48 protein-coding genes and 1 pseudogene (2 of these 49 cut by a window edge) are annotated in these 57,671 nt (G+C 60.8%); 23 read left to right on the top strand and 26 right to left on the bottom strand.

Going from position 1 to position 57,671, the window contains the following annotated elements:
- The 3 genes from fecA to REH34_RS10565 form a co-directional block, all read right to left on the bottom strand.
- Window positions 1-86 carry the beginning of a TonB-dependent Fe(3+) dicitrate receptor FecA gene (gene fecA, locus REH34_RS10575; protein ID WP_311971610.1) on the bottom strand. The gene continues 2,269 nt to the left of window position 1, outside the view, so the window shows 86 of its 2,355 coding nt (coding positions 1-86); the start codon lies at window positions 84-86; its stop codon lies off the left edge, out of view.
- 113 nt (window positions 87-199) lie between these two features.
- Window positions 200-1,156 carry a FecR family protein gene (locus REH34_RS10570; protein WP_311971609.1) on the bottom strand — a complete coding sequence of 319 codons (957 nt, stop codon included), beginning with the start codon at window positions 1,154-1,156 and terminating at the stop codon, window positions 200-202.
- Between the two features lie 8 nt (window positions 1,157-1,164).
- Window positions 1,165-1,668 (bottom strand): sigma-70 family RNA polymerase sigma factor, encoded by a 504-nt coding sequence (locus REH34_RS10565; RefSeq protein WP_311971608.1) that lies wholly within the window; start codon window positions 1,666-1,668, stop codon window positions 1,165-1,167.
- A 218-nt stretch (window positions 1,669-1,886) separates the two neighbouring features.
- Between REH34_RS10565 and REH34_RS10560 the strand changes: the two genes are divergently transcribed.
- Genes REH34_RS10560 through REH34_RS10550 form a run of 3 tightly spaced genes read left to right on the top strand, consistent with a single transcriptional unit; the run spans window position 1,887 to window position 4,092 of the window.
- Window positions 1,887-2,192: a DUF3649 domain-containing protein gene (locus REH34_RS10560; RefSeq protein ID WP_311971607.1), complete on the top strand. Its 306-nt coding sequence runs from the start codon at window positions 1,887-1,889 to the stop codon at window positions 2,190-2,192.
- On the top strand, window positions 2,189-3,769 hold the full coding sequence (locus REH34_RS10555) for a PepSY-associated TM helix domain-containing protein (protein WP_311971606.1): 1,581 nt from the start codon (window positions 2,189-2,191) through the stop codon (window positions 3,767-3,769). The genes REH34_RS10560 and REH34_RS10555 overlap by 4 nt, the downstream gene beginning before the upstream one ends.
- The gene (locus REH34_RS10550) at window positions 3,766-4,092 is read left to right on the top strand and encodes a DUF3325 domain-containing protein (protein WP_311971605.1); all 327 of its coding nucleotides are present in this window, start codon (window positions 3,766-3,768) and stop codon (window positions 4,090-4,092) included. The genes REH34_RS10555 and REH34_RS10550 overlap by 4 nt, the downstream gene beginning before the upstream one ends.
- A 40-nt stretch (window positions 4,093-4,132) precedes the next feature.
- Here the strand turns inward: REH34_RS10550 and REH34_RS10545 are convergent, their stop codons facing one another.
- The 5 genes from REH34_RS10545 to REH34_RS10525 all read right to left on the bottom strand — a co-directional run bounded on the left by REH34_RS10545 (window position 4,133) and on the right by REH34_RS10525 (window position 11,371).
- Window positions 4,133-6,139 carry a heavy metal translocating P-type ATPase gene (locus tag REH34_RS10545; RefSeq protein ID WP_409373276.1) on the bottom strand — a complete coding sequence of 669 codons (2,007 nt, stop codon included), beginning with the start codon at window positions 6,137-6,139 and terminating at the stop codon, window positions 4,133-4,135.
- Window positions 6,136-7,191, bottom strand: coding sequence for a protease modulator HflK (locus tag REH34_RS10540; protein ID WP_311971604.1), 1,056 nt, complete (start codon window positions 7,189-7,191; stop codon window positions 6,136-6,138). The genes REH34_RS10545 and REH34_RS10540 overlap by 4 nt, the downstream gene beginning before the upstream one ends.
- On the bottom strand, window positions 7,188-8,267 hold the full coding sequence (locus tag REH34_RS10535) for a protease modulator HflC (protein ID WP_311971603.1): 1,080 nt from the start codon (window positions 8,265-8,267) through the stop codon (window positions 7,188-7,190). Before REH34_RS10535 ends, REH34_RS10540 begins: the two co-directional genes overlap by 4 nt.
- 10 nt (window positions 8,268-8,277) lie before the next feature.
- The gene (locus REH34_RS10530; RefSeq protein WP_311971602.1) at window positions 8,278-10,224 is read right to left on the bottom strand and encodes a protease modulator HflK; all 1,947 of its coding nucleotides are present in this window, start codon (window positions 10,222-10,224) and stop codon (window positions 8,278-8,280) included.
- A 268-nt stretch (window positions 10,225-10,492) separates the two neighbouring features.
- Window positions 10,493-11,371, bottom strand: a complete 879-nt coding sequence (locus REH34_RS10525) for an AraC family transcriptional regulator (protein ID WP_311971601.1) — start codon at window positions 11,369-11,371, stop codon at window positions 10,493-10,495.
- 150 nt (window positions 11,372-11,521) lie between these two features.
- Here REH34_RS10525 and REH34_RS10520 point away from each other — a divergent pair, with 150 nt between their 5' ends.
- The 4 genes from REH34_RS10520 (at window position 11,522) to REH34_RS30175 (ending at window position 14,794) form a co-directional block, all read left to right on the top strand.
- Complete coding sequence (locus REH34_RS10520; protein ID WP_311971600.1) at window positions 11,522-12,427, top strand: DMT family transporter; 906 nt, start codon at window positions 11,522-11,524, stop codon at window positions 12,425-12,427.
- 11 nt (window positions 12,428-12,438) lie between these two features.
- Window positions 12,439-13,887, top strand: a complete 1,449-nt coding sequence (gene dacB, locus REH34_RS10515) for a D-alanyl-D-alanine carboxypeptidase/D-alanyl-D-alanine-endopeptidase (RefSeq protein ID WP_311971598.1) — start codon at window positions 12,439-12,441, stop codon at window positions 13,885-13,887.
- Window positions 13,888-14,054: 167 nt separating this feature from the next.
- Window positions 14,055-14,303, top strand: coding sequence for a hypothetical protein (locus REH34_RS30180; protein WP_409373275.1), 249 nt, complete (start codon window positions 14,055-14,057; stop codon window positions 14,301-14,303).
- Window positions 14,276-14,794, top strand: coding sequence for an RHS repeat-associated core domain-containing protein (locus REH34_RS30175; RefSeq protein ID WP_409373273.1), 519 nt, complete (start codon window positions 14,276-14,278; stop codon window positions 14,792-14,794). The genes REH34_RS30180 and REH34_RS30175 overlap by 28 nt, the downstream gene beginning before the upstream one ends.
- Here the strand turns inward: REH34_RS30175 and REH34_RS10505 are convergent.
- Window positions 14,784-15,758 (bottom strand): D-glycerate dehydrogenase, encoded by a 975-nt coding sequence (locus REH34_RS10505; protein ID WP_311971597.1) that lies wholly within the window; start codon window positions 15,756-15,758, stop codon window positions 14,784-14,786. The genes REH34_RS30175 and REH34_RS10505 overlap by 11 nt on opposite strands.
- A gap of 282 nt (window positions 15,759-16,040) precedes the next feature.
- Between REH34_RS10505 and REH34_RS10500 the strand changes: the two genes are divergently transcribed.
- Window positions 16,041-16,856, top strand: a complete 816-nt coding sequence (locus REH34_RS10500; RefSeq protein WP_311971596.1) for an RHS repeat-associated core domain-containing protein — start codon at window positions 16,041-16,043, stop codon at window positions 16,854-16,856.
- Window positions 16,857-16,909: 53 nt separating this feature from the next.
- On the opposite strand, the gene REH34_RS10495 is transcribed toward REH34_RS10500, so the two are convergent.
- On the bottom strand, window positions 16,910-17,857 hold the full coding sequence (locus tag REH34_RS10495; protein WP_226502994.1) for a LysR family transcriptional regulator: 948 nt from the start codon (window positions 17,855-17,857) through the stop codon (window positions 16,910-16,912).
- A 188-nt stretch (window positions 17,858-18,045) separates the two neighbouring features.
- Here REH34_RS10495 and REH34_RS10490 point away from each other — a divergent pair.
- From REH34_RS10490 to REH34_RS10475, 4 genes and pseudogenes are all read left to right on the top strand, one after another.
- Window positions 18,046-19,518: pseudogene (locus REH34_RS10490) on the top strand (efflux transporter outer membrane subunit); the annotation flags it as partial.
- Window positions 19,519-19,667: 149 nt separating this feature from the next.
- Entirely contained in the window at window positions 19,668-21,839 is a 2,172-nt protein-coding gene (locus tag REH34_RS10485; RefSeq protein ID WP_226502995.1) for an FUSC family protein, read from the top strand.
- Window positions 21,829-22,029 (top strand): DUF1656 domain-containing protein, encoded by a 201-nt coding sequence (locus tag REH34_RS10480; RefSeq protein ID WP_226502996.1) that lies wholly within the window; start codon window positions 21,829-21,831, stop codon window positions 22,027-22,029. The genes REH34_RS10485 and REH34_RS10480 overlap by 11 nt, the downstream gene beginning before the upstream one ends.
- A 10-nt stretch (window positions 22,030-22,039) precedes the next feature.
- Window positions 22,040-22,891: an HlyD family secretion protein gene (locus tag REH34_RS10475; RefSeq protein ID WP_311971595.1), complete on the top strand. Its 852-nt coding sequence runs from the start codon at window positions 22,040-22,042 to the stop codon at window positions 22,889-22,891.
- Window positions 22,892-23,420: 529 nt separating this feature from the next.
- Here the strand turns inward: REH34_RS10475 and REH34_RS10470 are convergent.
- The gene (locus tag REH34_RS10470; protein ID WP_311971594.1) at window positions 23,421-24,245 is read right to left on the bottom strand and encodes an SDR family oxidoreductase; all 825 of its coding nucleotides are present in this window, start codon (window positions 24,243-24,245) and stop codon (window positions 23,421-23,423) included.
- Between the two features lie 419 nt (window positions 24,246-24,664).
- Here REH34_RS10470 and tssI point away from each other — a divergent pair, with 419 nt between their 5' ends.
- The 6 genes from tssI to REH34_RS10440 all read left to right on the top strand — a co-directional run bounded on the left by tssI (window position 24,665) and on the right by REH34_RS10440 (window position 31,271).
- Window positions 24,665-26,971 (top strand): type VI secretion system tip protein TssI/VgrG, encoded by a 2,307-nt coding sequence (gene tssI / locus REH34_RS10465; protein ID WP_311971593.1) that lies wholly within the window; start codon window positions 24,665-24,667, stop codon window positions 26,969-26,971.
- Window positions 26,968-28,539, top strand: coding sequence for a hypothetical protein (locus tag REH34_RS10460; RefSeq protein WP_311971592.1), 1,572 nt, complete (start codon window positions 26,968-26,970; stop codon window positions 28,537-28,539). Before tssI ends, REH34_RS10460 begins: the two co-directional genes overlap by 4 nt.
- A gap of 2 nt (window positions 28,540-28,541) precedes the next feature.
- A complete protein-coding gene (locus REH34_RS10455) occupies window positions 28,542-29,486 on the top strand; it encodes a PoNe immunity protein domain-containing protein (RefSeq protein ID WP_311971591.1) in 945 nt (314 codons plus the stop codon).
- A gap of 132 nt (window positions 29,487-29,618) precedes the next feature.
- Window positions 29,619-30,137, top strand: coding sequence for a hypothetical protein (locus REH34_RS10450; protein WP_311971590.1), 519 nt, complete (start codon window positions 29,619-29,621; stop codon window positions 30,135-30,137).
- Between the two features lie 4 nt (window positions 30,138-30,141).
- The gene (locus tag REH34_RS10445; protein ID WP_311971589.1) at window positions 30,142-30,579 is read left to right on the top strand and encodes a hypothetical protein; all 438 of its coding nucleotides are present in this window, start codon (window positions 30,142-30,144) and stop codon (window positions 30,577-30,579) included.
- Between the two features lie 47 nt (window positions 30,580-30,626).
- Window positions 30,627-31,271 carry a PoNe immunity protein domain-containing protein gene (locus tag REH34_RS10440; RefSeq protein WP_311971588.1) on the top strand — a complete coding sequence of 215 codons (645 nt, stop codon included), beginning with the start codon at window positions 30,627-30,629 and terminating at the stop codon, window positions 31,269-31,271.
- Window positions 31,272-32,772: 1,501 nt separating this feature from the next.
- Here the strand turns inward: REH34_RS10440 and REH34_RS10435 are convergent.
- The 13 genes from REH34_RS10435 to yaaA all read right to left on the bottom strand — a co-directional run bounded on the left by REH34_RS10435 (window position 32,773) and on the right by yaaA (window position 50,960).
- Window positions 32,773-34,224: a mannose-1-phosphate guanylyltransferase/mannose-6-phosphate isomerase gene (locus tag REH34_RS10435; RefSeq protein ID WP_226502999.1), complete on the bottom strand. Its 1,452-nt coding sequence runs from the start codon at window positions 34,222-34,224 to the stop codon at window positions 32,773-32,775.
- 115 nt (window positions 34,225-34,339) lie between these two features.
- Window positions 34,340-35,014 carry an alginate O-acetyltransferase AlgF gene (locus REH34_RS10430; RefSeq protein WP_311971587.1) on the bottom strand — a complete coding sequence of 225 codons (675 nt, stop codon included), beginning with the start codon at window positions 35,012-35,014 and terminating at the stop codon, window positions 34,340-34,342.
- A gap of 46 nt (window positions 35,015-35,060) precedes the next feature.
- Window positions 35,061-36,227, bottom strand: a complete 1,167-nt coding sequence (locus tag REH34_RS10425; RefSeq protein WP_311971586.1) for an alginate O-acetyltransferase — start codon at window positions 36,225-36,227, stop codon at window positions 35,061-35,063.
- 13 nt (window positions 36,228-36,240) lie between these two features.
- Entirely contained in the window at window positions 36,241-37,803 is a 1,563-nt protein-coding gene (locus tag REH34_RS10420; RefSeq protein ID WP_311971585.1) for an MBOAT family protein, read from the bottom strand.
- Window positions 37,804-37,982: 179 nt separating this feature from the next.
- Window positions 37,983-39,152, bottom strand: a complete 1,170-nt coding sequence (locus REH34_RS10415) for a mannuronate-specific alginate lyase (RefSeq protein WP_226503003.1) — start codon at window positions 39,150-39,152, stop codon at window positions 37,983-37,985.
- A gap of 7 nt (window positions 39,153-39,159) precedes the next feature.
- Window positions 39,160-40,614, bottom strand: coding sequence for an alginate O-acetyltransferase (locus tag REH34_RS10410; RefSeq protein WP_311971584.1), 1,455 nt, complete (start codon window positions 40,612-40,614; stop codon window positions 39,160-39,162).
- A 9-nt stretch (window positions 40,615-40,623) separates the two neighbouring features.
- Complete coding sequence (gene algG / locus REH34_RS10405) at window positions 40,624-42,264, bottom strand: mannuronan 5-epimerase AlgG (protein ID WP_311971583.1); 1,641 nt, start codon at window positions 42,262-42,264, stop codon at window positions 40,624-40,626.
- Window positions 42,265-42,290: 26 nt separating this feature from the next.
- Window positions 42,291-43,808, bottom strand: coding sequence for an alginate export family protein (locus tag REH34_RS10400; RefSeq protein ID WP_311971582.1), 1,518 nt, complete (start codon window positions 43,806-43,808; stop codon window positions 42,291-42,293).
- Window positions 43,805-45,232 carry an alginate biosynthesis protein AlgK gene (locus tag REH34_RS10395; RefSeq protein ID WP_311971581.1) on the bottom strand — a complete coding sequence of 476 codons (1,428 nt, stop codon included), beginning with the start codon at window positions 45,230-45,232 and terminating at the stop codon, window positions 43,805-43,807. The genes REH34_RS10400 and REH34_RS10395 overlap by 4 nt, the downstream gene beginning before the upstream one ends.
- 19 nt (window positions 45,233-45,251) lie before the next feature.
- Complete coding sequence (locus REH34_RS10390) at window positions 45,252-46,412, bottom strand: alginate biosynthesis protein Alg44 (protein ID WP_226503008.1); 1,161 nt, start codon at window positions 46,410-46,412, stop codon at window positions 45,252-45,254.
- A 35-nt stretch (window positions 46,413-46,447) separates the two neighbouring features.
- Window positions 46,448-47,929: a mannuronan synthase gene (alg8, locus tag REH34_RS10385; protein ID WP_409373272.1), complete on the bottom strand. Its 1,482-nt coding sequence runs from the start codon at window positions 47,927-47,929 to the stop codon at window positions 46,448-46,450.
- A gap of 107 nt (window positions 47,930-48,036) precedes the next feature.
- Window positions 48,037-49,353: a nucleotide sugar dehydrogenase gene (locus REH34_RS10380; RefSeq protein WP_226503009.1), complete on the bottom strand. Its 1,317-nt coding sequence runs from the start codon at window positions 49,351-49,353 to the stop codon at window positions 48,037-48,039.
- A gap of 827 nt (window positions 49,354-50,180) precedes the next feature.
- The gene (yaaA, locus tag REH34_RS10375) at window positions 50,181-50,960 is read right to left on the bottom strand and encodes a peroxide stress protein YaaA (RefSeq protein ID WP_226503010.1); all 780 of its coding nucleotides are present in this window, start codon (window positions 50,958-50,960) and stop codon (window positions 50,181-50,183) included.
- Between the two features lie 246 nt (window positions 50,961-51,206).
- Here yaaA and REH34_RS10370 point away from each other — a divergent pair, with 246 nt between their 5' ends.
- From REH34_RS10370 to moaE, 5 genes are all read left to right on the top strand, one after another.
- A complete protein-coding gene (locus REH34_RS10370; protein ID WP_311971580.1) occupies window positions 51,207-52,322 on the top strand; it encodes a polysaccharide deacetylase family protein in 1,116 nt (371 codons plus the stop codon).
- 339 nt (window positions 52,323-52,661) lie between these two features.
- A complete protein-coding gene (locus REH34_RS10365) occupies window positions 52,662-54,056 on the top strand; it encodes a PhoH family protein (protein WP_226503012.1) in 1,395 nt (464 codons plus the stop codon).
- A 186-nt stretch (window positions 54,057-54,242) separates the two neighbouring features.
- Entirely contained in the window at window positions 54,243-54,716 is a 474-nt protein-coding gene (gene moaC, locus REH34_RS10360; protein ID WP_311971579.1) for a cyclic pyranopterin monophosphate synthase MoaC, read from the top strand.
- Window positions 54,713-54,955: a MoaD/ThiS family protein gene (locus REH34_RS10355; protein WP_226503014.1), complete on the top strand. Its 243-nt coding sequence runs from the start codon at window positions 54,713-54,715 to the stop codon at window positions 54,953-54,955. Before moaC ends, REH34_RS10355 begins: the two co-directional genes overlap by 4 nt.
- Before the next feature lies 1 nt (window position 54,956).
- Window positions 54,957-55,406, top strand: coding sequence for a molybdopterin synthase catalytic subunit MoaE (moaE, locus tag REH34_RS10350; RefSeq protein WP_311971578.1), 450 nt, complete (start codon window positions 54,957-54,959; stop codon window positions 55,404-55,406).
- Between the two features lie 62 nt (window positions 55,407-55,468).
- Here moaE and rhlB read toward each other — a convergent pair whose 3' ends face one another.
- Together rhlB and REH34_RS10340 are read right to left on the bottom strand one after the other, a co-directional pair.
- The gene (rhlB, locus tag REH34_RS10345) at window positions 55,469-56,998 is read right to left on the bottom strand and encodes an ATP-dependent RNA helicase RhlB (RefSeq protein WP_311972068.1); all 1,530 of its coding nucleotides are present in this window, start codon (window positions 56,996-56,998) and stop codon (window positions 55,469-55,471) included.
- Between the two features lie 146 nt (window positions 56,999-57,144).
- Window positions 57,145-57,671, bottom strand: partial view of an alpha/beta fold hydrolase gene (locus tag REH34_RS10340; RefSeq protein WP_311971577.1) — the 3' portion only. 139 nt of this gene lie beyond the right edge of the window; only the last 527 of its 666 coding nucleotides appear in the window; the start codon falls outside the window, past its right edge; the stop codon is at window positions 57,145-57,147.

The raw sequence follows: 57,671 nt of genomic DNA, 5'->3' as shown, positions 1-57,671 counted from the left end.
GCGAGCGGCAGGCCGCTCAAACTGAGGCTCGCGCCCAGCAACAGGCAACGCAGTGAACGGGCGATCGGAGTGGGCGTGAATGACATCGCAGAACCTGTATGAGGGCGGTGTAGGGGGGAGTTACCCTCTCTGTCACGCGAGATCGGCAAATCGGCTCATGCGGGTGCAAAAAAATTCGTTGAGGCCCTTGAATCCGCCCTCAAACCCGCGCTTCGACACTGACCCAGTAGCGCGTGCGCCGCGTGATCTGCAACGGCAGCGCAACGGTCAGCAGATCAAGAATGCGGTCGGTGTCGTCCAGCGGATAGCTGCCGGAAATCCTCAAATCGGCAACCCGCGGATCGCACTGCACATGCCCGCGGCGATAACGGCTCATTTCCTCGATGAAATCGCCCAGGCGCATGCTGGCGGCGACCAGCATGCCGTCGATCCAGGCGCCGCCGTTGGCATCGGTCACCACTGGCGGCGACCACTGCTGGTGGCTGAACCGCGTTTGACGGCCGCGCTGCAGCACCAATGGATAACCGCGCAGAGCCTGCGGGCTGACATTGGCCGCCCCCTCGAAAACCGCGACCTGGGTTTGCCCGGCCAGTTGGCGGACGTCAATGCGGCCCTGCTGTGGACGGATCACACCCTGCGCCGTGGTGATGTACAACGGCCGCGGATCGGGCGCGACACTCAACAGCAGCTGGCCTTCGAGCAAGTGGATCAGCCGGCGCTGGCCATCGAAGTGCACGTCCACCGCGCTGGCGGTGTTCAAGTGCAACTGCGAACCGTCATCCAGCGGCATCTGCCGGCGCTCGCCGAAGGGGCTGCGGTAATCGGCCAGCAAGGGCGGCAACACTTGCTGCTGGCGCAAGCCCAACCCGGTTGCGCTGGCCACGCCCAGCACCAGCAGGGCCTTGAGTGCGCGGCGCCGGGCTGCCGAAGGCGGTGCCTTGAGGGTGGCATGGGCCAATGGTCCGGGCACCCCGCGCAAACGCAGATTGATCTGCTGAATATGCTCCCACGCGCGGCGGTGCTCGGCGTCGGCCTCCAGCCAGCGCTGCCAGGCCTGCTGGCGCTGGCTGTCGGTGGCGCCTTCCTGCAATTCCACCAACCAGTGCACGGCCTGCTCGGCGACATGGCTGGAAAAGCCGCGAGACGCTGCGTTCATTGGCGCTCTCACAGGGCGAAATAGCAGCGCAGGGCGGCTTTGCCGAGGTGCCGCTTGACCGTGGCAATACTGATGTTCAGCTCGCTGGCGATTTCGCCGTAGCTCAAGCCGTCGACCTGCGCCAGCAAAAACGCGCGCTTGACCGCTACCGGCAGGTCGTCGAGCAATTCGTCGAGTTCGGTCAGGGTCTGCAGGATGATCGCCCGGTATTCCTCGGACGGCACCAACGCTTCGGGCAGCTGTGCGAGCGCCTGATGATAGGCGCGCTCGAGATCCTGGCGACGGTAGTGGTTGAACAGCACGCGCTTGGCGACCGTCGTCAGAAACGCCCGCGGCTCGCGCAGAGGCGGGGTTTCCCGCGCCGTCAGCAGGCGCACGAAGGTGTCCTGGGCGAGGTCGGCTGCCGAGTGCGGGCAGCCCAGGCGATGCCGCAGCCAGCCGGTCAGCCAGCTCTGATGAGCGACGTACAGGCCTTCGACCGTCGAAGAAGCGTCTGAGCTGGGGTGCGACAAGGCGGATCTCCGACGCGCAGCATGCGTTAAAGAATAAGAATTGTTCGCATTGTAATCTTTGTTCAGGAAATTCAGCAATCGATCGTCTTAGCCGGTCAGCAAGTACCGCACGACGAAGCCGTAAACGGCCTTTGCGTATGAGAATATTTATCATTAGACTTGGCGCCTGTTTTTTTGCCGTGCAGCGGATGCGCGCGCCATTCCCAAAGGGGGCCGAGATGGCCAGTAAACTTAACGGTGTGCCCGTCAGTTACCGCCTTGCGGTGGCCTCGCGCATCGTCGCAGCGGCGCTGGGCGGCTACGTGCTTGCAGCGCTGGCGAGCATCTGCCTGGCCTGGACCTTGCCACTGACGCGTCCTGAAGCCGTGGTCAGCAGCATGATGCTGGCCTTTGTCGTCTATCTGATCGTGGTGCTCTGGTGCTTCGCCTGCCGCAGCGCCTGGCGGGCATGGGCGGGCATCGCGCTGCCGGGCCTGCTACTGGCCGTCGCCGATAGCGCCCTGTACTGGATGAACACGCCATGAAGGAAGGACTACGGCAATCCATGGCCTGGCTGCACACTTGGGCGGGGCTGGTGTTCGGCTGGCTGCTGTTCGCCATCTGGCTGACCGGCACGCTGGCCTATTTTCAGGAGGAAATCACGCACTGGGCGCACCCTGAAATCCCCGTGCGCGCACTCGATACCCGCGCGAGCCTTGCCAGCGCGCAGACCTTCATCGACGCCCACGCGGCGGATTCGCCGAGTGTGTATATCGCCCTGCCGAATCATCGCGATCCGGTGCTGGGGGTCATGTACAAGGATCCGCAAAAGACCGGCCGTGGCAGCTTCACCCGGGCGATGGTCGACCCACAGACCGGCCTCAAGCAAGAAACCCGCGAGAGCCGCGGCGGCGAGTTTTTCTATCGCTTCCACTTCGAATTGCAGATGGGCTACCCGTGGGGCCGCTGGCTGGCCAGCATCGCGGCCTTCGTGATGTTCTTCACTCTGGTCAGCGGCATCATCACTCACAAGAAGATCTTCAAGGAATTCTTCACCTTCCGCCCCGGCAAGGCCCAGCGTTCGTGGCTCGACGGGCATAACGCGATCGGCGTGCTGATCTTGCCGTTCCATCTGATGATCAGCTATAGCAGCCTGGTGATCTTCATGAGCATGATCATGCCGGCCAGCATCATGACCAGCTATCACGGCGACTCCAAGGGCTTCTTCAGTGATGTATTCCCCAGCGTCGCGCCAGCGGCGGCCACTGGCGAAAACACGCCACTGATGCCGCTCACCGAGCTTTACGACAAGGCCCGCCAGCAATGGCCCGATACCCGTATCAGCCGGGTCGAGCTGGAGCGCCCGAAAGACAGCGCCCCGACCATCGAATTCACCCGTGACGACAGCGAAAGCGTCGCTTACAACTATGGCAACAATTTGGTCCTGAACGCTCAGACCGGCGCAGTGCTGAGTACGCCGCGCGCGATCCCGGTGCCGATGCTGATCGGCGGCGGCTTCTACGGCTTGCACATGGGCCACTTCGCCGGCCCATTGCTGCGCTGGCTGTATTTCTTCGGCGGTATCGGCGGCACCGTGCTGATCGGCACCGGCTTGGTGATGTGGCTCAACAAACGCCAGCTCAAACATGCCAAGTCCGGCGTGCAGCCTTTCGAATTGCGCCTGGTGGAAGTGCTCAACCTGGCGAGCATGGCGGGGCTGCTGTGGGCGGTCCCGGGATTCCTGTTGGCCAACCGGCTGCTGCCGGTGGCGCTGGAGGCCCGTAGCGACTGGGAAATACGCGTGTTCTTCGGGGCCTGGTTGCTGTCGCTGCTGCACGCTCTGTTTCGCCGCGGTCGTCAGGCCTGGATCGAGCAATTAATGACGGCAGCGGCGCTGCTGGCAGCGATACCGCTGGTGAGCGCCCTGACCACCGATCACGGCCTGCTGCGCTCGATAGCGAGTGGCGACTGGGCCATGGCCGGGGTCGACCTGACCGCCTTCGCCGCCGCACTGTTTTTGCTGTGGACGGGCCGCAAGTTGATGAAAAAAGCCGCCGTGGCCAAGCGCAAGCCGGCGCAGCGGGAAGCCGAAGCGGTGCTGGAAAGCGAGGGCGGTCGATGATTCCGGCAGTGTTGTTGTCGTATGCGGGGTTCACGGCCCTGTGCCTGGCGATGGACAAGCACCATGGCGAGTTGCTCAGGCGCAAGCCTGGTGCGCTGCAGCGCAGGGCGCTGACGGGAGCAGGATGGCTGCTGCTGGGGCTGGCCTTGGCCGCTGCCGTGAGTGATGCTGGCTGGGCCATGGGCCTGGTCAACTGGACGGCCGGGATGATGGCCAGCGCGGTGTTGCTGGTGTGGTTGATACCGTATCAGCCGCGCCTGGCGCTGGGCATCGCCGCCGCCAGCCTGCTGGTCAGCCCGTTGGCGGCGCTCGGCCTGACCTAGGCTCCCAAGCCTGGCACTGCCCCTTGCAGACCTGCGCAAACTACTCCAGCTTTGCCAACGGCTCCTGAAACCTCAGCAACCGCCCGGCATTGCCCAGCACCAGCAAGGTGCTGAGGTTGTGCAGCACCGCCGCGATCATCGCCCCCGCCGCGCCCAGCAAGCCGAAGGCCGCCAGTGCGACGATGGCCAGGGTCCAGCCCAGGCCGATCACCACATTAACGTGCAAGGTGTGCCGGCAACGACGGCTCAGGCGCACGCAGGTGCCCAGGCGCCGCAGGTCCGAGCCGATCAGCACGATGTCGGCAGAGGCCAGGGCGATATCCGCACCGCCTGCGCCCATGGCCACACCGACCACCCCGGCCTTGAGCGCCAGCGAATCGTTGATGCCGTCGCCTACCACCATGGGCCGGAAGCCCTTGCCGATCTCGGCGGTAACACGGTCAAGCTTGTCTTCGGGCAGGGCCTGGGCAACCACGTCGCTGATGCCCACCACCTGCGCCACTTCGCTGGCGACCCGCTGGCGGTCGCCAGTGAGCAGCACTTGCCGACCCAGGCCCAGTTCGCGCAATTCGCTCAGCGCCAGACGCGCCTCCGGCTTGATGCTGTCGGCCAGTTTCAGCCAGCCCAGAAACCGTCCGTTGAGGGCCAGTCCGGCAATCGGGCCGCCATGGTCCGGCACGGGCGGCAGATCGATACCCAACTGCGCGAACAACTCGGCGCGTCCCAGTGCCGCCGTGCCTTGCGCGGTCTGCGCGACCACGCCCAGGCCCTGGCGCTCGTGCAGGTCTTCGAGCGCCAGCCAGTGCGCCTTGGGCACCAGAGTGGCCAAGGCACGGCTGACCGGATGGCTGCTGGCCGCACCAAGGCTGGCTGCCAGGCGCATGACCTGAAACTGGCCAGCAGCGATGCCAGGCGGTATAGCGTCGGCGTCGGGGCCGACTATCTCCTGTGCCGCCTCGGTGAGCTCAAGGTCTTGCAGGCGCAGCGAGCCGTAGGTCAGCGTGCCGGTCTTGTCCACCACCAGCGAGGTCAGGTCGGCCAGCTCTTCGAGGAACGCCGAACTGCGGATCAAAATGCCATGGCGCGCCGCCACGGCGATGCCGGCGATGGCGGTGGCCGGCGCCGACAGCACCAGCGCGCAGGGGCACGCTGCCACCAGCACCGCCAGCATCGCCTGGGCATCGTGGGTGACGAACCAGGTCACGGCGGCGATCATCAACACCAGAATCAGATAACTCCCTGCATAGCGCTCCAGCACGCGGGTGATCGGCGGCTTTGATCGCTCGGCGTTCTGCATCAGGGCGATGACTTTGCCCAGCGTCGAGTCGCTACCGGTGCGGGTCACTTCGACGCGCAGCAGCCCGTCGAGGTTGATTGCGCCCCCGAAGACCTGCACGCCGACGCTGGCTTCGACCGGCACCGACTCACCAGTGATCGGCGCGGTATCGAGGCTGGCCTGGCCGGACAGCACCACACCGTCAGCGGGCAGGCGATCGCCGGCGCGGACTTCAACGATGTCGCCGGGCTGCAGTTGGCTGTTGTCGATCTCGCGCACCGAGCCGTCGGGCAGCAATTGGCGGGCGTTGCTGTGGGTCAGTTTGCCGAGGGCGTGGATGGCTTCCTGGGAGCCGATCACGCTGCGTTCTTCGAGCACGTGGCCGAAGATCATGATGATCGGTAGCAGGGCGGCGGTCATCAGGTCGCCGGTGGTCCAGGCGGCGATCAGCGCCAGGGCGATCAGCTGATCGGTGATGCCATGCAGGCTGGGGTAGCGCAGGCTGTACCAGGCCGACCGCAGCACCGGCACGGCCACCAGCAGCGAGGCGACGCCGAGCAGAATCTGGCTGACGCCACTTTGCAGCGGGTCGTACCAGCGCCACAGCAGACCCAGCGCCAGCAGACCGAGGGCAAGCATGGCCAAGGTCAACTGGCGTGCGGCGCTGCGCTGTTCGGCGCGCGTCAGCAGGCTGGGGTCGAGTGCCTCTGCAGGTGCGTGATCATGAGCGTGGCTCTCGGCTGCTGCAGGGTCGTGAGAGTGAGCTGTCATCGATCGGCTCCCTGGAGGATCAGGTGGTCGCTGTCGGCCGGGTCGACCGTGGTCACCGAGCCGGCTTGATGGAGGATGGCCGGGATGCGTTCGCGGTACAGGCGCAGCAGTAGGTCCGGGTCGGTGGCGGCGGGGTTGGCTTGCGCCAGGCTGTCGATGGTCGCGGTCTGCGCCTGGGCCGTGGCCAGCCGTTCACTGGCCTGAGCGTGGGCCACTTGCAGGGTGCGGTCGGCTTGCTGGGTGGCTGCCTGGGTGGTCTTGGCGGCATCGGTGCGGGCGTTGGCCACGGCCTGATCGGCCTGCTGGCTGGCGGTCAGCACGGCGTTGAAGGCGGCGACGGCCGGGGTCGGCAGGCTCGATTGCACATCCACCCGGTCGACGCGGATGCCCAGGCTCAGGCCTTCATCCTTGAGCTTGTCGAGTTGCGCGTTGATGCCTTGCACCAGGTCGCCGCGCAAACGTTCGCGGCGCTCGGCGGCCTGGCTGTCGCTACCGATCAGTTCCGGGCGGGCGACGAGGATGGTGTCCAGGTCGCGGGCGGCGCTGAGGGCCACGGCGCTGCGAGTCACCACGCGGTCCAGGGCGGGCAGCACGTGTTCGCCTTGCAGCACGTAGGCGTAAGCATCGTTGACCTTGAAATAGGCGCGCACGTCCAGTTGCACCACGCCGGCATCACCGGTCAGTAGATAGCCCGAACCGGCCAGTGCGTCGCTCAGCGGGTCGCCAAAAGTGGCCATGCGTTCAGCCTTGAGCGCCTCGGCGGAGCGCAGCAAGGGCTCGATACGGCGTTCGATCACGCGGTCGGCGGCAGGTAGCAGCACCACTTGTTCGAACGGCTGGGGCCAGGCCAGCAGCAGGCCGGCATTCTGCACGCGATCGAGGGCGCCCATGCGCAGTACCACCGCGCGGTTCTGCGGGGCGATTTCGCGGATGTTCGAGGTGGCCCAGGCCAGCGCGGCCACGAGGGTGACGCCATACAGTGCCAGGAACGTCAGGCGCCCGGCCTGTTGCCACGGGCTGGCGTCGCGAGGGGCGAGGGCGTCATCGCTCATGGCTGCGTACCGGAAGGCTTTTTATCCTGCGTTGGCTTGTCGAGCGTTGGCGGCCCGTCGACCAGCACCCGGAACGGCGCCGCATCGGTACGCAGCACCAGGCGCGTGCCCGGCGTCACCACGGTGCCGAGGGTGTCGAGCGAGCGCAGCAAGCTGTAGAGCTGCGGCGCGCGGGCATAGGCCTGGCCGTAGATCTTGGCGGCGTCGACCCGCGACTGCGCTTCGATATCTGCAGCTTTGACGCTGGCGTCGGCTTGCAGCATGCGCGCATCGCGTTCGGCGCCGGAGCGAATCTGCGCCGCCTCGCGTTTGCCGATCGCGGTGCGCTCGGTGGCGATGGTCTCGCGCTCGGCACGCATGCGGTCGACGGTGGCGTTGAGGGTCACCGAGGGCAGGGTCAGGCGCTCGATGCCGACCTGGGCCACACGCACGCCATAGGTGGCGAGTAATTGCTGGCTGATCTGCTGGCGCAGCTGGGTTTCGAACTCGGCGATGCGCACTTGGCTGGCATCGGTATTGATCAGGCTCGACAGATCGAAACTGCTGGCAGTGGTTTCCAGCGCCGAGCCGATGAAGGTGCGGATCTGCCGCGCGGCTTCGTCCGGCTGGTTCTGCACAGCGCGCATGAAGCGTTTGACGTTGTCGTCATCGCCCTGCACCTGCCAGGCCACATACGCCTGCACGATGATCCGCAGGCCGTCGCGGGTACCGACATCCTGCAGGCCGCTGGAGGTGGTGCGCAGGCGCAGATCCACCGGGATGCTGGCCTCGAACGGTGCCGGCCAGCGCCAGTTCAGGCCTGGCTTGAGCAGCACCCGCGCCGGATCGCCGAAGCGGGTGACCACGGTGGCCTCGCCGGAATGCACCTGCACCAGGCTGGCGGCCGCAATAGCGAACAGCACCAGTACCAGAGCCAGGATCATGCGGCGCCACAGCGCGGCACCGGACACCGGATCGCCGCCGTGATGATGGTGGTGATGACCGTGGCCGTGGCCGTGGCCGTGTCCATGGCCGGCGTGGCCGCTGTGGTCGTGGCCGCCGTGGTCATGGTGATCGTGAGAATGCAGCGAGCTCAAGGGATGACTCCTAAGGGGCGGTCTTGGGTGACGACACGGGGTCGACCGGCAAGGCGAATGTGCGCAGATCAAGGGTAGGCGCCTGGCCGGCACCCAGTCGGTGGTCGACCACCAGCAGCTTGGCGTTGACCAGGCCCAGGCTCAGCTGGCTCAGGTACTGCTCCAGCAAAAAGGCCTGGCCGGCACTGGCGAAGGCCTGCTGCTCGGCACTGAAGCGCCGATCGGCGGCCAGCGCCTGGGCGTTGACTTCGCGGGCACCGGCATTGGCGTTGTCTTGCAGGGTGCTGGCTTGCAACTGCGCTTCGTTGCGCTGCTGGCTGGCGGCGCCGCGCTCGCGGGAGATCAGCGCCTGCGCGGCGATCTGCGCGGCCTGCACGCCGTGGTAGGCATTGGCGGCGCCGGCGGGCGGGTGAATGGCCTCGACCACGGTGGCGAGGATCTCGACGCCGCTGTCCAGTTGCTGCAGGTCGTGCTGGACCGCCGCGCCAATTTGCGCGCCCAGGTCGTTGCGCTGTTCGCCGAGCAGTTCGTCCAGCGTGCGGCTGGCGAAGGCATGCACCAATACGCGGTTGGCGGTGCTGCTGATCAGCCCGGGAATATCGGCGTTGTGGTAGGTCGCGGCCAGCACCTGGTGGTCGTCCAGGCCGATACGGTAGACGAAACGCACATCCAGGTTGACGATCTGAAAGCCCTGCTGACCGCCCTGACTGCTGGCGATCACCTGGGATTTATCATTGAAATGGGTGCCGTCCCACAGGCGGTCGGCGCTCTCTGGGGCCGGGCCCTCGGCGGCGACTGTCACCGGGGCGCTGGCTCCGGCCTCGACGCTGGTGGCAAGCTCATGCACCTGGCCGTTTTCGGCCGCGATCACTTGCCCGAACGGCCACGGCAGGCCCAGATGCAGGCCAGGGCTGAACACCATGACCGGCTCGCCGAAACGCTCGTAGATGCCGCGGCCATCGACCGGTACTTCGCGCACACCGGTCAGGGCCCAGCCAATCACTGCGATCACCATCAGCACCGGCCAGAAGGCGCGGCGCATGTAGGTGAAGGCCCAGACTTGCCGCAGGTCGATACCGAAGCGGTTGCGCAGTTCATCCTGCAAGGCTTGCAGCGGCTGCGGCGGCCAGCGCAGCAGGTTGGCGGTCAGGCTTTCGCCCAGCAGGCGCGGTTCCAGGCGAGGCTGACGCGGGCTGAACAGTGAGGCAATGGCGCGAATCAGCAGCTCGACGGCCATCAGCCCGGGCAACAGGCCGATCAGCACCGCCAGGCGCACCGGCCAGACGGCCTCGGCGTTGCGCAAAAATACCGCCAGGGCGCTGAGCAGCAGCGTGGCCAGCAAGGCTCGCAGCAGCTGCGCCAGGGCGCGAGCTTCGGGCCATTGCTCGCTGGCCTGCTGGGTCAATTGGCGCTCGAACACCAACAGCCCGAACGCCAGCAGCAGCAACAGCCCGGCACCGAGGTTGCTGGCTGCGGTCGCTGCGGCCGCTGGCAAGGTCAGTTCCCATACTTGATAGAGGCTTGCCAATGCCAGCAGGCCCCAGCCCGCGAGCCATAGCGTGGGTGCCCCGATCTGCGCGAAGGTGCGCTTGCCAACGTCGCCAAAGCGTTCCAGCAGGCGCTCGTACCAACCGCCTTCGGGCACCTGGTCAGGGAGGTCGGCCACCGGCAATTCGGGATCGGCGCCGATAGCGTCAGCGCGCCACTGGGCGATTTGTCGCGCGCTCTGCAGCCCGGCCAGCACGATGAATGCGGTGGCGGCGTTGTTGGTGAGTACCGCCGGCCAGATCGAGGTCGGCGAGAACAGGTCGATCAAAAAGGCCAGCACCAGCGCCAGGCCTGCCAGGCCGATCAGCACCTGACTCAGGCGCAGCAAGCGGCTGCTCTGCGCCGTAGCACTCTGGAATCGCGGCAGGCTGTCAGGGTGAATGTCGTCGGCGTCTAGATCGATACGCATTGAATAAAAGGGCCTTATTAGCGCAAATGCCTGCCGAGCGAGGCCTTGTCGGCCAAGGAGACGTTGAGTCAGGGGTGTAACAGTATAACGATGCTCTTGAAGAGATCGATTAGGTTACTGAGTATTACATCAAAATTTCATTTATCGAGCCGGTCAGTCGAGGCTGTATGGAGGCTACTGGCGTCTTCGCGGGCAAGCCTTGCTCCCACAGCCTTGGCAGACCCAGCGGCGTCCACTTGTGGGAGCAAGGCTTGCCCGCGAAGGGGCCCTATCTGTCTGCCATGGCCAGGCGATACTGCCCCGGCTTGACCTTGACCGTCTGCCCAAACCGATGAGCGAAGTGGCTGGCACTGGCGAATCCACAGGCCAGCGCCACCTCGCCCAGTGGCAGGCCGGTGCCCTGCAGCAACTGCCTTGCCCGGTGCAGTCGCCGCGCCAGCACGTATTGATGGGGCGGCATACCGAAGCTGCTGCGGAACATCCGCGCGAAGTGGTATTCGGACAGGTTGCACAGCTGTGCCAGCGTACCCAGGCTCAACGGCTCGGCCAGGTGCGCATCGATGAACTCCACCAGGCGCCGACGCTGATGCGCCGCCAGGCCACCCTTGAGGCGCAGGCCATCTCGAATGCCCACCTGGGTCAGCAGCATGTGCCCGAGCATTTCGTGGGCCAGGCTGCTGGTCAGTATCCGCTCGCCGGGTTCTTGCCAATTCAGGCGGGTCAGGTGATGGAAACGTGCCGCCTGCAGTGGATCGTCGAGGAAGGTGCTCTCGCGCAGTTGCAGCTCGCGCGGTTCACGGTCCAGCAGGGTGACGCAGCCGTGGGCGAACTGCGCCTCGCCGAAATACAGGTGCGCCAGGCGCAGCTCACCGTTGATGACCCACTGCGAGTCGTGCCCGGCCGGCAGCACACAGAGTTTGTCGGGGCTGCCTTTGCGATCCGGGCGATCGCGGCGGAAGGTGCCGGTGCCGCCGGCCATGTAGCACGACAGCGTGTGGTGGCTGGGGCCCTCGTAGCGCTGGGCGTCGTGGCGGTTGCTCCACAGCGCTGCGACCATGCCGTCGCCGAGCTCGGCACAGTGCTCCAGCCGCGCGCTGCTGGAGCCATGCAGGGCCTGAAAAACCTGAAGGTGGGCGAGTGGGAGCATGGTGTTCGGCGCGGCTGTGGGTTCGAGTGCCCATCCTACTGCCAGCGAGCCCCGTTGCCATCCTCCTGGGGAACAAATGCGCAAGATTGTGAAAGCACCAACCCAGGTGCGAGCCCGACACTGGCGACCTGACAAAGGAGCCCTGCCGCCATGAATCTCGCCTTGTACCTGCTCACCGTGGTCATCTGGGGTACCACCTGGATCGCCCTCAAGTTGCAACTGGGCGTAGTCGCCATCCCGGTCTCGATCGTCTACCGCTTTGCCCTCGCTGCACTGATCCTGTTCGCCATTTTGCTGGTCAGCCGCCGACTGCAGCCGATGAACCGCCGCGGGCATCTGATCTGCCTGGCCCAGGGGCTGTGCTTGTTCTGCGTCAACTTCATGTGTTTTCTGACGGCCAGCCAGTGGGTGCCGACGGGCCTGATCGCCGTGGTGTTTTCCACCGCCAGCCTGTGGAATGCGCTCAATGCGCGGTTGCTCTTTGGTCAGCCAATCGCCCGCAACGTGCTGGCCGGTGGTCTGCTGGGGCTGGCGGGGCTGGGGCTGTTGTTCTGGCCCGAGCTGAGCAGTCATCCGGCCAGCGCGCAGACCCTGCTTGGCCTGGGCCTGGCCCTGTTCGGCACCTTGTGTTTCTCGGCCGGCAACCTGCTCTCCAGCCTGCAACAAAAGGCGGGCTTGCGGCCGCTGACCACCAACGCGTGGGGCATGCTCTATGGCGCAACGATGCTGGGACTGTACTGCCTGCTGCGCGATATTCCCTTCGCCATGGACTGGAGCACGCGCTATGTCGGCGCGCTGATGTATCTGGTCATCCCCGGCTCGGTCATCGGTTTTACCGCCTATCTCACCCTTGTCGGGCGCATGGGCCCTGAGCGTGCGGCCTATTGCACGGTACTGTTCCCGCTGGTGGCGTTGAACATTTCGGCGGTTATGGAGGGCTATGTGTGGACGTCCCCGGCGTTGCTTGGGCTGGTGCTGGTGATGTCAGGAAATGTCATGGTTTTCCGCAAGCCGCGCCCGCCAGTGCTGTTAAAGTCGGCGCACATGAATGGCTGACGCAGGCACCGATGAACTGGATCAACCGCGCGTGTGCAATGGCTTTAGTGCTGTTGCTGAGCGCCTGTAGCAATACTCCGAACACGACCGATCAGGCCGGCAAGCCCTGGCGAGAACAGATCGACAGCGTGCTGGCAGACCCCGCGCTGGACGGCGCGCAGGTGTCGTTGACGGTGCGCGATGCCAGCAACGGCAAGATGCTTTACCAGCATGAGCCTCGGCGCCGAGGGGTACCGGCTTCGAGCCTGAAACTGCTGACCTCGGCTGCGGCCATGAGCGTGCTGGGTGCCGATTATCGCTTCGCCACCGAGCTGCGCAGCAATTCGCTGCCGAGTGCCGGCGTGTTGAACGGCAATCTGTACCTGCGCGGTACCGGCGACCCGACCATGACCCCCGCCGACTACCGCGAGCTGGCGGCCGCGCTGGCCCGCAGCGGCGTACGCACGGTGCGTGGCGATCTGCTGCTGGACGACACCTGGTTCGACGCTCGCCGCCTGGGCACCGAATGGGCCAACGATGACGAAAGCGAGCCCTATGCCGCGCAGATTTCGGCGTTGAACATCGCGCTGGATGATCACTACAACGTTGGTTCGGTGCGCTTGACCGCCACGGCTAGAGGCGCGGCTCGCCCTGGTCTGTTGGTCGAACCCGCCAATGCGCTGGTGCAAGTGATCGACCATGGCGGCACTGGCGCCTTCACGGTCGAGCGCGAGCACGGCAGCAATCGTATTGACGTCAGCGGCAGCCTGGCGCCGGGGGCGGTGGACAGTCGCTGGCTGAGTGTCTGGGAACCCACCGCGCTGGTGGCCGACGTGTTCCGCCAGGCGCTGGCCGAGCAGGGCATCGTCGTGCAAGGCCAGACGCGCCTGGGTGTCGTGACCCCGCCGAGCGCGTCGTTGCTGGCGCAGCATCGCTCGATGCCGCTGGCCGAGCTGATCAAGCCGTTGCTCAAGCAGTCCAACAACGGCATCGCCGAGGTGCTGCTCAAGAGCATGGGTCAGCAGACCGCCCATGCAGGCACGGCCGAAGCCGGGATCGTGGCGGCCTCAGGGTTTCTCTCGAGCCAGGGCATCGACGCCGAGCAACTGCGCCAGTTCGACGGCTCCGGCCTGTCGCGGCGCAACCTGATCTCGTCGCAGACCTTCACCGACGTGCTGATCGCGGCTCGCCGTCAGCCGTGGTTCCCCGCCTGGTATGACGCCCTGCCGATTGCTGGCACCGGTGATCGGCAGACCGGCGGTACCCTGCGCAATCGGTTGAAAGGCACAGCGGCGCAGAACAATCTGCATGCCAAGACGGGCTCGATGGGTTCGGTGTCATCGTTGACGGGGTATGTGACGACGGGGGAGGGTCGGTTGCTGGTGGTGTCGATGGTCAGCAACAACTTCCTGAGTTCAGAGGGGCGTGTGAAGCGGCTTGAGGATCAGGTGGTGCGCGCGTTGCTGGTCAGTGGGGATTGAAGTTGTCTCGAGTGATTTTATATCTGCTCTCGCGAACAGTATCCGCTGGAAGATAGGCCGTTGGCGATATCTGCTTTCTAGGAAATCAGAACCTGTCAGATCTACTAGGCATACATCGCTTCAAAAATTTCTTATATTGGTTTCGGGTAAGTTGAGTAGAGTTTGATATGTCCGGTGCCCCTATTGCGATATTGTTGGCTGTCGATTTCAAAGGGTCGATGTTGGAGGCGATTGGAAATCGCTCTGCGAAATCCAGCGCCTATGGAGTGTATGGGTATAGCCCGCTGGGCGGCGCAATGCCTGGCGTTAAATTTGATGGTCAGTTCAGGAATCTTTCACGGGATTTTATCTTCTGGGCAACGGCTATCGAACTTACGATCCCGTTGTTATGCGATTTCACTCACCGGATAGATTGAGTCCGTTTGGTAGGGGAGGATTGAATGCTTATGCATTTTGCAATGCTGATCCAGTGAATAACTCCGATCCTTCTGGGAAGGTTTCGATCTCTGCTTTTACTACTGCAACGCGCGTCCAAAAATATTTTTCGAAGCTTGGCGCTTTCAAAGCTTCAAATGAACTCGTATTGGTTAATAAGTATCGAGGGGGAGGGAGGTTAGCAAGGGAGTTTGGCGATATTGCTGGGTTTGTCAAAGCACGTTTAATCCTCGAAATAACCGTGGTTCGTGCCCGGAAGGACATTGATGTCATGAGTTTTGGAGATGGCCTGATGCATAAATATGTAATCACTGAGCGGGGTGAACTCATCATAGGAAGTACGCATCCGCACCATGAGATTTCCCATGCTACATTTGCGAAATATGTTAATCATTCAGCCTCCGATAACAATCTGTTTCAGGAGGCCTGTTTGCTAACTACATCGCTCTTGACGCTGAAGCTCAATCCTTGAACACCTGCGGGTTCACCAGATCCTGCGGCCGCTTGCCCAGCAGCGCCGCCGTCAAATTCTCCAGCGCCCGCTCAGCCATGGCCTCGCGGGTCTCGGTGGTCGCCGAGCCGATATGCGGCAAGGTCACCGCGTTGTTCAGCTTGAACAACGGCGACTCCGCCAACGGCTCTTTCTCGTAAACATCCAGCCCGGCACCGCGAATGGTGCCGTCCTGCAACGCCGTGATCAGCGCCGCTTCGTCGACGATCGGCCCACGGGCGATGTTGACCAGGATCGCGTTTGGCTTCATCAGCTCCAGCTCGCGCTTGCCGATCAGGTGCTTGGTCTTTTCGCTCAGCGGCACCACCAGACAGACGAAATCGGCTTCGGCCAGCAATTCGTCAAGGCTGCGAAACTGCGCGCCCAGCTCTTGCTCAAGGGCGGTCTTGCGACTGTTGCCGCTGTACAGGATCGGCATGTTGAAGCCCAGGCGGCCACGGCGGGCGATGGCAGCGCCGATATTGCCCATGCCGACGATGCCCAGCGTCTTGCCGTGCACGTCGGTACCGAATTGCGCGGCCGGGACCGAGGCTTTCCAGTGGCCGGCCTTGGTCCAGGCGTCCAGTTCAGCGACGCGCCTTGCACTGCTCATGATTAGCGAGAAGCCCAGGTCGGCGGTGCTCTCGGTCAACACGTCAGGGGTGTTGGTGAGCATGATGCCGCGCTCGTTGAAGTAGTCGACCTCGTAGTTGTCGTAGCCCACCGACACGCTGGAGACCACCTCCAGGTTCGTCGCCACCGCCAGTTGCTTGCGACCCAGCGGCCGCCCGGCGCCGATCAGGCCATGGGCCTTGGGCAGCGCGGCGTCGAACTGAGCGGCGACATCACCTTTTTTGGGATCCGGCACGATGACCGTGAAGTTCTGTTCCAGGCGCTCGATCAGGGCTGGGGCGATGCGGCTGAAGGCAAGTACGGTCTTTTTCATTGAGCTTGTTCTCGGCAGACGCTAGAGGGAAGGTCAAGGTTAGCAAGCTATCGATCCGCTTCGCAAACGCAGCAACGGATGATGATTGCGAGCAACAGACAATTTTCGAGGCCGGACGTTGGTATTTTAAGATAGTTGGCAGTAATGGCTTATTTATTAGATTGTCTTTGGGTGTAATTATCAGCTATTTACGATTGTGTCTAGCTATCAGAATTGAGAGGTGGCTCGGATTTCGAACGGCTTTATGTTGACGATTATCTAGGATTTGTAGGATGGAAAGTCATGGCTGTTCACGATAGACAATTTCTTCTGACGGACAAGGCCGGTTCCCTAATGTTATCTATATCCAACGGACTCGTTGTTGATTCTGCCTGCACTGCGTATGGGTATATGCTGGAATCTTCTTGTTTTCGGTCGTGTCTCGGGTTCAATGGTCAAATCAGAGAGCCTTTATATGACGGGTATGCGTTGGGCAATGGGGTTCGGTTATACCTGCCTGTGCTGATACGGTTTGCCTCTCCCGATTCAACGAGTCCGTTTGGCGACGGGGGGCCAAATAGTTATGCTTACTGTCTTGGTGATCCTGTCAATCGCGTCGATCCCTCCGGCCAGACGTCGATATTCCAAGGGGTAAAAAGCTTGTTTTACAAGAAGCTGAGCAAGTATCGGATTCGGCGGGCCTCTCCAGTTGGAAATCATCTGTCCGGAGCAATGGCGGCCGAATATTCGTCACTTCAGAAAGGATTGTCTGAATCTGTTATAAATATCACGGTCGTCCATAGTTCTGCTGATATGAAGAGACTGAATGCTAGTGGGTTTCAGCATAAATATGTGATCGCTGATGATAATACATTTGTTGTCGGGAGCATGAAACGTCCGGCAGAGTTTTCTCATGCCGCAATTGCTAAATATGCTAGTGAAAAGCTAAATGCGAGTGCCAAAATTGTAAGCGCAGGAGGGCTGAAGATGGGTATTAAAGGTGTTGAGGTAGATAACTTTACGGGCCACTATCTTATGCCTCGTGATCGAATTGCGCTCGCCAAGTTCAGGATTCGTGGGCTAGGGATGCGAGCGCGCAACGGAATCAATGTTCAGTAGTAACCGATTGAATACGCGCTTTTGACGCTATCGATCCGCGCCGCAAACGCGGCTCAGATCGCCATGTGCAGTTCGTGGATCTTCAGGTCCGCTTCATGGGCGGCGAGCATGTCCGGCAGCGAGGCGCGCAGGTATTCCACCCAGGTGCGAATCTTCGCATCCAGATACTGGCGCGAGGGGTAGATGGCATAGAGGTTGAGCTCGCCGGAGCGGTACTTGGGCATCATCCGCACCAGGCTGCCGTTGCGCAGGCCGTCGATGGCAGCGTAGATCGGCAGCACGCCGATGCCCATGCCGCTGGTGATGGCGGTGGTCATGGCGTCAGCGGAGTTGACCTGGAATGGCGCGTTGGTGATGTTGACCATTTCCTGGCCATCGGGGCCGTCGAACAGCCATTTCTCCAGTTGCAGCACGGGGCTGATCAAGCGCAGGCAGGAATGTGCGGGCAGATCGCTGGGCTTGTAGGCCATGCCGTAGGTCTGCACGTATTCGGGCGAGGCACAGGCGATGCTGTAGGTGATGCCCAGGCGTTGCGAGACGAAGCCCGAATCCGGCAGCTCGCTGGCCAGCACGATAGACACGTCGTAGCCCTCGTCGAGCAGGTCCGGCACGCGGTTGGCCAGAGTCAGATCGAAGGTGACATCCGGGTGGGTCTTGCGGTAACCGGCGATGGCGTCGATGACGAAGTGCTGGCCGATACCGGTCATGGTGTGCACCTTGAGCTGCCCGGCGGGGCGCGCATGGGCATCACTGGCTTCGGCTTCGGCCTCCTCGACATAGGCGAGGATCTGCTCGCAACGCAATAGATAGCGCTTGCCGGCCTCGGTCAGCGCGATGCGCCGCGTGGTGCGGTTGAGCAAGCGGGTCTGCAGATGGGCTTCCAGATTGGAGACGGCGCGGGAGACGTTGGCAGTGGTGGTATCCAGTTGCACGGCGGCGGCGGTAAAGCTGCCCGCCTCGGCGACGCAACTGAAAGCGCGCATGTTTTGCAGGGTATCCATGTGTCACTCTCAAGATCGACGGCAAATTGTCGCATGAAGTTACAATTCAGTCTTGTGAATAACGCCGTATTATCGCGTTATCGGTAACAAAGAATCGCACGAAGCGCTGCTTATCGGCACCCTTGGCGAGCCCTAGAATTGCCGCTCCAAAGGTCTTTCTTCTCTATTCTCCCCGGGAACTCGCCGCTGTGCCGCCTCGCACCATCCGTCAGCTGAATGCTCTCAGTGTTTTGGCCTTTACCTTGATCATCAGCGGCTGCGTCGGTACGGGGGGCATTGCACCACAAAGCCGTCCCATGGCTGCCGATACCCTGGCCACCGACGCGGCCATCCAGGCTGCCGCGCGGGATGCCCACTGGCCTGCCGCGCAGTGGTGGCAGGGCTATGCCGATCCGCAGCTCGACCGTTGGATCGACTTGGCCGTGCAGGGCAGCCCGAACCTGGCCGCGGCCCTGGCGCGGGTGCGTCAGGCCAAGGCCATGGCCGGAGTGGCCGAGGCGGCCGAGTCGTTGCAGATCAATGGCAAGGCGGCGCTGGATCGGCATAATTGGCCGGCGGATCAGTTCTATGGGCCGGGGGAGTTGTCCGGGGCCACCACCTGGGACAACACCGCCGGCGTCGGCCTGAGCTACTCGCTCGATCTGTGGGGCCGCGAAAGCAACGCCAGCGAGCAGGCAGTCGATATGGCCCACATGAGTGTGGCCGAGGCTCGTCAGGCGCAGTTGGAGCTGGAGAGCAATATCGTGCGGGTGTATATCCAGTTGTCGCTCAACTACGCGCAACGGGACATCGTCCTGGCCACCCTCGCTCAGCAGCAGCAGATTCTCGACCTGGCGCAAAAACGCCTGGAGGGCGGTATCGGGACGCATTTCGAGGTCAGTCAGGCCCAGACGCCGTTGCCCGAAACCCATCGCCAGATCGATGCCTTCGATGAGGCCATCGCGCTCAATCGCAATCAATTGGCCGCCTTGGCCGGCAAGGGGCCGGGTGAGGGCGCGCAGTTGCAGCGTCCGACGCTGGTGCTGGGCGCCGAGCTGAAGTTGCCTTCGGCCTTGCCAGCGCAATTGCTCGGTCAACGCCCTGACGTGGTGGCGGCCCGTTGGCAGGTGGCGGCACAGGCGCGGGGCATCGATGTCGCCCACGCCAATTTCTATCCCAACGTCGACCTGACGGCGAGCTTCAGCTACATGGCGACTGGCGGCAGCATGCTGGGCTTTTTGACCGGCAGCAAATCCAGCTACAACGTCGGCCCGGCCATCAGCCTGCCGATCTTCGACGGTGGTCGCCTGCGCGGCCAACTGGGTGAGGCGAGCGCCGGTTATGACCTGGCGGTGGCGCACTACAACCAGACGCTGGTCAACGCCCTCAAGGATATTTCCGATCAGTTGATCCGCCGCGAATCGATGGCCAAGCAGCAGGGTTTCGCTGCCGAGTCGGTGGCCTCGGCGCAGAAGACTTATGACATTGCGATGATCGCCTATCGACGCGGCCTCACCGATTATCTCAATGTACTCAACGCGCAGACCTTGCTCTTCCACGAGCGCCAGGTCGAGCAGCAGGTGCAGGCCGCGCGCTTGACTGCCCATGCCGAGCTGGTCACGGCGCTGGGCGGCGGTTTGCAGGCGGGGGGCGATGTGCCCTCCGCTGCGCAGGCTGCACCGGGTGGCGTCAAGGCCGGCCTGGTGGCTGCCCTTGTGGGCACGGGCTCTGCCCGCGAAGGCGTCAGATCAGACGCCGAGTCGAACCCGTCGCGGGCAGCGCCCGCTGCCACAAGGGCCTTGCCGGCTGCGGCCGGGGCGCAGTCGCGGCCATGAAAGCATTGATGGCCCTGCCTTGGCGGCGCACAGCGTTCGATTGGGTGCGCAGTGACGGCGTGACCTGGGCGTACATCTTCAAGGTGTTGCTGGCGGCGTTCATCACCCTGTGGCTGGCCATGCGCCTGGAGTTGCCGCAGCCGCGCACGGCGATGATCACGGTGTTCATCGTCATGCAGATTCAAAGCGGCCACGTGTTCGCCAAGAGTTTCTACCGCTTCCTCGGCACCTTGGCCGGCTCGGCGGTGTCGGTGCTGCTGATCGCACTGTTCCCGCAGAATTCCGAACTGTTTTTGCCCTGCCTCGCACTGTGGATCGGCATTTGCTCGATGGGCGCAATGCGCCATCGCAACTTTCGCGGCTATGGCTTCGTGCTGGCGGGCTACACCGCGGCCTTTGTCGGCCTGCCGGCGCTGGCGCATCCCGACGGCGCCTTCCTGGCGGCCATGTGGCGGGTGCTGGAAATCTCCCTCGGGCTGATCGTCTCGACCTTCGTCAGCGCTGCGGTGCTGCCGCAGTCGGCCAGTGCGGCGATGAACAACGCCCTGTACCAGCGGTTTGGTGCCTTCGCCGGGTTCGCCACGCAGGCGTTGCGCGGTAATAGCCAGCGCGAGCTGTTCGAGAGCAATAACGTGCGCTTCATCGCCGAAGCCGTAGGGCTTGAGAGCCTGCGCGGCATCACGGCGTTCGAGGACCCGCACATGCGCCGGCGCAGTGGTCGTGTGAGCCGCTTGAACAGTGAGTTCATGGCCGTGACGACGCGCTTCAATGCCCTGCACCAGTTGCTCGAACGCCGCCGCGTGCAGGGGCCGCAGGTGATCGCCGCGCTGAATCCGGCGCTGCTGGGGCTGGCCGATATTCTCGATCGCTATGCCGGGCGCGGGCTGACGCTCGAAGACGCGGCGCGGCTGGTGCACGCCTTGGCGGATTACCAGCGCGAACTGCCGACGCAGGTGCGCAACCTGCGCGCGCAATTCCTCGAGCTCGACCCCAGCGCCACCCGTCTGCTGGATTTTCATACCGCCAGCGAGTTGCTGTTCCGTTTGGTCGACGATCTGCAGAATTACGCGCAGACGCATGCTTCGCTGGCCGACCACAACCACGTCCGCGAGCGTTGGGATGAGCCCTTCATGCCGCAGACCAACTGGCTGGCCTCGGCGGCGTCGGGGATTCGCGGCGCTACGGTGGTGATGCTCCTGGGCAGTTACTGGCTGCTCACGGCGTGGCCCAGCGGCGCGATCATGACCATCGTCGCGGCGGCCACGGTGGGCCTGTCGGCCGCGACGCCAAACCCCAAGCGGTTCTCGTTCCAGATGGCCTGCGGCACGTTGCTGGGGGCAGTGGTGGGCTTCGCCGAAACCTTCTTCGTACTGCCCTGGATCGACGGCTTCGCGCTGTTGTGCGTGGTGCTCACGCCGGTGTTCATGTTCGGCGCCTTCCTGGCTTCGCGCCCGCAGTACGTTGGCTATGGCGTCGGTTTGCTGATCTTCTTTTCGATCGGCTCGGTGCCGGACAACCTGACGATCTACAACCCCTACAGCTTCATCAACGATTACATCGGCATGGTCCTCGGCATGCTGATCTGCGCTGCGGCCGGGGCGATCATCCTGCCGCCCAACGCGCGCTGGCTGTGGCGGCGCATGGAGCAGGATGTGCGCCGCCAGGTGGTGTTCGCCATCAGCGGCAAGCTGCGCAACCTGGGCACGTCATTCGAAAGCCGTACCCGCGATCTGGTGCATCAGGCGTATGGCCTGGCCGCCGGGCAGCCCCAGGTGCAGCGCGATTTGCTGCGCTGGGCGCTGGTGGTACTGGAAGTCGGTCGGGCGATCATCGACCTGCGCCGCGAGCAGGCGCAAATGCCGGTGCACCCGTCCTACGCCGAGTCGCAGCCGTGGCGCCAGGCGATCCGGGTCATGGGCCGTTCGTTGATCCGCCTGTTCATTCAGCCCAGCCAGGCCAATCTGGAGCGCAGCCTGTACGCGGTGGATCAAGCCATCGAGGCCGTGCAGAACGCCGACGAACCCTTCGGGCCGCATTTCGAGACCTCCGTATTGCGGCGCGTGGCCAGTTACCTGCATTTCATCCGCACCTCTTTGCTCGACCCCCATTCGCCCCTGGCCGCGCTGGCCCCCAGCGATGCACCCGCAGGACTGCCCCATGCCTCGTGAAATTGCCTTCCACGGCGTGTACATGCCGACCATGACCTTGATGTTCCTGCTGGCCGCCGGAGTCACCTGGGCACTGGATCGGTTCCTCAGCGGCCTGGATGTCTATCGGTTTTTCTGGCATCCGGCGCTGCTGCGGCTGTGCCTGTTCGTCTGCATTTTTGGCGCCATGGCGCTCACTGTTTACCGTTGAGACCTGACTGATGAAAAAGCTTTTCAGCCTGATCGGCACCTTGATCGTCCTGGCCGTCGCCGTGTTCATCGGCCGCGCGCTGTGGGTGAATTACATGGACACCCCCTGGACCCGCGATGGCCGGGTGCGCGCCGACATCATCAACGTCGCGGCGGATGTCAGCGGCTACGTGGTGGCGGTGCCGGTCAAGGACAACCAACTGGTGAAAAAGGGCGACGTGCTGATGCAGATCGACCCGGAGCATTACCAGATCGCGATCAAGCAGGCGCAGTCGTTGGTGGCATCGCGCAAGGCCACTTGGGAAATGCGCAAGGTCAACGCCAGCCGCCGTGCCGACCTGGATGCCTTGGTGATCTCCAAGGAAAACCGTGAGGACGCCAGCAACATCGCCAGCTCGGCCGAGGCCGATTATCAACAGGCGCAGGCGCAGCTCGATGCGGCGCAGTTGAACCTCAAGCGCACTCAAGTGCTGGCGACGGTGGATGGTTACGTCACCAACCTCAACGTGCATGTCGGTGATTACGCGCGCACGGGTGACGCGAAGATGGCGGTGGTCGACAAGAATTCGTTCTGGGTTTACGGCTTCTTCGAAGAGACCAAGCTGCCGCACATCCGCGTGGGTGATCAGGCGGATATGCAGATGATGAGCGGCGAGTTGCTCAAGGGGCACGTTGAGAGTATCTCGCGCGGGATCTATGACCGGGACAACCCGCAGAGCCGGGATCTGGTGGCAGACGTGAACCCGACGTTCAACTGGGTACGGTTGGCGCAGCGGGTGCCGGTGCGGATTCATATCGATGAGGTGCCGCAGGGGATGCTGTTGTCTGCCGGCACGACGTGTACGGTGATCGTCAAGGAGTAACGGAGGTGCGCGCGGCTGCCTGCCGTATTTCTGCTGCTTGGGGGGTGTGGTTGGGGGCTACATCGGTGGCGTCTGCTATTGAACACTCGGCTAGGCCGGGAGGCTTTTTGGGGCGGTTGCGGGGCTGCTGAGATTGGGGCAGTTCTGCTTTCGGGCCGGCCTTGGGGTCGCGGCCCCCGCCATTGGCCCTTCGCTTAGGCTCAGGGTGCCCGCGTTCCGGCACGCTTGCGCAGGGCACGCCCCGATGGGCCTTCCATGGCCCAACGGGGCTTGGCCGGCATCCATGCCGGCTATCCCTGCGCAAGCGCACCTCCACGCGGCCTGCTGGAAGGGGGCCGCGACCCCAAGGCCGGCCCGAAAGCAGAACGCGGAGATTGGGGCGCGTGGGTGGATATCTGTGGAGTTTGCCGAGAGGTGTCTGGCCTCTTCGCCGCCGAACGCGCAAGCCCGCTCCCACAGTGCCAGCCGTTCCGGAGTCGGACACCTGTGGGAGCAAGGCTTGCCCGCGAAAGGGCCATCCGATTCAGCATCAATGTTTCTGGTTCAAGCCAAATCTCTTCATCAACACTCGGTCCAGCCATGCCGTTGGCACTAACGCCGCTAGCAGTGGTAATGCCCGGCAGCCGTTGCCGACTCGCACCAAGGCTGGTGGGGTAGCGCGTTGAGCTGCTTCGATTACTTTGCGGGTGACCTCTGATACCGGTGTCGGCCGATCCTGCGACGCGCGCGAGCGTGCTCGAATGCCTTCACGCCACGGCCACCAAGGTGAGGTGGGTGCGATCAGCAGTTCCGCCTGCGCCCCTGCGTTATCGGCAAAGCGCGTATCGATCGCGCCCGGCTGCACCTCCATCACCCGCACGCCCAGTGGCTTGAGCTCCATGCGCATGGCTTCATTGATGGCATGCACGGCCGCTTTCGACGCGCAGTAAACCCCAGCAAACGGCGTCACGAACAGCCCGGAAACGCTGCCGATATTCACCACCAACCCCTGGCGAATCCGCAGCGCGGGCAGCAGTGCACGTGTCACCTCCACCACCGCAAACACATTGGTCTCGAATTGCCGCCGGATCGTCTCGGCACCGCCATCAAGCAGCGGCCCGATAGCGCCATAGCCCGCATTGTTGATCAGTACATCGATACCGCTGCCGTCTTGCGCCAAGCGTTCAGCCAATGCTGCCAAGGCAGCTGCATCAGTGACGTCCAGTTCCAGCGCGACGAAGCCCTCGGCGTGTAACCGCGCAACATCCTCGACCTTGCGCGCCGTCGCCCAGACGTCATAGCCAGCGTTCTTGAAGGCATGGGCCAAGGCGTGGCCGATGCCGCTGGAGCAACCGGTGATGAGGGCGATGGGCATGGGTAAAGCCTTTGGGCAGATAGTGAGAGGGGATCTTATCTCAGACAATTGGAGCTGAGCGGACTTATCTAGGCAGGTTTCTCCGGTCAAATGGCATATATGACCTACAAATAATCCAGTTTGTAGGATTCGCCTGACATACACGCCAGCGCTGATCTGGGACCATTCTCCGCTACCAAAATTGGCCCGCTGGTACCGAAGGTCACCTTGCCTTCACTGATGCGAGCCGCACACCGTCGTGAACCCCAAAACCCATCGGCCTGGCACTATCGCTTTCGTCTGCGGACCTTGAGCTTGATCATCCGCCACCCAAAGGCAATGGAAGCCTGGGAAATACGCCCAGCAGCCCCGTTTTGATGGCGCACTCGCTCGATTCTCAGGCCAGTGTGTGCACCGCGGCGAACTACAAGGAGTAAGCGTTGTTCAGTTCTGCAGATTGCACCCATTTCAACCTCACTATCCCCGCGCTCGACAACGACTTCCAGGTCCTCAGCTTCACCGGTCACGAAGGCATCAACCGTGTCTATCGATTCGAGCTCGTACTCGTCAGCGAAAACCCTGATATCGACCTGTACGGCCTGATGCACAAGCAGGCTTACCTTGCGCTGGACGAAAACGGCACCGGTATCCACGGGCAGATATACAGCGTATCGGCCGGAGATACCGGCAAGCGCCTGCACCGATACTGCGTGTCGCTGGTGCCACAGTTGGCTTATCTCGAGCTTCGTTACAACCAGCGCATTTTCCAGCACAAGAGCGTGATCGAAATCATCAGTCAGGTGTTCGAAGAGCACGGCATCCTCGGCGGTCTGTATCGCTTCCAGTGCAACACCCAGTACCCACCGCGCGACTACTGTGTGCAGTACGACGAGAGCGATCTGCACTTTATTCAACGCTTGTGCGAAGAGGAAGGCATTCACTTCCACTTCGAGCATCGCCCGCAGCAGCACACCATGGTGTTCGGCGATGATCAGGCGGGTCTTCCCAAGCTCGGCAAGGCCGTTTCCTACGTGCAAGACACCGGCATGGTCGCTGATGGTCCGGTCATCAAGCGCTTCGCGGTGCGTACGGAGGCGCGCACAAGCCGTGTCTCGCGTCGCGATTACGATTTCGAAAAACCGCGGCTGCAACTCGACGCCGCCTACCGCCCCGGCGACTACAAAGGCGCCCAGCCGGACCTCGAAGACTACGACTACCCCGGTCGCTTCACCGACGGCACTCGCGGCAAACAGCTCAGCCAGCGGGCCCTCGAACGCCATCGCGCGGACTTCCGCCTGGCCGAAGGCAAGAGTGATGAGCCGCGTTTGCAGAGCGGTTTTTTCATGACCATGGCCGAGCACACCAAGGCTGAATGGAATGACCTGTGGTTGCTGACCGAAGTGTTCCACGAAGGCAAGCAGCCTCAAGTACTCGAAGAGTCCGTCACCAGTGATACCACGGCAAATAAAGACGCCTTCCACCACGGCTACCGCAACCGTTTCCTCGCCACTGCGTGGGACGTGTTCTATCGCCCGCCATTGAAGCACCCTAAGCCGCGAATACTTGGCCTGCAGAGCGCCATCGTCACGGGCCCCAAAGGTGAAGAGATCCACTGCGATCAATACGGCCGCGTCAAAGTGCAATTCCACTGGGATCGCCTCAACGCCTCCGACGACACCAGCAGTTGCTGGCTACGTGTGTCGTCCAGCTGGGCGGGCGACCGCTACGGCGCGATGGCCGTCCCCCGCGTCGGGATGGAAGTCATCGTCACCTTCCTTGAGGGCGATCCGGACCAACCAGTGGTCAGTGGCTGCGTGTACCACAAGGAAAACCCGGTGCCCTATGCGCTGCCGGCGAACAAGACCCAGACCGGGTTCAAGACCCTCAGCACCCCAGGCGGCGGCGGATACAACGAGATCCGTGTCGAGGACAAAAAGGGAGAAGAACAGATCTACCTGCACGCGCAGCGCGACTGGGATGAAAACATCGAAAACGATCAAGTGATTCGTGTTGGTCACGAACGTCATGACACGGTCGAGGGTAACAGTTACAGCGAGTTCAAGGCCGAGGAGCACCGCACTATCGGGGCGGATCGCAAGACTGAAATGAAGGCTGATGACCATCTGAGGGTGGGCAATAACCAGCACATTAAAATCGGCGACTCGCAATTGATCAACGCTGGGCGCGAGATACATCTGAAAGCGGGCGATACCCTTGTGATCGAGGCCGAGGATGAACTGACGGTTCAGGCCGGCGGAAGCTTTATCAAGCTGGATGCAAGTGGTGTAACGGTTATGAGTGCTACCACGAAGGCCAATGCGGGAGGCGCACCGGGGATGGGCACTGGGATTGGGTTATTGACAGCGGTGTTGCCGTTGGCGGCAGATGCTGATCCGGCTGGCGAGTTGTTAAAGACCGCCACGGCCAATACCACCTGGCTTGAATTGAACTTGCATGACCGCAAACTTTTGCCTGTTGGCAACGCACCTTACCGGGTTGAATTTTCCGATGGATCCATCAAGGCGGGCACGCTAGATGCAGATGGATTCGCACGCATCGAGGGCGTACCGCCTGGAAGCGTCAAAGTCCATTACGGCGAATACTGCGACAGTTTTACCCGCAAACTAATCACTGCCTTGACCGGCACCGACGATGACTTGATTGCAGACCTAAATAAGCTCGGGGTGGACCCTGACCAAGTCGATTTGCAGGCACTGGCCGAAAGCGCCTCAGGGAGAGTGGTATGACAGACGACGTCATGGGCAGCGGCGCTGCTGCGGATGATGACCGCACAGCAGCTTATAAAGACGCTGCTATCGCGGTGGCTAAAGGAATCGCGCTCGGTGCGGTGCCCTTCCTCGGGCAGGCGATCGATGCCTACGACACGGTGGAGTCCTGCCTCAGCCTTTACAATTCTGAAACGCCGGATGCTAAAGAGGACGCGGAATTCGATCTGGTGCTCGCACTGGTAGGCTGGATTCCAGGGCCTGGTGATGGCGTGAAGAAAAGTCTGCGGCTGGTCAATCGTGACCCGCAACGTTTTGCTCCGGTGTTGTTCGACCTGCTGCGCTTTATCCTGAGCGAATGCGGGATCAAGACCAGCCCGGAGATGTTGCTGGAGCAGATGTTTGATTCCTCTGCATTGGCTGCGGAAATCGATGAGGTGATAACGGGCGTCAAAGGCTCTTCGACCTTCAAGGCACTGCCGAACTGGACCAAGATCGCTGTTACAACGGTGCTAGCCGATGCCCGCGATAACATGCCGAGGATGATGGGGGTTGTCGAAAAGCGGCTGCTGAAGTGGAAGAAGGTGCAGCGTAATAGTTCAGCTACGTCCAATGGTTCGGAGCGGCCAGCGACGGTGAAGAAACCGGGTGGGCGGGATGCTCAGGTGGGGACTGAAGGGCATGATGGGGCGATAAGAACACATTCGAATCAGAGTGATAAATCGACTCTGCGCGAACTCGCGATTTCCGAACTGACCAATGAAGGGTTGGGGGTGAGTGGGGAGCATATCGCTGATTATATTTGCGCGGAGGAGTTTGGCTGGGGTAAGGATTGGGACGGACATGATAGAGGGGCGGAAGGGGTTTGGCTGGAGGGACGCCCCAGTGAGGTGATAATAGGGAAACTCTCAAAAGGAGGGTATCCGAAGATGCCGAACATACTTTATAAGCTTACTGACCCTGCTAACGGTACCGGTATTGATGCAGTTTGGAGGGCGACCTCCTCGAGCAATAATGGAAAGCGGTATGCTATAGTTGAAGCTAAAGCAAGTAAACATGAAGACGCGCCAAAATTCCATAGGAAAATATCGAGCACTCGAAAGCCCTCTATTACCTCAAAGCTTGGAGTTAATGGTTTGGCGAATATTAGCTCTATTCTAGAGCCCGTCCTGCCAGATGACGACAGTGATTCCGGGCAGAATATACCGTACTCCAAGACGAAACAGGGGGGGCGAATACGTGGTGGAGCCACAACTTCAAAGTCACCGCTTAGGCCTGAAAACTCTCTGATTTATGTTCAGATGAGTGTGGAGTGGATAAATAAAAACATCAACGCATCAGTTTCAAGAGGTCTACGTCGAGATGTCATGTCGTCTTATAGTCGGCATTTATTCTATGCTCCGCTTTATCATATTAGCGGTAGCCCTAAGCAGCATGCTCTTGCCAAGTTAGCTGGCAGTAGTGTCACCCATGATAAGCATGATGCATTTCATTACGGCGAAGAAGAAGTAAAAAGAGCCACTAATAAAAAGAAAAATACTTTGATTCGTAAGTATGGCACTCGATCAACCTTGGCGTTAGAGGTGTAAAAATGAATAGGCGGCAGAAATTTCTCACGGTGTCTCATTACGATAGCGTAAAAAAATATTTCGATGAAGAGGAAGGTTACTGGCAAACTCACTCTATTCAAGCTGATACTCCTGAGCAGGAAAACTATTTGAAGGCCCGTAGAATATGTGACGCTGCGTTGCAAGGCTTATTACTCGACTATACGCGCGGGATCGATATCTGCTCTCTAACGGGATCCTTGGAGGACGTTGTAGTCGCATACGAGCGAATGCAAATAGCACTCTCTATTTCCGAGCGGAATCCACTTATTAGCCCTTTAAACTTGGCAGAGTGGCCTGACGAATTCGAGGAGGCAGTACAGATAATAGGGCTCTGTGTCCTGCTTCATCGCCAGGATCTTCTTAAGCGGTTCGCCGCCCTTTTTGATGCTGCCGGGTACAAAGGGCAAGATTTGCTATTTGAAGATCTCGTCCGAAACTTTATGTCAGGGCGGGCGGATATAGATGAATGGTATCATCCTGTTTATACACAACTGATACAAGCAGTATACGAAGCCGATCGTGCGGAAGCATCGATATTGTTGGCAGACTATTGCGCAAATTGGTATTCCGCTTTCGAGAATTCCTCTTGGCATGATAGTCATAAGGATGAAGAAGGTACCTATTTTGGCTATTGGGCTATTGAGGCCGGAGCAATTGCGTATTTATATGGAGTTGACGATAGCAAAGTAGACCATATTGTTTACCCTAAAGCGCTCGTTGAATATGCACGAACTTATAAACCCAATGGATCGACAGCTGCTGCAGGTAAGGTTTATGCGGGGCAGCTTTGTACTCGCTCCGGATTTTGGTTCAGCACTGCGCAACCAAATTCCAGGCGTTTTTTCAAACAAGGCGAGATCATGCCTGAATTCAATGGGTCATCATGGGGATCGACGATTTGGTATTGGTCGGGGGAAAATGAGTAAACATTTGGAACGAGGCAATTGAAGCTATCTTGGCTTACTCATAGCTGATAACGATGTCATCACACATCTAACAGCAAACGCTGGTACGCCGGATACCTAAGGCGACGCTCAGCTCATCTGGTGCTGGCGTTGATGGGCTGGATCCCGGGACATAGCGATGGCGTGAAGAAAAGTCTGCGGCTGGTCAATCGTGACCCGCAACGTTTTGCTCCGGTGTTGTTCGACTTGCTGCGCTTTATCCTGACCGAATGCGGGATCAAGACTAGCCCGGGGATGTTGCTGAAGCAGATGTTTGATGCCTCTGCATTGGCCGCAGAAATCGATGCGGTGATAACGGGCGTCAAAGGCTCTTCGACCTTCAGGGCACTGCCAAACTGGACCAAGATCGCTGTCACAACGGTGCTAGCCGATGCCCGCGATAATATGCCGAAAATGATGGGGGTTGTTGAAAAGCGCCTGCTGAAGTGGAAGAAGGTACAGCGTAATGGTTCAGCTGCGTCCAATGGTTCGGAGCGGCCAGCGACGGTGAAGAAACCGGGTGGTTGGGGTGCTCAAGTGGGGGCTGAAGGGCATGATGGGGCGAGTAGTACGCATTCGAATTGGAGTTGTTGTTGCTATTTTGATAGTTGGAGGTATATCAAGTGTCGGTGAGCTCTTGGAACCTTTATATACCTCATCTGAGACGGGAGCGCCACAATATAGCCCAAGTTCAATGCCCTCAAGAGGAAAACGAAATAAGGGTGGGGCTGGTAGTGCTTCCGCTTCTTCAAAGCCGCTGAATCGGTCTAAAAAAGTATTAGTGCAAATGAGTGCGGAATGGATCTTAAGGGATTTAGATAAGGCAGTAGGGGTTGTGAATAAGAACTCTGTATTGAGTTTATATAGCCGCCATTTGTTCTACGCTCCTGTTTGTCATCCAAGTGGCAGCCCTAAGCAACACGCTTTGGCGAAGGTTTCTACGGTTCCGGAAAATCATGATACTCATAAAGCATTTCATTACGGCGAGCATGCTATCAAAATTGCTGTAAATAAGAAGAAAAGCTCGTTATCCAAAAAATATGGCAAGCTAACTTCGCTTGCTGCGGAGGTGTAGCATTGAACAGAAGGCAGAATTTTCTAACAGAACGGAGCTACGAGCTCTTGTCTAAGCACTATGCTAACGAAGAGACGTATTGGAGGGAGAATCATCTGGAAGCGGATTCGGAAAGCCACGAGCTTTCAATGAAGTCCACGCTGCTAAAGGATGCATGTTTCAAATCACTTCTGCTGGAGTACACTGCCGGGTGTGAACCGGAAAAGATGATTGCTTTGTTAGCGTGTTTAGTTGAAAAATACGAAAGTCGCCAATTGCTGCTTTCGAAGTACGATGGGCGTATTAATATCGCGCCCTTGGCCATTGACGACTTACTAGATCAGTATGAGGAATTCATCCAAGTATTGAGCTTGTGTATTCTTCTCGATCAGCCAGACCTTCTAGTGAGATTTGTTGGGTTATTTGATAGGGCCGAATATTTTGGTAGTGATGCGCTTTACGAGGACTTGTTGACTAAGGTTGTACCAGGAAGGTCGGACGTTGATACTTGGTATCACAGCGAGTATAGCAAGCTGCTTTACGCGATATACGCCGATACATCGGACGAGGCTTCGAGACTTCTCGAGGAATATTGCGATGAATGGTATTCATCATTCCGGCAGGCGCCTTGGCATGATCTACATATTGGAGGTGATACACAGGGATACGTGGGTTACTGGGCTTTCGAAGCTGCGGCAGTCGCCTACCTTTAAGAGATCGACAATAGCAAAATCAAACATATGGTCTACCCCAAAGACCTCGTCGAATATGCTAGAAGCTCCTCTAGTAGTAAGGGTCTACAGGGACCTGGAAGGGTGAGCGCTAATAACCCGTGTCCGAGGACAGGTTTTTGGTTCAGCTCTGCAAGAGCTGACTCGAAACAGTTTTTCAAACAAGGCGAAATCATGCCTGAATTTAGAGGGTCGTCGTGGGGATCAACAATATGGTATTGGTCGGGGGAAAAAGAATCCTAAAAAGATATCTCGCGAAGGGAGATACCAACGCCCACACCCCTCTCGATCTGGCCCTGCATGGTCCGGGCCCGTGCCCTCTCTTCAGGCGTCTGCGCGCGGGTACCCTGAGCTTAGGCGAAGGGCCAATGGGCAGGGCGGGCCGCACGGCCGCGGACCAAGCAGGGCCAGCACACATATCTCAAACCTACCGCCAACAGTCTTTTGCCGTTGCCGTTGCCGGCCAATCCCCAAATCCCAGGCAATAAAAAACCCGCCGAAGCGGGTTTCCGAAGACCATTCCACATCCTGTGGTAGCCCTCCGGGCCATGGTCGATCATCCTTGATCCAGCAGCGCTGCCTGCGTTGCTGTCGATGGGTTTAGATTACTGCGTCACCACGTTGCGCCATAGAGCCAAACACCACCACGGCGTGTAAGCGTTTGGCTATAGCCGCGTGCGCGAACGTCCGACGTCTAGACGCGCTGCTGCAGATCTGCGATCAATGAATCCACCCGCTTTAGCGGACTTGAGCGTAGAGGCCATCATGAAGGCGTCATCGCTGGAGAGGATGCGTTCTTCCAGGGCCGTCGATAGCAAGGAAGAAATAGGTGGCAGCTGTACGCGGGCTGGTAAACCGGCCACAACCACCGGCAGGCGCAAGGCCTCCCGCGTACAGTCGCCATAGAGCGATTTGCGGGCCCGAAATATCCACCAGCGAATGCCTCAAGCGCTGATTGTTGTAGCACGGATTACCATGCCAGACCGCTGATAGGCAGCGGCGTCGGCCCCATACCGCCCCAGCGCGCGGCTGGCAAGGCGCGCATACGCATACGCGCCTTACCCTAAAGAATCAAAGAGTCAAAAATACCCACACCATTCTCGATCTGACCCTGTTTGGTCCGGGCCTGTGCGGCCGCCCCTCCAGCAGGCCGCGCGCAGGCGCCTGAAGAGAGGGAGATCCCGGCAGGATGCCGGGTCAGGCGCGTTGGGCCATGGATGGCCCATTGCGCCGTGCCCTCTCTTCAGGCGTCTGCGCGCGGGTACCTTGAGCCTAGGCGAAGGGCCAATGGGCAGGGCGAGCCGCACAGGCCCGGACCAAGCAGGGCCAGCACGCAAATCTCAAACCCACCGCCAACAATCTTGCGCCGTTGCCGTTGCCGTTGCCGTTGCCGTTGCCGTCGCCGCACAAAAAAGCCCCCGATCCCCTCGCTGCGGATAGGGTACGCAGCGAGCGGATCGGGGGCCTGTTCCAGCCGTGACGCTTATTGAGCGATGGTTTTCACCGACACGCCGCGGTCGATCGGGGTCGACCGGCCGTAGATGTCTTCGAAACGCTCGATATCGTCTTCACCCAGGTAGCTGCCAGACTGAACCTCGATGATTTCCAGCGGGATCTTGCCCGGGTTGCGCAGACGGTGCACCGACGCGATCGGGATATAGGTCGACTGGTTTTCACACAGCAGGAACACGTTTTCGTCGCAGGTCACTTCTGCCGTGCCCGACACCACGATCCAGTGCTCGGCACGGTGGTGGTGCATCTGCAGCGACAGGCAAGCGCCTGGCTTGACCGAAATATGCTTGACCTGGAAGCGGCCGCCCATGTCCACCGAATCGTACGAGCCCCATGGGCGGTACACTTCGCAGTGGTTCTGGGTTTCGCTGCGGCCCTGTTCGTTGAGAGTCGCGACCATCTGCTTGACGCCCTGGACCTTGTCCTTGTGAGCAATCATCATCGCGTCCTTGGTTTCGACCACGACGATGTTGTCCAGGCCGATCACCGACACCAGCTTGCCATTGCCGTGGATCATGCAATTGCGGCTGTCCTGGATGACCACGTCGCCCTTGCTGACGTTACCGTTGTCGTCCTTGGCGTTGACTTCCCACAGCGAAGCCCAGCAACCGACGTCGCTCCAACCGGCCGACAGCGGTACCACACAGGCGCGCTGGGTTTTTTCCATCACCGAGTAGTCGATGGAATTGTCCGGGCACAACGCGAAGGTGGCATCGTCGATCTCGACGTTGTCGCCTTCATGCTTGCTGCGCTCCAGGGTGAGCATGCAGTTGTCGTAGATGTCCGAATCGTGCTTTTTCAGTTCTTCGAGGAAACGGCTGGCGCGGAACAGGAACATGCCGCTGTTCCAGAAGTAACCGCCGGCTTCGACAAACTCGGTAGCGCGTTTTTCGTCGGGTTTTTCGACGAAATGCGCGACGCGGCTGACGCCCTCAGGCAACAGCGCATCGTTGGTCGACTTGATGTAACCGTAACCGGTTTCCGGGCGCGTGGCCGGCACACCGAACAGCACCATCTCGCCACGCTCGGCGGCCACAGTGGCCAGGGCCAGGGCGCGCTGCAGGGCTTTCTGGTCTTCGATGACGTGGTCGGCGGGCAGCACCAGCATCAGGTCGTCGCGGCCTTCGTTGACCAGCTTCATGGCGGTCAGGGCTACGGCCGGTGCGGTGTTGCGGCCGAAGGGCTCCATCAGGATGCCCTGGGTCTCGAGCTTGAGCTTGGCCAACTGCTCGTTGACGATAAAGCGGTGGTCCTTGTTGCAGACCACGATTGGCTTGTCCATGCCGTCGAACACCAGCCGTTCCAGGGTTTGCTGGAACAGCGTGTGTTCGCCGGTCAGGGCCAGAAACTGTTTAGGGAATTGCTTGCGCGAAAGCGGCCAAAGACGTGAGCCGCTACCACCTGACAAGATCACCGGAATCATGTTGTTTCTCCTAGATATTCGTATGGGCTGACTGTTGTTGCCGTTTCTGTCTTGTTGTTGTTCCCGGTCGACCGGCCACCTGGCCAGTCGACGCAATACTCATCACGCTAAAGGCTTACTTGCTCGCCACTGGCGGCTTGACCCACACCGGCGACAGGCTGCTGCCGCTACCGGTGACGTACAGCACGGCCGCTTCGCCGCGTTCCAGGGCAACCGGCTTGAGGTCCGAAACCTTCTTGTCGCCCTGATACAGCGCCAGAGTGACTTTCACTGGGTTGATTTCACGATCGCCGTGGGCCTTGGGTGCCACGGAAGGGACCACGTCGGTTTTACCGTCGGCGGTTTTCAGGGTCAGAGGCGCGTCGGTAAGGTTCTGCACGCGCACCAGGGATTTCTGCTTGTTCTTGAACGGAGGCTCATCCACCAGTACAGGCTGGCCGCTGCCGTTGTTGACGATGGTGTAGTACTGGTCCGAAGCCAGCTTCACCGGCAAGGTAGCGTTGCCGATCTTGGCGCTGTAGTCGCCCTGCGGCATGAAGCTGAAAGCGCTGCTGCCCTGCACGGGGATTTCATTGAGGCTGGTATTGCCGACGCTCGCGGCGACCGGTTGGTTGCCAGCGTTGTAGACCCGCACGAAGGTCGAGCCCTTCGGCGCGGTAGGGCCATACAGAGCCGAGTCACCGGCGGCGAAGGCCTGGACCGACAGCAGGCTCATGCCTGCGACCAGGGCGCAGGCCTTGGCGATACGTTTGACAGCCGGGGTACGGGTGGCGGCAGTAGCGTTAGTCATGCGTCATTCCTCTTGCAATAAATTCGAATGTGGGCCGCGGTGCAGCTCAATTGGATTGGCCCACGGCCAGGTTCTGGTTGTTGGTGTCCGAGCTCTTCTTCAAGTTGGCGACCCATTTGGGATCGAACTCGCTCAGATCGTTCTTCATCGGCAGATAGCGTTCAGGGAATTCCCAGATCAACACCTGTGGCGGACTGTTCTTGAAAGCATCGGTTTGTAGGTACTTGAGCATCGGCAGGATCGGCCCGTGGCCGTCTTCTGCGTAATTGACAACGTCACTTTTCAGCGACTGCTGCAATGCGCCCAGGAAGTTCCAGTGCGGATTGGCGCTGTAGCTGGTACCGACCAGCGCCACCGGAATATCGTTGTTGGCGAACAGCGCTGCATCACCGGCATCGCTGCTCGAATCAGCCGAACTATTGACCACAGTTGTTGCACGTTGTTGCAGATCATCCGGCTTTGGCAGCAAATTGCTGAACAGCGGATCGAGCGGCAGGAACGTGGTCAGGTCGCCCTTGTAGGGCTCGGTTTTCACGGCGGCGGTCTCATACTGCTGCGGCGTGCCATTGAGCGGCATCTGCGCGGCGATGGTCTTGCTCAGGTTCTGCGCCACCACCTCGGCGCCCATGGGCGTCCAGTGCGTATCGGTACGCAAAAACACCTGACCCTGCTGCTTGGCCTGCTGCAACGGCGCCAGCAGATCAGGGGCAACGATGCCGGCCTGTTGCGCCTGGGCATGGAACTGCTGGTAGAGGTCCGCGTGCAGGCTGGCAGGCGTCTGCGCGCCAATGTGCTCGGGGTACAGACGCGCCTTGGCCGGCACGATCGCCATCACCAGTTGCACACCGTGCTGCTTGAGCTGGTCGCGCACACCACGGATCAGCGCGAAGTTCTCGGCCTCGATCTGTTCACTGTTGGCTACTGGATCGAACTCTTCGTCGGTGTACAGCCACTGGTCCTTGCCGAGGATCACGCCTGGGCGGCCTTCGTTGAACACCTTGAAATCCAGCGCCGCCCAGATGTTGGTGCCCAGGCGCTTGATCGGGAACTCGTCGTCGTAGTGAGTCTCGACGGCCTTGGCCCATTTACCGTTGAGCAGGGTCATCTGCTCGGTACGGTTGAAATTGCCGAACGCCGTCAGGGACCAGATCCCCAAGGCCAGCAGCAGCCCCAGAAACAAGGCGATGTAGAGGATGCGTAATGAACGGGTCATGATTCGGCCTCCCTCAGAACTGGAAGTAAAGGAACGGCGAGAAGCTCTGCGCCGAAAGTTTGAGGATCGAGGCTGCGAACATCAGCAGAATCAAAGCGCGCATCGCATAGCGCGGCCAGTCGGCGACCCAGGCCGAGGCCTGTACGTCATGGCCGTGCGCATAGGCGGCGACCTGCGCCGGCTGATCGCCCGGTGTGGCGCGCAACAAGCCTGGCTGGGCAGTCGCCGGGCCGTTGGCCACGTCGCTGTCGGTGGCTTGCGCCTTGGGCGACTTGACCTGCAGCGGCTTGCGGTACAGATCGCGCAGGCCGAAAAACGCCAGCGTGATATAGGCGACCACCAAGGTGGCAACCTGCAAACCGGTCAGGCTCGCCGCGTTGAGCTCGGACAGCTTCCAGTCGCCAAAGCTGAACATGGCGCCGTACATGCGGCCGGCCACGTGCAGGTTCTCGGAACGGAAGATCACCCAGCCCATGATCACCAGCAAAAAGGTGAAGGCCCAGCGGATCGGATTCAGCGCCCGCGGCGTGGTGTTGATACCCAGTGCCCGCTCGATTGCCAGCCACACACCGTGCCAGGCACCCCAGACGATGTAAGTGATGTTGGCGCCGTGCCACAGACCGCCCAGCAGCATGGTCAGGATCAGGTTGCGGTAGGTCGCGAACGTGCCGCCACGGTTACCGCCCAGCGTGATGTACAGATAGTCGCGCAGCCAGGTCGACAGGCTGATGTGCCAACGCCGCCAGAACTCGGTGATCGACTGGCTGATGTACGGCTGCTTGAAGTTCTCCATGAACCGGAAGCCCATCATCAGGCCCAGACCGATGGCCATGTCGCTGTAGCCGGAGAAGTCGAAGTACAACTGTGCGGTGTAGGCCAGCGCACCCAGCCAGGCGTCGCCGGTGGTCGGGTGGGTGAGGGCGAAGGAGTGGTCGGCGATCACCGCGATGGTGTCGGCGATGAATACCTTCTTGATAAAGCCCTGCATGAACCGCGTCGCGCCCTCGGAGAATTTGTCCAGGGTGTGCGTGCGGTTGTTGAACTGATCGGCCAGGTCCTTGAAGCGCAGCACGGGGCCGGCGATCAAGTGCGGGAAGATCGCCACGAAGGCGGCAAAATCGATGAGGTTGCGCGTGGCCGGGGTGTCACCGCGGTACACGTCGATGATGTAGCTGATCGACTCGAAGATGTAGAACGAGATACCGATCGGCAACAGCACATGAGTCAGGATGAACGGCTCCAGGCCGAACGAATGCATGATTGCGTTGATGCTCTCGACGCCGAAGTTGGCGTACTTGAAGTAGCCAAGGATGCACAGGTCGACGGCGACGCCCATCAGCAGATAGCGCTGGGCGGACTTGGTCCGTACCCCGGCAGCCCCTACGCGCAGGCCGATCCAGTAGTTCCACAGCGTGACGCCGGCGAACAGGGCCAGGAAGTCTACCCGCCACCAGGCGTAGAACACGTAGCTGGCGACCAGCAGCAGCAGGTTTCGGTAGCGGTTGCCGCTCAAGTAGTACAGGCCCAGGAAGACCGGTAGAAACAGGAACAGGAACACGTTGGATGAGAACACCATCCCGATCTCTCCTTTGTTGCAACTTGCAGTCAGGGGCAGCAGTCACAGGCCGCGCCCCCCCCAAACCCCCCCGCAGGAGGGCCCATGAAAATTCTTGTTTTACTGCGCTCCTGTGGGCGCGAGTCTTGCTCGCGAATTCGCGGGCAGAGCCCGCTCCCACAGGAAATGCGTTTGCGGTATCAGGAGCCAGCGTCGCCCGAGCCACCGCTGTCTTCGGCGCCGCCTTTGCCGCCCTTGTCATCCGCCGGATCGAACACGCGAGTCAAATCGCCGCCCAGACGGAAGGTCTTGTAGGGCTGGCCGACGTGACGGCGTTCGATGGTGTCCGGGGCGCAGGCGTACAGCGAGCAGTAGGGTTCAAGCCAGGCCCATTTGCTCTGCACCTTGATCTCGGTCATGTCCGGGCTCTCGCCGTTCTTGGACTGGAACTCGTTGGGGTCCTTGACACCATTGAGGATCACGTTGCCCAGACGCTGCAGGGCGCCGTTGTTTTCCGGGCGCAGATCCACGCCATTGGCCTGAGCGAAGACGGCGATCATGGTCAGCGGCGCGACCGCGTAGGCGTGATACGCCAGGGCGCGTTGCTTGCGCTTCAGCTCGTTGGGCAGGAAGCCCTGAGCGTCGACCTGACTGGCACCCTCTTTGAATTCCTTGACCGACCAGTCGAACAGGTCGCGACGGTTGAGCACGATCGAGGTCGACATCACCGACCACGCGGCCCAATAGGTGTGGTTGTTGTTCTTGTCCAACGGCAGGTTGTCCCAATCGCTGACGACCTGATCGGCCAGCCGCCCAAACCAGGCTTCGATCGGTTTGGTTTGCGCGTCCTTGCCTGCCAGTGGGTGGGTGTCGGCGAACTTCAGTTGCAGGTAGGCCGAGGACATGCTGCCCAGTGCCCATTTGCGCATCGACTTGCCGGTGTGGTTGAAGTCGGTGGACATCAGCGCGTTGGCGTTGGCCCAAGTGTCGAGCCAGCTCAGGGCGCAGTCCAGCTGCTCCGGCCGGCCATCACGCATATAGGCCATGACCACCTTGCTGGTGCCACGCTCCATATTGGTGATGTCCTTGGTCGCATCGCGAAATGCGGCGTCGGAATCGGCATTGAACGTCGAACGATCCTTGCCCGAACCTTCGTACTTGCTGCGGAACTGCAAGCTTTCGGTGTAAGGCTTGGGCGGCGAATCGCAGCTGAAATTGCCCGGCTTGACCTTGGGTTTCTCGATGCCGCTGAGGTAGCCCTTGGGCGGTACCAGATCAGCGGCCTGCGCGGCCACTGCCGGGCCGAACAAGGCCAGTGTCAGCAGTGAGGGTGCGAGCCATTGGCGTGTTGCTGTTTTCAAAGTTTGCATAAGAACCTCATAGCCCGGCCTGAGCCTGTTGCGTTTTCACGCCGGGGAACACGTTGCGTTTGCATACTTTCGCTTCGACCTTCTGCGGTGCGGCGCCGGCTTCTTCCGGCCCCTGGATTTCCAGGGCCAGCATGTTCTGCTGCGGCCAGTCCTGGTCATCACGCATCTCGAAGGCAAAACGCCCGTCGGTATCGGATGTTGTCGGTTTTTCGATCTTCAGTTCCTCGTGGCGACCATTGAGGTACCAGAGGGTGGCCTTCAGGGTTTTCACCGAAGTGTCGGCAAATTTGATGTCGATCTGGTGGGCACCGTTGTGGACATCGATGATGCCGTTGCGACCGTTGACCAGCAGTTCGTTCTTGCCGGGCTTGAGCGTGATGCTTTCGCTCATCTGCGTCGGCTTGCCCTCACAACCGTTGTCCAGCAAGGCCATCATCTGGCGATAGATGGTTTCCTGATCCAGGCGATACAGCGGCGAGAATTCCCAGACCAGAATCTTCGGCGGCCGTTTCTGGAAATCTTCACTGCCCAGGTACTGCAGCATCGAGCCTTCCAGGCCACCGCCGGGGAAGGCCACGTTGAGCACATCGGCACCGGTGTCCTGCTCCAGGAAGCCGGCGAAGTTATAGTTCTTGCCGCTGTGGCTGGTCCCTACCAGGGTGATCTCGGGGTTGCCGGAATCACCGAACAGATCGCCATCGGCTGCAGCCCCTTTGGGCTCGGTGGAGAACTGGTCCATGTACTGGATCGCATAGCTGGAGCCGCACAATTGACCGGCCATGTTGTGCAATGTTCCGGTCTTGCCCATGCGACCCGATATACGGGTCTCGAATTCCTTCTTGGGAATCGACGCGAAGGCCGGGATCTTCTTGATGCTCTCGGCCACGATCTTGGCGGTGCGCTGGGCGCCGTAAGGGGTCCAGTGCTGGTCACCGCGGAAGTAGAAGTCGTGGGCCTGTTGCTCGTTGGTCAACGGCGACAGGTCCGGCACGGTGTAGCCCATGGAGGCGAAGCGACCGAGCATGCCCTTGTAGTTCTTCAGCGCCGTGTCGTAGTCGAACTTGTCGCGATCGGCCGGGAACATCTTGTTGCGATCCACCAGCCCGCGGGTCGGTTGATAGACGATCACCAGCTCTACGCCCTTGCTCTTGAAGGCGTCGTGCAATTCCTTGAGGCGGCGATAGCCTTCCGGCGAGGTGTCGAATTCGGTGCGCAGGTCTTCGACGGTACGGAACAGCCAATCGCCTTCGCCCTGGAACAGGGTGGTGAAGTTGCGCTGATAGCGGGTCACGTACTTGGAGGCATCATGGGCCTCAGGGCAAACATTGCAGCACGGCTCGGCGGTGAATACCGGTGCCGGTGTCGCGGGCGCAGCCTGGGTCCCGCCGGTGGCGGCCATAAGGCCAGCGGTCAGGGCCGAAAGGCTGAGCAGCTTGAGCGATATGAAAGATGGCGTTCGCATTTGTTTTCCTCAGTCCTGCATTTCGGTCTGGCGTTCGACAGGGTCGATCAACACAGCTTTCTTCTGGCGCACCAGCATGTCGAGGATCTCGGCCTGTTTGTCACCCAGGATGCCGTTGAAGCTGATACCGCTCGATTTGCTCGGCGCCAGCATCGACACGCGATACAGCTCCAGGCTCAGGGGCGAGTCGATCGCCAGTGGGCCGGTGCCGTTGGCGGTCAGTTCGCCGCCTACCAGGATCAACGAGACTTGCGCATCGAACGGGTCAAGGGCGATGTCGCGGTCGGTATCGCTGAGGTCCTTGATGTGCCCATAGACGCCGGTCAGGCCGTTGGCCATCGAGATGTTCTCGTACAGGCGGATGTTGGTGCTGTTGCGCACGCGGATACCGTGGCGCTGATTGCGGATCACCTTGTTGCCCCACAGCAGGTTGTCACCGCTCTCGTAGAGAGTGATGCCGTCGGAGTGGTTGTTGTAGACCTCGTTGTAGGCCACCAGATTGCCGACGCTGTTGCGGTCCAGGACGATGCCCGAGAGGGTGTTGTCGTGGGTGCGGTTGTTGATGATGAAACTGTCGTTCACCTCCCGCGAAACGATGATGCCGTGCTTTTTGTGACTGCCGGAAACATCGTTGTCGGCAATGATCAAACGCTCGGAACGGTCGTGGGGGTCGATGCCGTAGATGATGTTGTCTTTGTAGGTGTTGCTCTTGACCACGAAGTCTTGGGTTTCATAGCAGTAGAAGCCGTACCACATGTCGCTGAAACTCGAACCGATGATCCAGCCGGTCGGCTCGCTGCGGCCCATCTGCGCTTTCATGTTGGGCGTGTACTGGGAAATGCTCACACCGTACGACTTGCTCTGGTTGTAGCCAAAGCTGGCCATGGTGGTGTTGACGATATAGGTCTCGGTGCCACCCCAGGACAGCAAGAACGGGCGAAATTCCTTGGGCGCGCGGAAGGTCGCCGGGCCGTTGTCCTTTTCACGCCAGCCGGTCACCTTGGTGTTGCTGGTGAACAGCTTGCCGTCGTTGATGATGAACGCGCCGCCCTCTTGCGAGAGGCGCAGTTCCTGGGTCTGCTTGTCGATTTCCAGGACCGCCTTGTTGCCGACGATGATCGGCAGCCGCGCCAGATAAACGCCTGGCGAAGTCTCGCTGAAATACTGCTTGGGGACGGTCTTGGTCAGGTCTTTGAGGTTCAGATAGCCGTTGTCGATGAAGATCGCCTGAGGGATACCGTGCTGACGCGCGACCCACTCGGCCATCTTGTTGTTGCCACCGATGAATTCCTTGAGCACGGTTTCCTGCATCATGCGCCGGATGCTGACTTTGGCGTGGGGGCCTTTGCGCAGCGGCGCGACCTTGGCGTCGGCGGCCTCGGCGGTGTAGCCAGTGAGGTCCGGCAGCTTGGGCGCGGCCATGTCGAGCGGCGCGGTGGGCGCCGACGACACGGTGTAGGTCTTGGCCTGGTGCAGCTCCTTGACCACGCCGGGCTTGCCAGCTGCCTGTGCGGTGTCCGCCGAGTTGGCGCCAGGCTTGGGCACCGGCGCCGGGCTGTTGGCCGCGGCGACGCTGCTGGCCAGCAGCAAGGCGCCGGTCAGCAACGACTCGCGCCAAGGCCAACGGCTGCTGAGGCTTGAATGATTCATTGCATGCACTCCCTTCGCGTTAGGCATCAGAAGCGCCAGATCACATCGACAATGGCGCGGTGCATGTAGTTGTCGACGCCGCTGCCGTAGGCATCACCCGGCTTGAACAGACCTGCACGCAGACGAATCAGCGCCGAAGGCTCGTCGATCGACTGGCTCAAGGCAGCGGGCAGCAACCCTTGCTTGAAATACTTGGTCACGACCAGGTCGACTTCCTGACCCAGGTCCTTGCTGCCCGAGTTGAGCGGCAAGGTGTTGAAGCTGATGTCGTTGTTGTTATTGATGTCTTCCTGCACGGCGTTGATGTTGCTGCCGCCGATGCCGGAATTGCCGTCGACACGCCAGAATTTGTGGTAGATCAGCGAGGCGTCGTATTGATCCTCTTGCTGCCACGAAGCGAACACCGAGGCGACGCGGGTGTTGCCCATCTGCGCCTGGTAGGCCTCGCCGAAGCGGCTGATGCGCGAGCGGGTGCCGGTCCAGGTCGAGCGGTTGCTCTGCAGGCCGTTCTGTTCGTAGTTCTTGCTCGCCTGAGAATAGGCACCGCCGACTTGCCATTGCGGGTCGAGGCGTAGACGAATACCGAGGTCCGATCCCCAGCCGCTCAGGTCGCGATTGCTCTTGGGTGATGCGAGGGTGTGGCCACTGGCATCGGTCGTCAGGTTGTTAGCGTCATAGGCGGCGCTGTTCAGGTCCTGAGAGCCGTCCATGAACGTCACGCTGCCCCAGTAGTTGACCTGGTTGAGGTTGCGGTAGTTGTAGGCGTCACTGTTGGCGTCAAGGCCGACCCAGCCGATTTTGCTGTTCACGCGCTTGTCGAGGTCGTCGACCACTTTGCCGGCATCGGCCAGCTTGCCGTCGTCCTTCACGTAGTGCGCGCGCACCCCGATCCATTGCCCTGGCATCCACTGGTAGTAAGCGTCGCCGAAGGCGTGCAGGCGTTGCTTGTCCTGTGCCGACAGTTGATCGTAGTCGGTGCGGTAGTCGCTGAAACGCTCGGCCACACCCAGATGGCTTTTGAGCAGGGTGGTGTCGAGGTTCCAGGTCAGCGCTTCGATGTTGTCATCGCGCCACTGGCCGTCGTCATTGCGCAGGCGCTGGCGGCCGAACTTGGCGTTCTCGCCAGGGTAGGGGGTGAACAGCCCTTGATAGCTGACCCAGAACTCGCGCATGGCGAAGTACGCGTCGTTGCCGTCGCGGGCCGAATTGTGGTTGATGCCGGAGGTGTTGACGCCTGGCGCGGTAGCGTTCTGTTCATCCAGCGGGTCGGTCTGGATGACGTCGCTGGCGGCGACTGCCTGACCCATCGCGTAGAACGCCCATTGGCCGCGTTCGAGGTAGGCCCAAGGGCGCAGGTCGATACCGACACCGTTGACGTCACCGCCCGAGCGCGTGCCCAGGTCGCGGTCGTCTTCGGACTGGCCGGTGGCTTTGACTTCGATGCCGAAATTCTGCGACGCGGTCAGCGCCGCGAGCGTAGGGCAAGACCACAAGGCGGCAAAGCCGAGACCGATCCCGGCCTTCATCCATTTATTGAGTTTCATAGGGATTTGTCCTCACCGATGGGGTCTGCAGGCATTTCTTGTTGGGCCAGGGCGCTGTTGGCCTGGCTGATGCCACCGCGAGCCTTGAGTTCTTGCTGCATCAATTGCTGCGCCTGAGCCTTCTGGCCCGGCTGCAGTTCGGTTTCGATCAGGGTGTTGAGATCGTTCACCGGCTGTTGCACATCCGGGCGCATTTTCGCCAGTTGCACGAACACGTAGGCGTTGACCAGATTGGGCTTGGTGCCGCGGCCTCCCGAATAGAGCTGCGCAAGGGCGAAGTCGGCGCTGTTCTGGCCACTGCGAGCGGCCTTGAGCAGTTCGTCCACGGCCTTTTGCGGCTCGGGCTTGCCGAGGTAGCCACGGCGGTAGATCTGGCCCATGTAATAGTGCGCGCTGACCTGGGTGCCTGCGGCTTTTTGCAGATGATCAAGGGCTTTGTGGGCGTCGGGGATGACCACCTTGCCTTCGTAGTAGACCTTGCCCAGCAGCAGCTCGGCACGCCCTGGGTCGGCGCTGTGGCCCTTGTTGATGTAGTCCATCAACTTGTCGACGTCGCCCAGCTCGGGGAACTGGTACAGCAGTTGCGCGAGGCTGATGTAGGCCGCCGGATAGGTGTCGGTCACGCTTTCGAGCAGGGTTTGCGCAGTCTTCTCGTCGGTCTTGCCGAGGGTAGGATCGGACAGCACCCGGGCCACGCCGTCGATGCGAGCGGCCGAGGCGGTGCCGCCGTTGTAGGCCGACTGCAACTGCTTGACCAGTTCGGCCTGGCGATCGGCCTGGCCGCGTTTCTGGTAGACGGTGGCCAGTTCGACATAGCACACGTCGTTGGCGCTGAGGGCAGCCTTGCAGATGCGCTCGATATCATCCAGGTGCTGATCGTAGGTACCTTTGGCGCGGTAGAGCATGACCTGGGCCAGGGGCGCATCCGGATAACCGGCGGCGAGCCATTGGTCGATCTGCTTCTGAGCGTCGATGTTCGGGAAGCTTTGCGGGTATTGCAGGTAGAGCGTGGCCAGCGGCAGCAAGGTGCCGGTCTCGCCGTTTTGCGCGGCCTTCTTCAACCAGCTCTCGGCTTCGTGCTGCTCTGCGACGGTGCTGCCCGGCTTGGCTGCCAGCAGGCGCCCCAACCGTACCTGAGCACGGGGGGAGGTCTGGGCAGCGGCGCGGTAGATCGCTTCAGCCTTGCGCATGGCTTCTGGGTCACCGGTGTTGACCTGGATATCGGCCAGGCCGATTTGTGCATCGGCATAGCCCAGGTCGGCCAGTTGCTGGAAGTTCTGCTGCGCAAGTTCGGTGTCACCGTTCTGCAGCGCCTGATTGGCCAGGCGCTGGTCGGGAAGCCCGGCGCAACCGGCCAGGCTGATTGCAATGGCCAGGCCCAGTAGCGCGGGATGCGTCAGGGTTCTTCTCGTTGCCACAGGCATTCTCCTTCGCACGCTCAACTTAGAGGCCTTTGGCCGTGGCTTTGTCGATCAACCAGTTCATCGAGCCACGGTCGCTGTAGACCTCCACTGGACGGCCGGCCAAGGCGCTGCTGATCGGCGCGTCGGGTTTGATCTGTACGCGCAGGTCGGAGGACAGGGCATCTGGCAACAGGTTGGTGCTGGAGACGATCTGACCTTCGCGGGTGGCGTCTTCGCCGGCGATCTGGAAGCTCACGCGTGTGCCAGGACGCACGTCGTTGATCTGGCGATAGGTGAAGCGCGCATCGATGTTCGCCTGGGCATCACGCGGCAGCATCTTGTAGATGATGTCGCCCTTGCTGGCGAACTGACCATCCGGGACAAGCTGCTCGGCGACGATGCAGTCGCACGGCGAGGTCAGGGTGCCGGTCAGTTGCTTGCCGAACATTTCCGTGATTTTCGCCGGGGTCAGCTGGGCGTCGTCCAGGTGGTCCTTGAGCACGTCGAGCATGCTGGTGCTGAACGTCGCCAGCGGCGCGCCCTTGGCAGCCTGGGCATTGACGGCAACCAGGCTGTTGACGGTGCCGTCGCGTGGCATGGTGATGTTGCTCGACGGGATGGTCACCACGCCCGATACCGCGTGGCTGACGAAGTACAGACCGTACACCGATTTGGCCACGAAGCCGAAGGCGGCCAGGCCGACCACGAAGATACCGAGGCTGAAGGTCACCGCACGCAAGCGGCCGAGGGTCGACATGCCATGGTTGGTGCCGCCGCGCTTGCGCGCCTTGGTGAAGTTGTCGCGCTGCAGGGTCCCCAGCACGCCGCCCATGGTGACCAACTCGCCGCTCAGGTGCGAGGTGATCAGGTGGCGCAGGGTGGCGATGTCCTGTTGGTCGAGGTTCTGGAAGGCGCAGCCGGCGCGGCCGTCGCTGTCGAGCGAGCGCACCTGGAACTCGATGTCCATGCCCAGGCCGAGGTTGTCGATGACGAACATCATCCGGCCTCGGTACACCTCGCCCTGTGCCAGGGTTTTCTTGGTGACGATGCTGAAGCCACCAGCGGAAAGGTCCTCGACCTTGGCTTCGAAGGTTTCGCGGTTCGGGCCGATGTAGCGCAGCTTGGCAGGGATTTTGACCCGAGCGTGCTGGCGCTGAGCTTCGGATTCATGGACAACATTGACGTTCACGGCTGTATTCATGGCGATTATTCCTACTTAATCCATTGGGTTCCGGCTCAGACCATCACGAACAGCACAGCAACGAAGATGCTGGCGGCCGAGAAGGTCATGGTCCGGGAGGACCAGGTGTTGAACCATTGTTGAAAGCTGGCGAGATCACGCTTGAGCGAGGTGGGCTGACGCGTCCAGGATTGCTTGTCGAGGCGGAAGAAAACGTAGATTTTCATCATGGCGCCGACGATCTGGTTGTAATACAGAATCATTGGGTAAGCCGGCCCGACCTTGTGCCCGGAGCACAGCAGCATGACGGTCAGGATCAAACGGGTGATGCCGATCCACAACAGGTAAACCAACAGGAAGTTGATGCCATACATGAGGCTGGCGATGATTGACGCCGTGAGCCCCAACAGACTGGTCCACATCGAAACACGCTGGTCGAACAAGACCACGGAGGTAAACAGCCCCAGGCGTCCTACGCCCAGGCCCAGCGCTCGGGAGTTCTGCCGCAGGTTGTTGCCGTACCAACGGTACATCAACTTGCGACTGGCTTTGAGGAAGCTCTTTTCCGGTGGGTGCTCAACGGTGTGAATGTTGGCATCCGGTACGTAGAAGGTGTCGTAGCCCAGGCGCATCAGGCTGAACCAGCTGGACTTGTCGTCGCCGGTCAAGAACTTGAAGCGGCCCAGACGCCAATGGTCGATCGAGTCGCTTTCGACGTCGGCGATGAATTCCGGGTTGGTCACCACCGAGGCGCGGAACACCGACATCCGCCCGGTCATGGTCAGCACGCGCTTGGACAGGGCCATGGAGCACATGTTGATGTGGCGCTGGGCGAAACGCAGCTTGTGCCATTCGCTCATGATGTAGCCGCCGCGTACTTCGCAGAACTCGTTGGTGGTCAGGCCACCGACGTTGCCGTACAGGCGGAACCACGGCACGGTCTTGCGCACTACGCCTTCGGCCAGCACGGTATCGCCGTCGATTACCGCAACCACTGCATCGTCGTCCGGCAGGTGGCGCGAGATGGCGCGGAAACCGTAGGCCAGGCCGTCGCGTTTGCCGGTACCGGCGATGCGCACGAAGTCCAGGGAAACGCGGTCAGGCGGGGCCATTTTCTGCCACAGGCTCTTGACCAGCAGTTCGTCGGACATCTCGACCAGCGAGCAAACCACAGTGGTGGGGTAGCCGCAGTCGATGGCTTCGCGAATCACCGAGCTGTACACCTGAGCGGTGGTCAGGGCGTCGATACGGAAGCTGGTGACCATCAGGAATACGTGGGACGGGTCGGCATCGTCACCCAGCTTGCGCACTTTGCGCCGCAGGTGCGGATAGACCACGTAGAGGAACAGCATGCCGCGCACGAAGTGCGTTGCACCCATCGAGTAGCGCCAGATGCCAATGGCGCCAATCAGGAAAATGAAGTCTTTCGACGCGGGGTCGAAAGTGGTGGCCGGCAGCATGAGCGCCAGGGCCATCAGGAACACCAGGTAAAACATCCAACCGGAAGCCTGGAGTAGGCCGTGCTTGAGCCTTTGCATGATCTGCATCCATGTGGGAATCGGGCCAGTGATAACGGGTCATTGATTGGCCCGAATCGTTCAAGGCATGCGCAGGGCCCGAAGGCCCCGCGCAGGTCCAGCCTTACTTACCAGCAGATGCCTTCGGTACGGGCAGCGGCGTCGGTGGTCTTGGTCATGAAGCCGACCAGGTCGATGACCTGCTTGCCTTCCGGTACGTTGCTGGCCAGGGCACGGAAGCGCTCGTCACGGTTGCCGAGGATGATCACGTCGGAATGGGCGATCACCGCGTCGAAGTCCGAGTTGAGCAGGGACGAGACGTGGGGGATCTTCGATTCGATGTAATCCTTGTTGGCGCCGTGGACGCGAGCGTATTCGACGTTGGCGTCGTAGATGCTCAGGTCGAAGCCTTTGCCGATCAGCATTTCGGCCAGTTCCACCAGCGGGCTTTCGCGCAGGTCATCGGTGCCGGCCTTGAAGCTCAGGCCCAGCAGGGCGACTTTGCGCTTGTCCTTGGAGTTGACCATGTCGAAGGCGTTCTGCACCTGGGACACGTTGCTGCGCATCAGCGAGTTGAGCAGTGGCGCCTCGACGTCCAGCGAGCTGGCGCGGTAGGTGAGGGCGCGCACGTCCTTGGGCAGGCAAGAACCACCGAAAGCGAAGCCTGGGCGCATGTAGTACTGGGACAGGTTGAGCGACTTGTCCTGGCAGACCACGTCCATCACTTCGCGACCATCGACGCCGACCGCCTTGGCGATGTTGCCGATTTCGTTGGCGAAGGTGACCTTGGTGGCGTGCCACACGTTGCAGGTGTACTTGATCATCTCGGCCACTTCGATGTCCTTGCGGATGATCGGAGCGTCGAGTTCTTCGTACAGCGCCTGCAGGACATCGCCTGAAGCCTGGTCGAGTTGACCGATAACGGTCATCGGCGGCTTGTCGTAGTCCTTGATCGCCGTGCTTTCACGCAGGAACTCAGGGTTGACCGCGACGCCGAAGTCGACACCGGCTTTTTTGCCCGAGCAGTCTTCGAGAATCGGGATCACCACATTCTTGACGGTGCCCGGCAGCACGGTGCTGCGCACCACGACGGTGTGGCGGGTCGCTTTGTCACGCAGTACCAGGCCGATTTCGCGGCAGACGGATTCGATGTAGTCGAGTTCCAGGTCGCCGTTCTTCTTGCTAGGGGTTCCCACGCAGATCATGGAAAGGTCAGTAGCGCGGATGGCTTCGGCGAAGTCAGTTGTACCGCGCAGGTTGCCCTTCTTGATCCCTTGTTCCAGAAGTTCTCCCAGACCCGGTTCAACAATTGGCGATTTTCCGTTATTGATCAGATCGATCTTGGCTTTGGAGACATCCACGCCAACAACGTCGTGACCACGTGCAGAAAGGCAACCGGCGCAGACTGCACCGACATAACCCAGACCAAAGATGCTGATACGCATCGCATTCACCTCATTGTTTATCACGCCAGCTCTACTGACAGAGCCAGACTGGGGGTTTGAATAACCAGCAGTTTTCAGGCACTCGAAAGTGCAACAACTTAATGCTGCAAATCACGGCGCAGGCATAATTAAGAACCCGGTGCCCAAGAAGGTGCACCTAAGTTGGGCGCTCAGGACCCGTAGAACACGGGCTCGCCCTAGAATGTAGCCAGCCTTTATTACAATTAATCTCGTTGTTATTCTTGTACGTGTTTTCAGTCCGGTTATATACCTTGTGAATCAAGCACTTGAGACGTCATGTTTGAGCTCTGTAGTGCAGCTCGGGCTTGGCCAGATGCTGAGGATAATTGGGTGCGTTCTCTCCTGAGAATAACCTGCCGACCCGTTTGGGATCGACTGAGTCAACTTCTTCCGGCGCTGCCGCCGGTGCCCTTGCGAGTCGCTGTGTACGTCATCTCTCACACGCTGCAAGAGAATCGTTACGGGTGGTATGAGCGACATATCCCCTATGAAGTTCCTGAGCAGGATGACCGCTGGTGAATTTTTTTTCATCGCGACGATTATTTTGAGTAATGGCAATGAGCCATGAATGGCAGTTTCGTCCTTTAGAATTGGGCGGTTAGAGGGTCGCGATATTTTTGTGCCAGCACTAAAAAATATTTGGTGAAAAGGGTAAAAAAAATGTGAAGTGCGAGTGCTAATACAATTAGCAAGTGCACCAGTAATATTAACTTGGCGTCATGAAACTGTCAGTTGGGGGTTGTGCACGATGATTTTGCAGCAATAGGGCGGCGTGCCCGGGTGGCCACGCCGATGAGCGGTCGCGATTATTCGTCGGGATGGTCGCGCAGGAACACCAGATTGTCGGCGGTGGAGTCCTTGGCGTTGAACCGGTAGCCCTGGCTGTCGAATGCCTTGAGGTGTTCAGGATCGTTTATGCGCTCGGTAATGACGAAGCGGCTCATCAAGCCCCGGGCTTTTTTTGCATAGAAGCTGATGATCTTGTATTGGCCATTCTTGAGGTCGCGAAACTCGGTATTGATCACCCGTGCTTGTAGCGCCTTGCGTTTGACCGCGCTGAAGTACTCATTGGAAGCCAGGTTGAGCAGTACGTCGTCGCCTTGTGCGGCCAGGGCTTGGTTGAGCCACTCGCTGATGCGCTCGCCCCAGAAGGCGTAGAGGTCTTTGCCGCGCGCATTGGCCAGTTTGGTGCCCATCTCCAGGCGATACGGCATCATCAGGTCGAGCGGGCGCAGCAGGCCATAGAGGCCCGAAAGCATGCGCAGGTGTTGCTGGGCGTAGTCCAGCGCCTGCTCGTCGAGGCTGGTGGCATCCAGACCGGTGTAGACGTCGCCCTTGAATGCCAGCAGCGCCTGCTTGGCGTTGTCGAGGGTGAACGCCGGATTCCAGCTGCCGAAACGCGCGGCATTGAGGCCGGCGAGCTTGTCGGAGAGGTGCATCAGCTCGCTGATCTGCGCCGGGCTGAGGTCGCGCAACTGGCCAATCAGTTCCTGAGAGTGGTCCAGATACTGCGGCTGGGTGAAGCGCTGAGTCGTCGGCGGGGTGTCGTAGTCGAGGGTCTTGGCGGGTGATATCACCATCAGCATGTCGGTGTCTCCTTCGGGTCGTGACGGGATTCTAGGGAGATAGACACGCAAACTCTAGCTATAGGTGGGATAGAAGCTTTAGCATCGGGCAATAATGTTGCGGTGAATGCACCGGCCTCTTCGCCGCCGACCGCGCACCCTTGCCCCCACAATGGATGTGTTTGCACCGTTGGAGCAAAGCTTGCTCGCGAAGACGATATTTCAAGCGCCACTGAACCCGATCCTTATATACCCGGAGAACTGCTTTTGCGTTTCGCCCTGTCGTTGGCTTCTTTACTGATCTGCCTGAACGTCGCCGCCGCGGAACCGCCGGCCGCCGTGCTTGATCGGGCCAATTGGCCCGAGGCACTCACCACCCCGGTGTTGTTCGACGTCGCCTCGCGTGCCGAAGTACTGGGTTTCGCCCGTGAACTGAGCGATACCGAGCTGCTGAGCGAGGAGGCTCTGGCCCAGCGTCTGGACCTGCGACAGATCAACATGGAGGCCATCAACGCCCTGCGCCAGCGCCTGTGGGATCGCCTTTGGGAAAACTACAACAACGCTCAACAAAGTTGCGAGCAGGACGCCTCGTTCTGTTACCTCATCGAGGATGAGACCGCGTTGCGTCGCGAAGCGGCGACGTTCCAGGTGGCCAACGATTCCTTTTATGCGAAGTGGCTGATACCCGGCAAGCAGTTCAACGTCGACTACATCGACGAGCTGCTGCACATGGCAGCGTTGTTTCCGCAGATCAGCAGCGAGGTGGCGCGCTTCAACGATCAGGAGCGCAATGGCGATGATTTCAAGGACCGGGTGTTCTTGCTCACCTTCGACGGCGGTCCCAGCCTGGCCCCAGGCGGGACCGACTGGATGACCGATTATCTGCGCAAGCAGAAGATGTCGGCGACCTTCTTCGTGCTGGGCAACAGCGTCGAGCTGCGCCGCGATCACCAGCCCGACGAGGATCTGCAGGCCATCTACGCCGATCAATGCGTCGGCGTGCAGGGCTGGCAGTATCGCTCGCACAGCCAGTGGAACGACTGGAAAGACTCGATCCAGCGCAGCGTTGCGCTGGTCCGGGCGCAATTGCCTGGCAGTTTCGTGCCGTTGTTCCGACCTCCGTATGGACAGCGTCGTGCCGACAGCGGCGCCTTTTTTGCCGCGCAACAGCTGCAGGTGGCGTTGTGGAATATCGACTCGGAAGACGGCCAGTTGACTGCGGCGCAGTCAGCGGATCGGGTGATCACGTTGATGCTGTTGTGGCGCAAGGGGATCATTGCCTTTCACGATGTCCAGGACCGCGCCAAGGTGGCGGTGCCGTTGATTCTGAACCAGACGGTGGAAAGCGGAATTGCCTGGGAAGAGTGCCATCAGTTTGACTGAAAGCCACGTTCCATATGGCGTGCGCGGTTTTTTGCAGAAAAATATTCTGGCGGTGCAGGTGGGGTGGACTTCCGACTGTAGCGGCGCTTTGGGCTGACGCCAAGCGCTATTCGTCCCATCATCAAATAAACTTCAAAAAAATGTCAAAGTGCTTTTTATCGTCATGGGTTTTGCGGTATCAAGACGTCAGACCGCCGAAACCTGCAACACAGGTGGCGTCTTCAACCGGACCATACCTGGTTAGTGGTGCCCTGCCTCAAGGGCATCGTTCGGCGGCTACTTCGCGGCGCAGCACCGTTCAGGTCCTGCGTTGACTGGCTCCCACACAGGTGACCGAGTATGGATGATCAAGGACGCAGCACTTCCTCCACCCAGCCAATCCTTTATGTGCTCGATACCAACGTACTGATTCACGATCCCAACGCGCTGCTCAACTTCGAAGAACACCACGTCGCCATCCCGATGACCGTTCTGGAGGAACTCGACAAGCTTAAAAGCGGCAAGCATTCCGTGGCTGCCGAATGTCGTCAGGCCATTCGCCTGATCGACAAGACCCTCGGTGAAGCTTCCCCTGCGGACGTCGAAAAGGGCGTGCCGATCCAGCGCGGCAAGGGTGACCCCAAGGGGTTCCTGTCGATCCTCATGAACAAGCGTGCCGAACCGGACAGCCTGCTGCCCGAGCACCTTAACGACAACATCATCATCAACCAGTTGATCGACCTGCATGCCGCACAGCCGCAGCTCAGCGTGATCCTGGTCACCAAAGACATCAACATGCGCCTCAAGGCCCGGGCGTGCGGGATCGAGGCCGAAGATTACAGTACCGATCAACTGGTCGACGACGTGTCCTTGCTGTCGCGCGGCTATCACACCCTCACCGGATCGTTCTGGGATCGTGTCGCCAAGGTCGACACCCGCCAGGACCACGGCCGTACCTGGCACCGTGTACAGCTCACCGAAATGCTGCCAGCGGTCCACATGAACGAGTTCATCATCGACGAGCAAGGCTTCGTCGGCTGGGTCAAGGGCGTCAAGCCGGACGAGCTGCTCATCCTCGACATGCACCAGGAACCTTTGCTGCACCAGGAAGCCTGGGGCCTCAAGCCGCGTGATATCTACCAGGGCCTGGCGCTGTTCGCCTTGCTCGATCCGGATATCCATCTGGTCAACCTGTCGGGCGCAGCCGGCTCGGGTAAAACCATCCTGGCGCTGGCGGCGGCGATCGAACAGACCATGGTCACCAAGCGCTATCGGCGCATCATCGCCACGCGCAGCGTGCAGGGCCTGGACCAGGAAATCGGCTTTCTGCCGGGCACCGAAGCGGAAAAAATGGAGCCTTGGCTGGGGGCCATCACCGACAACCTCGAAGCCTTGCACATGGATGACGAGAACACCCATGGCAGCGTCGATTACATCCTCAGCAAAGTGCCGTTGCAGTTCAAATCGCTCAACTACATCCGTGGCCGCAGCTTCCAGCAAAGTTTGATTCTGATCGATGAGTGCCAGAACCTCACGCCGCACCAGATGAAAACCATCATCACCCGTGCCGGCAGCGGTTCCAAGGTGATCTGCCTGGGCAACCTGGCGCAGATCGACACGCCTTACCTGTCCGCCACCAGCTCGGGCCTTACCTATCTGACGGAGCGCTTCAAGGATTTCCCGCAAGGCGTGCATATCACCCTGCAAGGGGTACCGCGCTCGATTCTGGCCGAATACGCCGAGTCGCATCTGTAACGAGCCTGGCTCGCCTGTGAGGGTGAGTTGGATGGCCTCTTCGCGAGCAAGCTTTGCTCCCACGGGTGTACGCCTGTGGGAGCAAGGCTTGCCCGCGAAGTCGGCATTCGATCCGGCGCTATCTTACGATTCGCATCGACTTGGCATCGGGGGTAAAATCCCCCGACTTGCCCAGGAATACTCATTGTGCTCACTCATCTCGACGCCCAAGGCCGTGCCAACATGGTCGATGTCACGGATAAAGCCGTGACCCATCGCGAGGCCGTGGCCCAGGCCTTCATTCGTATGCTGCCGCAGACCCTGCAGATGATCGTCGACGGCGGCCACCCCAAAGGCGACGTCTTTGCGGTCGCGCGTATCGCTGGCATTCAGGCGGCGAAAAAAACTTCCGATCTGATCCCGTTGTGCCATCCGCTGATGCTGTCCAGCGTCAAGGTCGAGCTCAGTGCCGAAGGCAGCGACCGAGTGCGGGTGGTGGCGCGCTGCAAGTTGTCCGGGCAGACCGGGGTCGAAATGGAAGCGCTGACGGCCGCCAGTGTCGCCGCGCTGACGATCTACGACATGTGCAAGGCGGTGGACCGCGCCATGGTCATCGAGCAGGTCCAGTTGCTGGAAAAAGTCGGTGGCAAGAGCGGGCATTTCCAGGCGGATCCGCTGTGAGCATCAAGGTGCTGTATTTCGCCCGTTACCGTGAAGCGCTGGGGCTGGGGGAGGAGGTCGTCGAGGGCGACTTTGCCACGGTCGGTGCTTTGCGCGAGCATTTGCTTGGCCGGGGCGATCGCACGCTGTTGGGCGAGCGCACTCTCATGTGCGCGCGCAATGAAGAGCTGTGCGGGCTAGGGGAGCCGCTGACACCCGGCGATGAAGTGGCGTTTTTCCCTACCGTCACAGGGGGCTGAGATGGCGATCAGGGTGCAGAGTGCCGTGTTCGATCCCGGAGCCGAGCTCAACGCGTTGCACGCCGCCAATACGGGCGTGGGCGCCGTCGTCGGCTTCGTGGGCTATGTGCGTGACTTCAACGATGGCCTGGATGTGCGCGGGATGTTCCTCGAGCACTACCCCGGGATGACTGAAAAGGCCTTGGCGAAGATCGTCGTCGAAGCCGAGCAGCGCTGGCCGCTGCTCAGGGTAGAGGTGTTGCATCGGATCGGGGCACTGGCGCCGGGTGAGCCTATCGTCTTCGTCGGTGTCGCCAGCGCGCACCGGCAGGCGGCGTTCGAGGCGTGCGACTTTGTGATGGACTATCTCAAGACCCGCGCCGCGTTCTGGAAGAAGGAAGACACCGCCGATGGCCCGCGTTGGGTCGAGGGGCGGGACAGCGACAAGGCTGCGGCCAGGCGCTGGGACTGACCGCCCGTGTAGCGAGGGGCTTGCCCCCGACGCTGTATCAGGCCCGTCGCTACAGGTTGGAATCAGGCGTCTGCGGCGGGCGTTGCGGGGCGCTTGCGCTCCACCGGCACGAGCAACTCGGCCGGCGGCGTTTCGCAGCTGATCTTGTGTCCCAGCAGCGCCTCGATGGACGGTAGCTGGTAGGAGTCGTCTTCTCCGGCAAAGCTGATCGACACGCCGCTGGCGCCCGCCCGACCAGTACGACCGATACGGTGCACGTAGTCATCCGGGACTTCCGGCAGGGTGAAGTTGATCACATGGCTGATGCCGTCGATGTGAATACCGCGGCCTGCCACGTCGGTGGCCACCAATACACTGATGCGGCCTTCGCGGAAGTTTTCCAGGGTCTTGATGCGTTTGTGTTGCGGCACATCCCCCGACAGCTGCGCGGCATTGACGCCGTCGCGTACCAGTTTCTCTTCGATACGGCGCACTTCGTCCTTGCGGTTGGCGAAGACGATTACCCGTTCCCAGTTGTTCTGGGTCACCAGGTTGTACAGCAGGCGGTACTTGTCGGCCCCGGCCACGGCATAGACATGCTGCTCGACGGTGTCGCTTGCGACGTTCTCGGGCTCGATCTCGACGATGGCAGGGTCAGTGGTCCATTGCTTGGCCAGGTTCATCACGTCTTCGGTGAAGGTGGCCGAGAACAGCAAGGTCTGGCGTTCGGCCTTGGGCGGTGTCTGGCGGATGATCTGGCGGACTTGCGGAATGAAACCCATGTCTAGCATGCGATCGGCTTCGTCCAGCACCATGACCTCGACCATGTCCAGGTGCACTTCACCACGCTGGTTGAAGTCGAGCAGGCGGCCCGGGGTGGCCACGAGGATGTCGCAGTGGCGCGCTTCGAGCAGCTTGAGCTGCTTGTCGAACTCCATGCCACCGACGAACGTCATGACGTTGAGGCCGGTGTACTTGGTCAGGTCGGCCGCGTCTTTGGCGATCTGGACCACCAGTTCACGGGTGGGGGCGATGATCAGTGCTCGCGGCTCGCCCATGTAGCGTTCCTTGGGCGGGGGCGTCTGCTGCAGCTGAGTGATGATCGAGATCAAAAAGGCGGCGGTCTTGCCGGTGCCGGTCTGGGCGCGGCCGATGGCATCCTTGCCCTTGAGCGTAAAGCCAAGCACCTGCGCCTGAATCGGCGTGCAGTAAGGGAAGCCGAGGTCATGGATGGCATGCATCAGGTCGGCTGACAACGGGAAATCGTGAAAGCGGGTCTTGCCCTCTTGCGGCTCGACGGCGAAATCTTCCAGCTTCCAGGTGCTGGCCGCAGGTTTCGGCTGGCGTCGAGGGCGCTGCGCTTGGCGCGGCGCGTGGTCCGTCAGCAACGGGCTGGCGCGCACCACGTTGCTCTCTATCACGCTGCTCTCGATTACCGACGCGCTGACATCCCGGTGCCCGGCGGTCGGCAGCGCCGTCTCGGGCGCGGCGGCGACGTTCAGCTCGGCCGTGGTTTTGGGCACGTTCTCGGCGGGCTGATCAAGGGCAACGGGGGAGCGGGTGGAAGCAGTCGTTACGGGGGCGAGCGGCTCAGCCTCGCTTTTACCGAACATTTTCTTGAGTGCTTTGAGCACGGTCTTCTCATCGGTTGGTTAAGGAATGTACGCCGGGCAGTGTAATGCAAGAATCGGGCTCGGCGTAGTGGCTGGCGCATTGCGCTACAGCCACCGGGGCCATTGCTGCGATGCGGTACGGCGATTCAGCCTAACCGCGCGGCCAACCAGGCAGCGATGTCCTTGATTTCTTTGGGTAACACTTCATGGCCCATTGGGTATTCGTGCCAGGTAACGGTGACGTTCTGGTCTTTTAGCCAGTCATGCGCCGTGCGGCCCATTGAATAGGGCACTACAGTGTCCTGTGTGCCGTGCAGGCAAAGCGCCGGAATGGCCCGTTGGCTGTCGGCCACTTTGCCGTCGGCGGCGAAGGTCGGTGCGTAGGTCGAGAGGGCGATGACGCCGCCGAGTGCCTGCTGTGCTTTCACGAAGGCCGTGTGATAGACCACGGCGCCACCCTGGGAAAAACCGGCAAGGAAAATCCGCTGGGGCTGGATGCCTGCCTGAATCTGATCTTCAATCAAGTCCAGGACGTGCTGCGCAGAGCCTTCCAGCTCGTCCTCATCAATGGCGCGGCTGCCGGGGCTCATGGCCTTGATGTCGTACCAGCTGGGCATTTCATAGCCGCCATTGACGGTCACTGCACGGGTCGGTGCCTGGGGCAGGATGAAAC

It is taken from the genome of Pseudomonas baltica (assembly GCF_031880315.1).
Classification (GTDB): domain Bacteria; phylum Pseudomonadota; class Gammaproteobacteria; order Pseudomonadales; family Pseudomonadaceae; genus Aquipseudomonas.
This window is presented reverse-complemented; position numbering and strand designations above follow the sequence as displayed.

Excerpts from the sequence above, each read along its gene's own strand:
- REH34_RS10570 (WP_311971609.1), bottom strand. The coding sequence starts at position 1,156 with ATGAACGCAGCGTCTCGCGGCTTTTCCAGCCATGTCGCCGAGCAGGCC.
- REH34_RS10560 (WP_311971607.1), top strand. The coding sequence starts at position 1,887 with ATGGCCAGTAAACTTAACGGTGTGCCCGTCAGTTACCGCCTTGCGGTG.
- REH34_RS10555 (WP_311971606.1), top strand. The coding sequence starts at position 2,189 with ATGAAGGAAGGACTACGGCAATCCATGGCCTGGCTGCACACTTGGGCG.
- REH34_RS10550 (WP_311971605.1), top strand. The coding sequence starts at position 3,766 with ATGATTCCGGCAGTGTTGTTGTCGTATGCGGGGTTCACGGCCCTGTGC.
- REH34_RS10545 (WP_409373276.1), bottom strand. The coding sequence starts at position 6,139 with ATGACAGCTCACTCTCACGACCCTGCAGCAGCCGAGAGCCACGCTCAT.
- REH34_RS10540 (WP_311971604.1), bottom strand. The coding sequence starts at position 7,191 with ATGAGCGATGACGCCCTCGCCCCTCGCGACGCCAGCCCGTGGCAACAG.
- REH34_RS10530 (WP_311971602.1), bottom strand. The coding sequence starts at position 10,224 with ATGCGTATCGATCTAGACGCCGACGACATTCACCCTGACAGCCTGCCG.
- REH34_RS10525 (WP_311971601.1), bottom strand. The coding sequence starts at position 11,371 with ATGCTCCCACTCGCCCACCTTCAGGTTTTTCAGGCCCTGCATGGCTCC.
- REH34_RS10520 (WP_311971600.1), top strand. The coding sequence starts at position 11,522 with ATGAATCTCGCCTTGTACCTGCTCACCGTGGTCATCTGGGGTACCACC.
- dacB (WP_311971598.1), top strand. The coding sequence starts at position 12,439 with ATGAACTGGATCAACCGCGCGTGTGCAATGGCTTTAGTGCTGTTGCTG.
- REH34_RS30180 (WP_409373275.1), top strand. The coding sequence starts at position 14,055 with ATGTCCGGTGCCCCTATTGCGATATTGTTGGCTGTCGATTTCAAAGGG.
- REH34_RS30175 (WP_409373273.1), top strand. The coding sequence starts at position 14,276 with ATGCGATTTCACTCACCGGATAGATTGAGTCCGTTTGGTAGGGGAGGA.
- REH34_RS10505 (WP_311971597.1), bottom strand. The coding sequence starts at position 15,758 with ATGAAAAAGACCGTACTTGCCTTCAGCCGCATCGCCCCAGCCCTGATC.
- REH34_RS10500 (WP_311971596.1), top strand. The coding sequence starts at position 16,041 with ATGGCTGTTCACGATAGACAATTTCTTCTGACGGACAAGGCCGGTTCC.
- REH34_RS10495 (WP_226502994.1), bottom strand. The coding sequence starts at position 17,857 with ATGGATACCCTGCAAAACATGCGCGCTTTCAGTTGCGTCGCCGAGGCG.
- REH34_RS10485 (WP_226502995.1), top strand. The coding sequence starts at position 19,668 with ATGAAAGCATTGATGGCCCTGCCTTGGCGGCGCACAGCGTTCGATTGG.
- REH34_RS10480 (WP_226502996.1), top strand. The coding sequence starts at position 21,829 with ATGCCTCGTGAAATTGCCTTCCACGGCGTGTACATGCCGACCATGACC.
- REH34_RS10475 (WP_311971595.1), top strand. The coding sequence starts at position 22,040 with ATGAAAAAGCTTTTCAGCCTGATCGGCACCTTGATCGTCCTGGCCGTC.
- REH34_RS10470 (WP_311971594.1), bottom strand. The coding sequence starts at position 24,245 with ATGCCCATCGCCCTCATCACCGGTTGCTCCAGCGGCATCGGCCACGCC.
- REH34_RS10460 (WP_311971592.1), top strand. The coding sequence starts at position 26,968 with ATGACAGACGACGTCATGGGCAGCGGCGCTGCTGCGGATGATGACCGC.
- REH34_RS10455 (WP_311971591.1), top strand. The coding sequence starts at position 28,542 with ATGAATAGGCGGCAGAAATTTCTCACGGTGTCTCATTACGATAGCGTA.
- REH34_RS10450 (WP_311971590.1), top strand. The coding sequence starts at position 29,619 with ATGGGCTGGATCCCGGGACATAGCGATGGCGTGAAGAAAAGTCTGCGG.
- REH34_RS10435 (WP_226502999.1), bottom strand. The coding sequence starts at position 34,224 with ATGATTCCGGTGATCTTGTCAGGTGGTAGCGGCTCACGTCTTTGGCCG.
- REH34_RS10430 (WP_311971587.1), bottom strand. The coding sequence starts at position 35,014 with ATGACTAACGCTACTGCCGCCACCCGTACCCCGGCTGTCAAACGTATC.
- REH34_RS10425 (WP_311971586.1), bottom strand. The coding sequence starts at position 36,227 with ATGACCCGTTCATTACGCATCCTCTACATCGCCTTGTTTCTGGGGCTG.
- REH34_RS10420 (WP_311971585.1), bottom strand. The coding sequence starts at position 37,803 with ATGGTGTTCTCATCCAACGTGTTCCTGTTCCTGTTTCTACCGGTCTTC.
- REH34_RS10415 (WP_226503003.1), bottom strand. The coding sequence starts at position 39,152 with ATGCAAACTTTGAAAACAGCAACACGCCAATGGCTCGCACCCTCACTG.
- REH34_RS10410 (WP_311971584.1), bottom strand. The coding sequence starts at position 40,614 with ATGCGAACGCCATCTTTCATATCGCTCAAGCTGCTCAGCCTTTCGGCC.
- algG (WP_311971583.1), bottom strand. The coding sequence starts at position 42,264 with ATGAATCATTCAAGCCTCAGCAGCCGTTGGCCTTGGCGCGAGTCGTTG.
- REH34_RS10400 (WP_311971582.1), bottom strand. The coding sequence starts at position 43,808 with ATGAAACTCAATAAATGGATGAAGGCCGGGATCGGTCTCGGCTTTGCC.
- REH34_RS10395 (WP_311971581.1), bottom strand. The coding sequence starts at position 45,232 with ATGCCTGTGGCAACGAGAAGAACCCTGACGCATCCCGCGCTACTGGGC.
- REH34_RS10390 (WP_226503008.1), bottom strand. The coding sequence starts at position 46,412 with ATGAATACAGCCGTGAACGTCAATGTTGTCCATGAATCCGAAGCTCAG.
- alg8 (WP_409373272.1), bottom strand. The coding sequence starts at position 47,929 with ATGCAAAGGCTCAAGCACGGCCTACTCCAGGCTTCCGGTTGGATGTTT.
- REH34_RS10380 (WP_226503009.1), bottom strand. The coding sequence starts at position 49,353 with ATGCGTATCAGCATCTTTGGTCTGGGTTATGTCGGTGCAGTCTGCGCC.
- yaaA (WP_226503010.1), bottom strand. The coding sequence starts at position 50,960 with ATGCTGATGGTGATATCACCCGCCAAGACCCTCGACTACGACACCCCG.
- REH34_RS10365 (WP_226503012.1), top strand. The coding sequence starts at position 52,662 with ATGGATGATCAAGGACGCAGCACTTCCTCCACCCAGCCAATCCTTTAT.
- moaE (WP_311971578.1), top strand. The coding sequence starts at position 54,957 with ATGGCGATCAGGGTGCAGAGTGCCGTGTTCGATCCCGGAGCCGAGCTC.
- rhlB (WP_311972068.1), bottom strand. The coding sequence starts at position 56,998 with ATGTTCGGTAAAAGCGAGGCTGAGCCGCTCGCCCCCGTAACGACTGCT.